General features: G+C 71.1%; 64 protein-coding genes (2 of these 64 only partly in view). 46 read left to right on the top strand and 18 right to left on the bottom strand.

What is annotated here, in order from left to right; translation table 11 throughout:
* The 3 genes in view from ACLJPY_RS10645 to ACLJPY_RS10655 are tightly spaced (each overlapping or abutting the next) and all read right to left on the bottom strand, a layout consistent with a single transcriptional unit that may run on beyond the window.
* Positions 1 to 477 carry the 5' end (the start) of a mannosyltransferase family protein gene (locus ACLJPY_RS10645; RefSeq protein WP_410587857.1) on the bottom strand. 789 nt of this gene lie to the left of the window's left edge, so the window shows 477 of its 1266 coding nt (coding positions 1–477); the start codon lies at positions 475 to 477; the stop codon falls past the left edge of the window.
* A complete protein-coding gene (locus ACLJPY_RS10650; RefSeq protein WP_410587858.1) occupies positions 470 to 901 on the bottom strand; it encodes a GtrA family protein in 432 nt (143 codons plus the stop codon). The genes ACLJPY_RS10645 and ACLJPY_RS10650 overlap by 8 nt, the downstream gene beginning before the upstream one ends.
* Positions 898 to 1896 (bottom strand): glycosyltransferase family 2 protein, encoded by a 999-nt coding sequence (locus ACLJPY_RS10655; protein ID WP_410587859.1) that lies wholly within the window; start codon positions 1894 to 1896, stop codon positions 898 to 900. Before ACLJPY_RS10655 ends, ACLJPY_RS10650 begins: the two co-directional genes overlap by 4 nt.
* Positions 1897 to 2141: 245 nt before the next feature.
* Between ACLJPY_RS10655 and prmC the strand changes: the two genes are divergently transcribed.
* A complete protein-coding gene (gene prmC, locus ACLJPY_RS10660) occupies positions 2142 to 3008 on the top strand; it encodes a peptide chain release factor N(5)-glutamine methyltransferase (RefSeq protein ID WP_091317424.1) in 867 nt (288 codons plus the stop codon).
* A gap of 198 nt (positions 3009 to 3206) precedes the next feature.
* A complete protein-coding gene (locus tag ACLJPY_RS10665) occupies positions 3207 to 3458 on the top strand; it encodes a hypothetical protein (protein WP_410587860.1) in 252 nt (83 codons plus the stop codon).
* 188 nt (positions 3459 to 3646) lie between these two features.
* On the opposite strand, the gene ACLJPY_RS10670 is transcribed toward ACLJPY_RS10665, so the two are convergent.
* Positions 3647 to 5620, bottom strand: coding sequence for a M6 family metalloprotease domain-containing protein (locus ACLJPY_RS10670; protein ID WP_410587861.1), 1974 nt, complete (start codon positions 5618 to 5620; stop codon positions 3647 to 3649).
* Between the two features lie 752 nt (positions 5621 to 6372).
* On the opposite strand from ACLJPY_RS10670, the gene ACLJPY_RS10675 reads away from it, so the two are divergent.
* The 14 genes from ACLJPY_RS10675 (at position 6373) to aroA (ending at position 18440) form a co-directional block, all read left to right on the top strand.
* The gene (locus tag ACLJPY_RS10675; RefSeq protein WP_410587862.1) at positions 6373 to 7023 is read left to right on the top strand and encodes an L-threonylcarbamoyladenylate synthase; all 651 of its coding nucleotides are present in this window, start codon (positions 6373 to 6375) and stop codon (positions 7021 to 7023) included.
* 74 nt (positions 7024 to 7097) lie between these two features.
* Complete coding sequence (locus ACLJPY_RS10680) at positions 7098 to 8255, top strand: glycosyltransferase family 4 protein (protein ID WP_410587863.1); 1158 nt, start codon at positions 7098 to 7100, stop codon at positions 8253 to 8255.
* 48 nt (positions 8256 to 8303) lie between these two features.
* Positions 8304 to 8747, top strand: a complete 444-nt coding sequence (locus ACLJPY_RS10685; protein WP_410587864.1) for a hypothetical protein — start codon at positions 8304 to 8306, stop codon at positions 8745 to 8747.
* A 520-nt stretch (positions 8748 to 9267) separates the two neighbouring features.
* Positions 9268 to 10053: a F0F1 ATP synthase subunit A gene (gene atpB / locus ACLJPY_RS10690; RefSeq protein WP_310967037.1), complete on the top strand. Its 786-nt coding sequence runs from the start codon at positions 9268 to 9270 to the stop codon at positions 10051 to 10053.
* Positions 10054 to 10108: 55 nt separating this feature from the next.
* Positions 10109 to 10369: an ATP F0F1 synthase subunit C gene (locus ACLJPY_RS10695; protein WP_410587865.1), complete on the top strand. Its 261-nt coding sequence runs from the start codon at positions 10109 to 10111 to the stop codon at positions 10367 to 10369.
* A 29-nt stretch (positions 10370 to 10398) separates the two neighbouring features.
* A complete protein-coding gene (locus ACLJPY_RS10700; protein WP_410587866.1) occupies positions 10399 to 10959 on the top strand; it encodes a F0F1 ATP synthase subunit B in 561 nt (186 codons plus the stop codon).
* Between the two features lie 6 nt (positions 10960 to 10965).
* Positions 10966 to 11790 (top strand): F0F1 ATP synthase subunit delta, encoded by an 825-nt coding sequence (locus ACLJPY_RS10705; protein WP_410587867.1) that lies wholly within the window; start codon positions 10966 to 10968, stop codon positions 11788 to 11790.
* 57 nt (positions 11791 to 11847) lie between these two features.
* Positions 11848 to 13485 carry a F0F1 ATP synthase subunit alpha gene (gene atpA, locus ACLJPY_RS10710; protein WP_410587868.1) on the top strand — a complete coding sequence of 546 codons (1638 nt, stop codon included), beginning with the start codon at positions 11848 to 11850 and terminating at the stop codon, positions 13483 to 13485.
* Between the two features lie 11 nt (positions 13486 to 13496).
* Positions 13497 to 14435, top strand: coding sequence for a F0F1 ATP synthase subunit gamma (locus ACLJPY_RS10715; protein WP_410587869.1), 939 nt, complete (start codon positions 13497 to 13499; stop codon positions 14433 to 14435).
* On the top strand, positions 14435 to 15862 hold the full coding sequence (atpD, locus tag ACLJPY_RS10720) for a F0F1 ATP synthase subunit beta (protein WP_103344263.1): 1428 nt from the start codon (positions 14435 to 14437) through the stop codon (positions 15860 to 15862). The genes ACLJPY_RS10715 and atpD overlap by 1 nt, the downstream gene beginning before the upstream one ends.
* A gap of 114 nt (positions 15863 to 15976) precedes the next feature.
* The gene (locus ACLJPY_RS10725; RefSeq protein ID WP_003102658.1) at positions 15977 to 16342 is read left to right on the top strand and encodes a F0F1 ATP synthase subunit epsilon; all 366 of its coding nucleotides are present in this window, start codon (positions 15977 to 15979) and stop codon (positions 16340 to 16342) included.
* 25 nt (positions 16343 to 16367) lie between these two features.
* Entirely contained in the window at positions 16368 to 16802 is a 435-nt protein-coding gene (locus ACLJPY_RS10730) for a DUF2550 domain-containing protein (RefSeq protein ID WP_410567853.1), read from the top strand.
* Positions 16803 to 16871: 69 nt separating this feature from the next.
* On the top strand, positions 16872 to 17192 hold the full coding sequence (locus ACLJPY_RS10735) for a putative quinol monooxygenase (protein WP_410587870.1): 321 nt from the start codon (positions 16872 to 16874) through the stop codon (positions 17190 to 17192).
* A 9-nt stretch (positions 17193 to 17201) separates the two neighbouring features.
* The gene (gene aroA, locus ACLJPY_RS10740; RefSeq protein WP_410587871.1) at positions 17202 to 18440 is read left to right on the top strand and encodes a 3-phosphoshikimate 1-carboxyvinyltransferase; all 1239 of its coding nucleotides are present in this window, start codon (positions 17202 to 17204) and stop codon (positions 18438 to 18440) included.
* Here aroA and ACLJPY_RS10745 read toward each other — a convergent pair.
* On the bottom strand, positions 18437 to 19012 hold the full coding sequence (locus ACLJPY_RS10745; RefSeq protein ID WP_410587872.1) for a cob(I)yrinic acid a,c-diamide adenosyltransferase: 576 nt from the start codon (positions 19010 to 19012) through the stop codon (positions 18437 to 18439). The genes aroA and ACLJPY_RS10745 overlap by 4 nt on opposite strands.
* Positions 19013 to 19073: 61 nt before the next feature.
* Between ACLJPY_RS10745 and murA the strand changes: the two genes are divergently transcribed.
* Entirely contained in the window at positions 19074 to 20348 is a 1275-nt protein-coding gene (gene murA, locus ACLJPY_RS10750; protein ID WP_410587873.1) for a UDP-N-acetylglucosamine 1-carboxyvinyltransferase, read from the top strand.
* Position 20349: 1 nt separating this feature from the next.
* Here the strand turns inward: murA and ACLJPY_RS10755 are convergent, their stop codons facing one another.
* Positions 20350 to 20943: a TetR/AcrR family transcriptional regulator gene (locus ACLJPY_RS10755; RefSeq protein WP_410587874.1), complete on the bottom strand. Its 594-nt coding sequence runs from the start codon at positions 20941 to 20943 to the stop codon at positions 20350 to 20352.
* A gap of 83 nt (positions 20944 to 21026) precedes the next feature.
* Here ACLJPY_RS10755 and ACLJPY_RS10760 point away from each other — a divergent pair, with 83 nt between their 5' ends.
* From ACLJPY_RS10760 to ACLJPY_RS10770, 3 genes are all read left to right on the top strand, one after another.
* Complete coding sequence (locus ACLJPY_RS10760) at positions 21027 to 21461, top strand: nuclear transport factor 2 family protein (RefSeq protein ID WP_410587875.1); 435 nt, start codon at positions 21027 to 21029, stop codon at positions 21459 to 21461.
* Complete coding sequence (locus ACLJPY_RS10765; protein ID WP_410587876.1) at positions 21454 to 22272, top strand: NAD(P)H-binding protein; 819 nt, start codon at positions 21454 to 21456, stop codon at positions 22270 to 22272. The genes ACLJPY_RS10760 and ACLJPY_RS10765 overlap by 8 nt, the downstream gene beginning before the upstream one ends.
* 112 nt (positions 22273 to 22384) lie before the next feature.
* Positions 22385 to 23458: an alpha/beta hydrolase family protein gene (locus tag ACLJPY_RS10770; protein WP_410588281.1), complete on the top strand. Its 1074-nt coding sequence runs from the start codon at positions 22385 to 22387 to the stop codon at positions 23456 to 23458.
* On the opposite strand, the gene ACLJPY_RS10775 is transcribed toward ACLJPY_RS10770, so the two are convergent.
* From ACLJPY_RS10775 to ACLJPY_RS10785, 3 genes are read right to left on the bottom strand one after another with little or no spacing between them, the layout of a single operon-like run.
* Positions 23455 to 24069 carry a LysE family translocator gene (locus ACLJPY_RS10775; protein ID WP_410587877.1) on the bottom strand — a complete coding sequence of 205 codons (615 nt, stop codon included), beginning with the start codon at positions 24067 to 24069 and terminating at the stop codon, positions 23455 to 23457. The two genes, ACLJPY_RS10770 and ACLJPY_RS10775, sit on opposite strands and share 4 nt — an antisense overlap.
* Positions 24070 to 24078: 9 nt before the next feature.
* On the bottom strand, positions 24079 to 24705 hold the full coding sequence (locus tag ACLJPY_RS10780; protein WP_410587878.1) for a LysE family translocator: 627 nt from the start codon (positions 24703 to 24705) through the stop codon (positions 24079 to 24081).
* Positions 24705 to 25331, bottom strand: a complete 627-nt coding sequence (locus tag ACLJPY_RS10785; RefSeq protein WP_410587879.1) for a LysE family translocator — start codon at positions 25329 to 25331, stop codon at positions 24705 to 24707. Before ACLJPY_RS10785 ends, ACLJPY_RS10780 begins: the two co-directional genes overlap by 1 nt.
* Before the next feature lie 100 nt (positions 25332 to 25431).
* On the opposite strand from ACLJPY_RS10785, the gene ACLJPY_RS10790 reads away from it, so the two are divergent.
* The 3 genes from ACLJPY_RS10790 (at position 25432) to ACLJPY_RS10800 (ending at position 28618) form a co-directional block, all read left to right on the top strand.
* Entirely contained in the window at positions 25432 to 25938 is a 507-nt protein-coding gene (locus ACLJPY_RS10790; RefSeq protein WP_410587880.1) for a PH domain-containing protein, read from the top strand.
* Positions 25939 to 26001: 63 nt separating this feature from the next.
* The gene (locus ACLJPY_RS10795; protein WP_410587881.1) at positions 26002 to 26517 is read left to right on the top strand and encodes a hypothetical protein; all 516 of its coding nucleotides are present in this window, start codon (positions 26002 to 26004) and stop codon (positions 26515 to 26517) included.
* A gap of 85 nt (positions 26518 to 26602) precedes the next feature.
* The gene (locus ACLJPY_RS10800; protein WP_410587882.1) at positions 26603 to 28618 is read left to right on the top strand and encodes a protein meaA; all 2016 of its coding nucleotides are present in this window, start codon (positions 26603 to 26605) and stop codon (positions 28616 to 28618) included.
* Here the strand turns inward: ACLJPY_RS10800 and ACLJPY_RS10805 are convergent.
* The gene (locus ACLJPY_RS10805; protein ID WP_410587883.1) at positions 28611 to 29153 is read right to left on the bottom strand and encodes a cysteine hydrolase family protein; all 543 of its coding nucleotides are present in this window, start codon (positions 29151 to 29153) and stop codon (positions 28611 to 28613) included. The two genes, ACLJPY_RS10800 and ACLJPY_RS10805, sit on opposite strands and share 8 nt — an antisense overlap.
* 71 nt (positions 29154 to 29224) lie before the next feature.
* On the opposite strand from ACLJPY_RS10805, the gene ACLJPY_RS10810 reads away from it, so the two are divergent.
* The 4 genes from ACLJPY_RS10810 to ACLJPY_RS10825 all read left to right on the top strand — a co-directional run bounded on the left by ACLJPY_RS10810 (position 29225) and on the right by ACLJPY_RS10825 (position 31980).
* On the top strand, positions 29225 to 30205 hold the full coding sequence (locus ACLJPY_RS10810) for a GlxA family transcriptional regulator (RefSeq protein ID WP_410587884.1): 981 nt from the start codon (positions 29225 to 29227) through the stop codon (positions 30203 to 30205).
* A complete protein-coding gene (locus ACLJPY_RS10815) occupies positions 30184 to 30951 on the top strand; it encodes an enoyl-CoA hydratase-related protein (protein WP_410587885.1) in 768 nt (255 codons plus the stop codon). The genes ACLJPY_RS10810 and ACLJPY_RS10815 overlap by 22 nt, the downstream gene beginning before the upstream one ends.
* A gap of 70 nt (positions 30952 to 31021) precedes the next feature.
* Positions 31022 to 31522, top strand: a complete 501-nt coding sequence (locus tag ACLJPY_RS10820) for a TetR/AcrR family transcriptional regulator (protein ID WP_410587886.1) — start codon at positions 31022 to 31024, stop codon at positions 31520 to 31522.
* Complete coding sequence (locus ACLJPY_RS10825; protein WP_410587887.1) at positions 31519 to 31980, top strand: DUF2867 domain-containing protein; 462 nt, start codon at positions 31519 to 31521, stop codon at positions 31978 to 31980. The genes ACLJPY_RS10820 and ACLJPY_RS10825 overlap by 4 nt, the downstream gene beginning before the upstream one ends.
* On the opposite strand, the gene ACLJPY_RS10830 is transcribed toward ACLJPY_RS10825, so the two are convergent.
* The gene (locus ACLJPY_RS10830; RefSeq protein ID WP_410587888.1) at positions 31955 to 32497 is read right to left on the bottom strand and encodes an NUDIX domain-containing protein; all 543 of its coding nucleotides are present in this window, start codon (positions 32495 to 32497) and stop codon (positions 31955 to 31957) included. The genes ACLJPY_RS10825 and ACLJPY_RS10830 overlap by 26 nt on opposite strands.
* A 37-nt stretch (positions 32498 to 32534) precedes the next feature.
* Here ACLJPY_RS10830 and nucS point away from each other — a divergent pair, with 37 nt between their 5' ends.
* The 11 genes from nucS to ACLJPY_RS10885 all read left to right on the top strand — a co-directional run bounded on the left by nucS (position 32535) and on the right by ACLJPY_RS10885 (position 42279).
* The gene (gene nucS, locus ACLJPY_RS10835; RefSeq protein WP_378188718.1) at positions 32535 to 33194 is read left to right on the top strand and encodes an endonuclease NucS; all 660 of its coding nucleotides are present in this window, start codon (positions 32535 to 32537) and stop codon (positions 33192 to 33194) included.
* A gap of 1 nt (position 33195) precedes the next feature.
* The gene (locus ACLJPY_RS10840) at positions 33196 to 33411 is read left to right on the top strand and encodes a DUF1653 domain-containing protein (protein WP_410587889.1); all 216 of its coding nucleotides are present in this window, start codon (positions 33196 to 33198) and stop codon (positions 33409 to 33411) included.
* A 381-nt stretch (positions 33412 to 33792) separates the two neighbouring features.
* Entirely contained in the window at positions 33793 to 34569 is a 777-nt protein-coding gene (locus ACLJPY_RS10845; protein ID WP_410587890.1) for a hypothetical protein, read from the top strand.
* Positions 34570 to 34764: 195 nt separating this feature from the next.
* Entirely contained in the window at positions 34765 to 36462 is a 1698-nt protein-coding gene (locus ACLJPY_RS10850) for a sodium:solute symporter family protein (protein ID WP_410587891.1), read from the top strand.
* 9 nt (positions 36463 to 36471) lie between these two features.
* The gene (locus ACLJPY_RS10855) at positions 36472 to 36762 is read left to right on the top strand and encodes a hypothetical protein (RefSeq protein WP_410587892.1); all 291 of its coding nucleotides are present in this window, start codon (positions 36472 to 36474) and stop codon (positions 36760 to 36762) included.
* A 47-nt stretch (positions 36763 to 36809) separates the two neighbouring features.
* Positions 36810 to 37802: a DUF3558 domain-containing protein gene (locus ACLJPY_RS10860; RefSeq protein WP_410587893.1), complete on the top strand. Its 993-nt coding sequence runs from the start codon at positions 36810 to 36812 to the stop codon at positions 37800 to 37802.
* Between the two features lie 66 nt (positions 37803 to 37868).
* On the top strand, positions 37869 to 38870 hold the full coding sequence (dhaK, locus tag ACLJPY_RS10865; protein ID WP_410587894.1) for a dihydroxyacetone kinase subunit DhaK: 1002 nt from the start codon (positions 37869 to 37871) through the stop codon (positions 38868 to 38870).
* Entirely contained in the window at positions 38870 to 39499 is a 630-nt protein-coding gene (gene dhaL, locus ACLJPY_RS10870) for a dihydroxyacetone kinase subunit DhaL (protein WP_410587895.1), read from the top strand. The genes dhaK and dhaL overlap by 1 nt, the downstream gene beginning before the upstream one ends.
* Positions 39496 to 40167, top strand: a complete 672-nt coding sequence (gene dhaM / locus ACLJPY_RS10875; RefSeq protein WP_410587896.1) for a dihydroxyacetone kinase phosphoryl donor subunit DhaM — start codon at positions 39496 to 39498, stop codon at positions 40165 to 40167. The genes dhaL and dhaM overlap by 4 nt, the downstream gene beginning before the upstream one ends.
* A 120-nt stretch (positions 40168 to 40287) precedes the next feature.
* Positions 40288 to 42057: a 3-hydroxyacyl-CoA dehydrogenase family protein gene (locus tag ACLJPY_RS10880; RefSeq protein ID WP_410587897.1), complete on the top strand. Its 1770-nt coding sequence runs from the start codon at positions 40288 to 40290 to the stop codon at positions 42055 to 42057.
* Positions 42058 to 42129: 72 nt separating this feature from the next.
* Positions 42130 to 42279, top strand: coding sequence for a hypothetical protein (locus ACLJPY_RS10885; RefSeq protein ID WP_410587898.1), 150 nt, complete (start codon positions 42130 to 42132; stop codon positions 42277 to 42279).
* A gap of 43 nt (positions 42280 to 42322) precedes the next feature.
* Here the strand turns inward: ACLJPY_RS10885 and tsaA are convergent, their stop codons facing one another.
* From tsaA to ACLJPY_RS10900, 3 genes are read right to left on the bottom strand one after another with little or no spacing between them, the layout of a single operon-like run.
* Positions 42323 to 42718 carry a tRNA (N6-threonylcarbamoyladenosine(37)-N6)-methyltransferase TrmO gene (gene tsaA, locus ACLJPY_RS10890; protein ID WP_410588283.1) on the bottom strand — a complete coding sequence of 132 codons (396 nt, stop codon included), beginning with the start codon at positions 42716 to 42718 and terminating at the stop codon, positions 42323 to 42325.
* Positions 42719 to 42729: 11 nt separating this feature from the next.
* Positions 42730 to 43158 carry a nucleoside deaminase gene (locus tag ACLJPY_RS10895; protein WP_410587899.1) on the bottom strand — a complete coding sequence of 143 codons (429 nt, stop codon included), beginning with the start codon at positions 43156 to 43158 and terminating at the stop codon, positions 42730 to 42732.
* Positions 43155 to 43994, bottom strand: a complete 840-nt coding sequence (locus tag ACLJPY_RS10900) for an LLM class flavin-dependent oxidoreductase (RefSeq protein WP_410587900.1) — start codon at positions 43992 to 43994, stop codon at positions 43155 to 43157. The genes ACLJPY_RS10895 and ACLJPY_RS10900 overlap by 4 nt, the downstream gene beginning before the upstream one ends.
* 93 nt (positions 43995 to 44087) lie before the next feature.
* On the opposite strand from ACLJPY_RS10900, the gene ACLJPY_RS10905 reads away from it, so the two are divergent.
* Both ACLJPY_RS10905 and ACLJPY_RS10910 read left to right on the top strand, forming a co-directional pair.
* Positions 44088 to 44552, top strand: coding sequence for an Lrp/AsnC family transcriptional regulator (locus tag ACLJPY_RS10905; RefSeq protein WP_410587901.1), 465 nt, complete (start codon positions 44088 to 44090; stop codon positions 44550 to 44552).
* The gene (locus ACLJPY_RS10910) at positions 44536 to 45060 is read left to right on the top strand and encodes an adenylate kinase (protein ID WP_410587902.1); all 525 of its coding nucleotides are present in this window, start codon (positions 44536 to 44538) and stop codon (positions 45058 to 45060) included. The genes ACLJPY_RS10905 and ACLJPY_RS10910 overlap by 17 nt, the downstream gene beginning before the upstream one ends.
* A 2-nt stretch (positions 45061 to 45062) precedes the next feature.
* Here the strand turns inward: ACLJPY_RS10910 and ACLJPY_RS10915 are convergent, their stop codons facing one another.
* Positions 45063 to 45539, bottom strand: coding sequence for an Lrp/AsnC family transcriptional regulator (locus ACLJPY_RS10915; protein ID WP_086840754.1), 477 nt, complete (start codon positions 45537 to 45539; stop codon positions 45063 to 45065).
* Positions 45540 to 45597: 58 nt separating this feature from the next.
* Between ACLJPY_RS10915 and ACLJPY_RS10920 the strand changes: the two genes are divergently transcribed.
* On the top strand, positions 45598 to 46716 hold the full coding sequence (locus ACLJPY_RS10920) for a trans-sulfuration enzyme family protein (RefSeq protein ID WP_410587903.1): 1119 nt from the start codon (positions 45598 to 45600) through the stop codon (positions 46714 to 46716).
* Here ACLJPY_RS10920 and ACLJPY_RS10925 read toward each other — a convergent pair.
* A complete protein-coding gene (locus tag ACLJPY_RS10925) occupies positions 46713 to 46925 on the bottom strand; it encodes an FmdB family zinc ribbon protein (RefSeq protein WP_020640946.1) in 213 nt (70 codons plus the stop codon). The two genes, ACLJPY_RS10920 and ACLJPY_RS10925, sit on opposite strands and share 4 nt — an antisense overlap.
* A 45-nt stretch (positions 46926 to 46970) precedes the next feature.
* Between ACLJPY_RS10925 and ACLJPY_RS10930 the strand changes: the two genes are divergently transcribed.
* The 3 genes from ACLJPY_RS10930 to ACLJPY_RS10940 all read left to right on the top strand — a co-directional run bounded on the left by ACLJPY_RS10930 (position 46971) and on the right by ACLJPY_RS10940 (position 49892).
* Entirely contained in the window at positions 46971 to 48095 is a 1125-nt protein-coding gene (locus ACLJPY_RS10930) for an alkaline phosphatase family protein (protein WP_410587904.1), read from the top strand.
* Positions 48096 to 48215: 120 nt separating this feature from the next.
* Positions 48216 to 49316, top strand: a complete 1101-nt coding sequence (locus ACLJPY_RS10935) for an NAD/NADP octopine/nopaline dehydrogenase family protein (RefSeq protein ID WP_410587905.1) — start codon at positions 48216 to 48218, stop codon at positions 49314 to 49316.
* A 270-nt stretch (positions 49317 to 49586) separates the two neighbouring features.
* Positions 49587 to 49892 (top strand): hypothetical protein, encoded by a 306-nt coding sequence (locus ACLJPY_RS10940; RefSeq protein WP_410567924.1) that lies wholly within the window; start codon positions 49587 to 49589, stop codon positions 49890 to 49892.
* A gap of 67 nt (positions 49893 to 49959) precedes the next feature.
* Here the strand turns inward: ACLJPY_RS10940 and ACLJPY_RS10945 are convergent, their stop codons facing one another.
* A complete protein-coding gene (locus ACLJPY_RS10945; protein WP_410587906.1) occupies positions 49960 to 50499 on the bottom strand; it encodes a GNAT family N-acetyltransferase in 540 nt (179 codons plus the stop codon).
* On the opposite strand from ACLJPY_RS10945, the gene ACLJPY_RS10950 reads away from it, so the two are divergent.
* Positions 50498 to 51259 (top strand): alpha/beta fold hydrolase, encoded by a 762-nt coding sequence (locus ACLJPY_RS10950; protein ID WP_410587907.1) that lies wholly within the window; start codon positions 50498 to 50500, stop codon positions 51257 to 51259. The genes ACLJPY_RS10945 and ACLJPY_RS10950 overlap by 2 nt on opposite strands.
* Here the strand turns inward: ACLJPY_RS10950 and ACLJPY_RS10955 are convergent.
* Complete coding sequence (locus tag ACLJPY_RS10955) at positions 51247 to 52059, bottom strand: phosphotransferase (RefSeq protein ID WP_410587908.1); 813 nt, start codon at positions 52057 to 52059, stop codon at positions 51247 to 51249. The two genes, ACLJPY_RS10950 and ACLJPY_RS10955, sit on opposite strands and share 13 nt — an antisense overlap.
* A 134-nt stretch (positions 52060 to 52193) precedes the next feature.
* Between ACLJPY_RS10955 and ctaD the strand changes: the two genes are divergently transcribed.
* Positions 52194 to 53625, top strand: the 5' portion of a protein-coding gene (gene ctaD / locus ACLJPY_RS10960; RefSeq protein ID WP_410587909.1) for a cytochrome c oxidase subunit I. It continues 356 nt past the right edge of the window; the window shows 1432 of its 1788 coding nt (coding positions 1–1432); it begins with the start codon at positions 52194 to 52196; its stop codon lies off the right edge, out of view.

A 53625-nucleotide genomic window follows, 5' to 3' on the forward strand; every position in this document is an offset into this window, starting at 1 on the left:
GGCGCGCTCGCCGTCGAAGAAGTGCCGGGCGATCTTCAGCAGCGCGACCGCGGCCAGCCAGGTGGCCACCAGGTTGACCAGGAAACCGGCGACGAGCAGGCCGAGCGTGCCGAAGCTGATCGTCTGCACCAGCCAGACCAGGATCGGGAACACCGGGTAGAACGCCCGCGTCGGCGCGTAGTCGCCCACGTAGGCGTGCACGGCGATCTGGCCGTAGTTGCCGGCGTCCCAGCGGTAGGTGTGCGCCAGGAGGCTCATCGTCGAGCCGATGCCGGTCTTCGGGATGCCCTCGTCGACCGGGCTGGACGGCGCGAACAGGTACGCCACCGCGATCAGCACCACGTTCCAGGCCACCACGACCGCGAAGACGCGGGCGTAGTCGCCGTTCAGCCAGGCCCAGCGGCTCGCGCGGGCCGCCTCCGGGCGCTCCGGCTCGACCTGGTCGGCGGCCCGGGACGGGACGGCCGTGCTAGTCATGCGTGACCTCCGCGACCGGCGCCGGCACCTTCGGGGGCCGCGGCCGGAAGACGACCTTGTTGTAGAGCACGTAGTTCCAGACCAGGCCGACGGCGATCCCGGCGAACTTCGGGATCAGCACGTGCACCCCGGGGAACGCGCTGGTGACCGCGAAGATGATCGCCGCCTGCACGACCCACAGCCCGAACGCGGTGACGGCGAAGAACAGCAGCGCCTGGCGGCGGACGTCGCCGTCCTTGGCGCGGAAGGTGAAGTTCCGGTTCAGCGTGAAGCTGAGCAGCATGCCCGTGGACGTCGAGATGAAGTTCGCCACGAACAGCGGGACGCCCAGCGTCACCAGCAGCGCGTAACCGAGGGCGTCGACCAGCGTGTTCGCCACGCCGACCAGCCCGAAGCGCAGCTGGGTCGCCGAGATCAGCTTCACCGGGTGCCTCGTCCCGCTTCGGCGCCTTCGCGGGCCTCGGTGGGCACCCCGGTGCGCACCGAGGCGACGCCGTAGAGCGGCCGGTTCTGCACCTGGGAGTACGTGCGGCCGATGTAGCTGCCGAGCACGCCGAGCATGATGATCTGGATCCCGCCGAGGAAGAACATCGCGATCCCGAGGAACGCCCAGCCGGGCACCGCGGTCTCGGGGGCGAACAGCTTGACGCCGCCGACGTACAGGATCCCGACGAAGCTGAGGAACGAGATCAGGTACCCCATGCGCGTGATCATCCGCAGCGGCGTCACCGAGAAGCCGAGGATGCCGTCGGCGGCGAAGCGCAGCATCTTGCGCAGCGGGTAGCCCGTGACGCCGGCGTGCCGCTTGTCGCGGTCGAACAGCACGGCCGTCTGCTTGAAGCCGATGTAGCTGACCAGCCCGCGCAGGAAGCGGTCGCGCTCGCGGTACTTGCGCAGCTCGTCGACCACCTTGCGGTCGATCAGCCGGAAGTCGCCGGTGTTCTTCGGGATGTCGACCGCGGCCATCTTCCGCAGGAACCAGTAGAACCCGCCGGCGGTCAGCTTCTTGAACGCCGAGTCCTGCCGCGAGCGCCGCTGCGCGTAGACGACGTCGAAGCCTTCTTCCCACTTGTCGATCAGCTCGAGCGCGACCCGCGGCGGGTCCTGCATGTCGCTGTCCATGATGACGACCGCGTCCGCGTCGACCAGGTCGAGCCCGGCGGTGACCGCCATCTGGTGGCCGAAGTTGCGGGAGAGCTCGACCACCGTGACCCGCTCGTCGCGGGCGCTGAGCTCGGTGAGCTTGGCCAGCGAGCCGTCCCGGCTGCCGTCGTCGACGTAGAGGAAGCTGAAGTCGTACTTCCCGGCCAGGGGAGCCGTCACCTCGTCCACGGTCCGGTGCAGCAGGTCGATGTTCTCTTCCTCGTTGTAGATCGGGAAGATGAACGCCACCCGGCGGGTGATCGGCTCTGTGGGCACTGCGGGGCTCCCCGGAGTTTCGGTGCGGATCGGTTCGGGCGGCGCCGTCGAGCAGGCGAATCCCCGACCCGGTGACCTGCATCCTAGAAGATCGGGCCGATCGCGGTCCCGGCACCCGGCCGGGCGGGTAGTTGTCGCCCGCGGGCCGGGGGCGCCTCGATACGCTGGACGGCGTGGGACCGGCGCGTGTCCTCACGGGGCAGTTCCGCCTGGTGTGCCAGGCTTGACGAGGTGAAGGACGACGAGTGAACCGGCAGCCGCTGCGCCTGGCCATCATCGAGGCCACCCGCATCCTCGAGCGCGCGGGCGTCGCCTCGCCGCGGTTCGACGCCGAGGTGATCGCCGCGCACGTGCTCGGGGTCGAACGCGGCAGGCTGCCGATGGTGCCGCTGGTCGACCCGCCGGTCATCGAGGCCATCGGCCAGCTCGTCCAGCAGCGCGCCAAGCGCATCCCGCTGCAGTACCTGACCGGCTGGGCCGCGCTCGGTGACATCACGGTCGCGGTCGGTGCCGGCGTGTTCGTCCCGCGCCCGGAGACCGAGCTGCTGCTCGAATGGGGCGTCAAGTTCCTGCAGGGCCGCGAGTTTCCGGTGGTGGTGGACCTGTGCACGGGCTCCGGCGCGCTGGCGCTGGCGGTGGCCAACGCCCGCCCGGACGCGGTCGTCTACGCGGTGGACATCGACCCGCAGGCGCTGGCCTGGGCCCGCCACAACGCCGACGTGCACGCCGACGCGGGCAACACCCCGATCCGGCTGTATTCGGGCGACATCGGCGACCCGACGATGTTCGCCGAGCTCGACGGCCTGGTCGACCTGGTCCTGTGCAACCCGCCGTACGTCCCGGAGGGCACCCCGGTGCCCCCGGAGGTGGCCGAGCACGACCCGCCGCGCGCGGTGTTCGCCGAGGAGAGCGGCCTGGCGGTGATCCGCCACGCGATCGCGGCGGGGGCGCGGTTGCTGCGTCCGGGCGGCGGCCTGGCGATCGAGCACGACGACACGCACGGTTCGGCGGTCCCGGCCCTGGTCAGGGCCCGCCGGGTGCTGACGGGTGTCGAGGACCACGCGGACCTGACCGGCAGGGCCCGGTTCGTCACCGCCCGCCGGCTCGGCTGAGCGTCTCTGCTGCTCTTTCGTCGAGTCCGGTGCGTTCCGGGGTGCGGCGACTTCACCATCGACCCGCTGCCGGCCGAGGCGAAAATGATTTCCGGACAGCGAGGGGCGCGGTGGATCATCGCGGCGCTGAGGGAGACGGTCGAGCAGGCCGAAGCCGCGCCCGACGCGGACTGAGCGGCCACGGGGATGAGGGGAAACGTGTCGGGAGACTTCATCGTCGATCCGCCGGGGAAGGCCGGTCTGGACTTCCTCGACTGGATGCCGAGCCGCGGATTGCTGCGCCGGGTCCTCGAGTTCGTCGCCGACGAGGTCGAGGACCCCGCGCTGGCCGCCGACCTGCGGGAGTTCGTCGCCGGGGGCTACGCGTTCTTCTCGCTGGCCAGCTACTCGAAGGCGCAGGCGGCCGAGACCATGAGGGTGATCCGGGAGTCGCTGCCGGGCGCGGCCTAGGAGTGGTTCCCGGACAGTGAGAGCGCGCGGGAGGTCGTCGCGGAGCTGGTGGAGATGGTCGAGGAGGCCGAAGCCGCGCCCGACGCGGACTGAACAGCCCCCGTTTCCACGCTACCGGGGGGCACCGACAGTTCGCGGTGCTCCGGTGGGGCTGTGGACGAGTTGTCCACAGCCCCACCGGGCGGCCGTCAGAAGCCGAACGCCGTGCAGCTCGCGGTCGCCGTCTTCGACGGGTCGCTCACCGATGTCGCCGTCAGCTTCACCCTTGCCGCCAGGTCGCCGCCCTGGCCGCGCTTCGCGTACGCCGGGACCTTCGCGTACCCGCCGAACTTCGCCGTCGCCAGCTCGTTCGGGAGGCGGACCTCCCAGCCGCGGGCGTCCGTCGACACGCTCAGCCGGTACGTGTCCGTGTCGTACGGGGCCTTCGCGCCGCGGGCCGCGCCCGTGTTCAGCAGGCCGAATTCGCAGGTCGCGAGGCCGCCGCGGGCGAACGCGGGGAGAGCAGGCGTCAGCGCCGCCCCGCGGGCTTGGCCGCCCGAGCCGTCCAGCGAGGCCACCGTCACCGTGTACGACAGGATCCCGCGGCGGTCGCGGGCCACGTCGGTGATCAGGAACCGCAGGCGGTTGGCCGCGTCGGTGTACTCGTACGGGCTCGCCGCTTGGGTGCCCGCCTTGAACAGGGCGTCGTTGAGCTGGCGGTAGTCACCGACGGTGATCTTCACCGGCGTCCCGTCCGGCTTCGTGTAGTCGGTGATGCCGATGTCGGCCGGGTTGGCGTCGATCACCCAGTCGAACGGGGCGTCGTCCTTGTTCTTCGTCTTCGTGATCAGCACGCCCGAGTCCGGCGCGAACGAGTCCGAGCCCATCCGGTCGACGACCTCGACGGTGTAGTTGTCGTAGCCGCCGCCGTCGCAGAACGGGTCCTTCGACCGGTCGCACTTCGGCGCCTTGTCCCCGCCGGTGAGCTTGATGTTCAGGCCGGTGAACGCGCCGGGCTGGGCCTCGGTCTCGCGCGCGGTCAGCCGCGCCGATACCGGACCCGTCGAAGCGAGCTGGTCGCGGTCGAGCTGCAGGACGGCGGCGGGGTCGACGATGCCGAGCTTCAGCTTGTTGCGGAGCTGGTGCTGGGCGCCCATCGAGCTGCCCTGCGTCGCCGGGATCTGCCACCGGGTGTGCGGGCCGCCGGGCCCGTTGAACGTCCCGCGCGACAGCATGTCCCACGGCCCGCTGTAGGAGCGCGACGGCGGGGTCCCGAACGGGTTGTTGTAGTTGTCGCCGATGCCCAGGATGTGGCTGAACTCGTGGGCGTAGGTGGACTGGCCGGAGCTCTCGGCCTGCACCGAGCTGCCGTCCTGGGCGTTGGGCCAGATGCTGGCGGCCGACGCCCACGACGTCCACGGCACGTACCGCGTCGCCGCGTAGTTGGGCAGGTCGTGGTTCGGCGGGCCGAAACTGTCGGGCACGTTCTCCTTCGTCCCGAACTTCATCTCGCCGAACTCCTGCCAGGTCGAGCTCTCGTCCTGGCCGGCGGAGAGGTAGAAGACGAAGTCGAACTGCTTCGCGGCGTCGCCGACGTCGGCGCGCCAGGCGTCACCGGCGTCCTTGCGCAGGTCGCGGCTGCAGTCCGCGCCGGGCGGGCAGGCGCTCGGCTGGAACTCCATGCCGTACTCGTAGGACTTCCCGGGCATCCGGTAGGGCCCGAAGGCGGTCAGCTGCACGCCGAACCGGCCGCCGGAGTCCTCCATCCAGTACTCGTTGATCGTGTGGCCGTTGTTGAGGGCCTCGGGTTTGTTGAGGAAGTCCTGGTAGTACCGCGCGACGTTCGCCCGCGGGATGTCCGCGGCGGTGGGCGCGGGGTTGCCGAACACGGTCGAGCGCGCCGGTTTGGTGACGACGAAGTCCTCGTCGGGGTAGTCGGCGAGGACGACGGCGCCCTTGAAGGTGCGCTGGGTCGGCTTGAGGGCCGGATCGGCCCAGTTCGTGCCGGGGACCTTGCGGTAGTCGGACCAGGTCATGTGGTCCTGGTTCTCCCAGTGCGCGGCGTCGATCGGGCCGGGCCAGCCACGGGTGAGCGGCTCGGCGTCGGCGGCACCGGCACCGACCCCGGAGAGAACGGCAACGGCGGCGAGCAGGGCGAGCGCTTTCGGGGTTCTGCGGCGCATCTGCGGCTCCTTCACTGGGAACCCACGGGGGTGGTGGTTCCCGAAGATCGACCGTATTGAGCCGCGGTGTCGCGGTTCGTCCTCGCGGCGAGGTTTACCCGCTTGCCCCACGACGAAAGTCGGGCGGCTTGCGGCGCCTCGGACGGCGGGCGGGACGGGGTGTGAACAACTCCGGCCGGGAGCGCCGGTGCCGCCCGGAACTGTCGGTGGTCGCCGGTAACGTGGAAGACGGGGGGCGCCCCCGCGGCGGCCGGATTGGGGAGCCGCCGCCCGCGCTGGATCGCGGCCGTTCTGCGGGTGAGGCCCGAGCGGGCGCCCGCGCCGGACCGCGACGCGGGCGGGCCCGCCGCCGGGGCTCTGCTGCGGTACCCGGCCCGGTTGCTCGCTGCCAGGAGCGGTGTGGACAACTCCAGCCGTACGCGCCCGCGGCGCCGGGAATTGTCGGTGGTGGCCGGTAGCGTAGAAGACGGGGGGCGCCCCCGCGGCGGCCGGACCGGCAAGCCGCCCACCGCACCAACGCGGCCCCACCGGCAAGCTCCACACCCGCCCGCCACCCACACACTGCTCCCCACCACCCGCACGGTGTGACGCGGCAAGCTCCACACCCGCCGCCACCCACACACTGCTCCCCACCACCCGCGCGGTGTGACGCGGCGGGCCGCCCCGGCCGCCACCCACACGCTGCTCCCCACCACCCGCGCGGTGTGACGCGGCGAACCTCCCCCGCCGCCCCCGGACTACCCTTGGCCCCCATGAGCGTGGTCTACGACTGCAGCAAGCGGGAGACCCGGGCCGACGGGCTCGCCGCCGCGGCCGGGGCGGTCCGGTCCAGCCGGCTGGTCGTCCTGCCGACCGACACCGTCTACGGGATCGGTGCCGACGCCTTCGACGCCGGTGCCGTGCAGGCGCTGCTGCGGGCCAAGAACCGCGGCCCGGACATGCCCGTCGGCGTGCTCGTCGGCTCGTGGTCCACTGTGGACGGCCTCGTGCTCGGCGTGCCGCCGCAGGCCCGTGCGCTCATCGAAGCCTTCTGGCCGGGGGACCTCTCCATCGTGCTGCCGCACGCGCCGAGCCTGCAGTGGAACCTCGGCGCCGCCCGGGGGACCGTCATGCTCCGGATGCCGCTGCACCCCGTCGCCCTCGAACTGCTGCGGGACGTCGGGCCGATGGCCGTCTCCAGTGCGAACGTCTCCGGGCGGCCGCCGGCCAGCACCGCGCAGGAGGCGCAGGAACAGCTCGGCGACTCGGTCGCGGTCTACCTCGACGGCGGCTCGAGCGGCGCGCCCGTCGCGTCGAGCATCGTGGACCTCACCGGCTCCGAACCGGTCGTGCTGCGCGAGGGCGCCGTGGGCAAGGAGGCCATCGCGGAGGTGCTCGGTGTGCCCGCGGAATCCTTGGCCTGAAGCCGGATCACCGCGAAAACCGCGACACGATAGCGTGTCGCGGGTGACCCCGACCCCGCGAGCGTGACGTCCCCGTGCCGCCCACATCCGGTCTGCTCCCCATCCGGGAATACATCCTCGTCGCGCTGACCGCGACGGCCGTGACCTACCTGCTCACCGGCGTGGTGCGGCGGGTTGCGATCCGCGTCGGCGCGATCGCCAACCCGCGCGCCCGTGACGTGCACGTCGCCCCGATCCCGCGGATGGGCGGGATCGGCATCTACCTCGGCGTCGCCGCTGCGATGGGCCTGGCCCACCAGCTGCCCGCGCTGTCGCACGGCTTCGACGCCTCCTTCGACTCGGTCGGCGTGCTGCTCGCCGCCGGTGTCATCTCGCTCATCGGCGCGCTCGACGACCGGTTCGAGCTGGACGCCTGGACGAAACTGGCCGGCCAGGTCATGTGCGCCGGGATCCTCGTCATCTTCGGCGTGCAGTGGGTGTCGTTCTGGGTGCCGTGGGGCGGCACCGGCGGCTCGTTCGGCTCGGTGCTGGTGCTCGACAAGAACCAGGGCGCGCTGCTCACCGTCGTGATGGTCGTGGTGATGGTCAACGCGATGAACTTCGTCGACGGCCTCGACGGGCTCGCCGGCGGCCTCGGCTTCATCGCGGCCGCCGCCACCTGCGCGTTCTCGCTCGGCCTGCTCGACAGCTCCGGCGGTGACGTCGGCACGTACCCGCCCGCGCTGATCGCGGCCACCCTGGCCGGCGCCTGTCTGGGTTTCCTGCCGTACAACTTCCAGCCCGCGAAGATCTTCATGGGCGACTCCGGCTCGATGATGATCGGCCTGATGCTCGCGGGCGCGACGACGTCGGCCTCCGGGCGCGTGCCGTACACGCAGTTCAGCGCCAAGGACGCGATCGCGCTGCTCTCGCCGCTGGTGGTCGTGGCGGCCGTGCTGTTCGTGCCGATGCTGGACCTGATCATGGCGGTGATCCGCCGCACCCGCCGCGGGGAAAGCCCGTTCGCCGCCGACAAGATGCACCTGCACCACCGGCTGCTGGAGATCGGCCACTCGCAGCGCCGCGCGGTCATGCTGATCTACCTGTGGGCCGGCATCCTCGCCTTCGGCGCGGTGTCGGTGACGCTGTTCGACGACGCCGCGGCGCTGTGGATCATCGGGATCGGCCTGGTCGTCGCGGCGGTGGTTTCGATCGTCCCGCGGCTGCGCTCGCGCAACCAGCCGGGCACCTGACCCGCGGGGGTCTCTACACTCGGGTGTCAACCGAGCAGGGAGCCAGGTGTGAGCGAAGCCGAAACGCACGAGCAGGAGAACCCGCACGCCGAGGTGGTGCTGCGGGCGGCCCGCGCGATGACGAAGGCCTCGCTGCTGGTGACCCCACCCGCGGTGGTCGTCTGCATCGCCTTGTTCAGCATCCTCAACGGCCTGCCCGGCTTCCTGGGCTCGCTCGTCGGCGGGGTGCTCGCGATGCTGGCTTCGCTGTCCACTTTGGGCATGATGAAGTTCAGCGCGGGCCAGGACCCGATGTTCGTCATGGTCATCGCCCTCGGCGGGTACGTCGTGAAGGTCGTGCTGCTCTTCGGCGCGCTGACGCTGCTGAAGGGCGTCACCGCGCTGCACCCGATGTCGCTCGGCATCACGATGATCGTGGCCATCCTGCTCGCCGCCGCGGCCGAGTTCGCCGCCTTCCGCAAGACCAAGATCCCGACGATCATCCCGTCCTGACGCGGTCGGTTCCACTACTCTTCGTGCACCCACCTGCGGCCGCTTGAGTGTGACCGGGACCACAAAAGTGCGCTTCCGTGCGCCGCTGCGCACAGTGACCGGGACCCGCCGCCTGCGGTGATCCGGAGCCGGTCCCGGCCCGCACCGGACCTGGGTCCCGGGACCACCCGGGACCTAAGTCCTGGGCTGATCGGTTGGTTAGGAGTACGCCTGTCCGGCAGTGATTGACCTGCTGGTATGGTCCGCGTCAAGGGTGGCGGCCTCGGCCGCGCGCTTCCCGAGACGAACCGCGATCAGCAGTGTGGCGACCGTGTAGTTCCGCCGTCCGGCCGCTGGTCCGAAGTAGACCGCAGGGCAGTGTTCACGCGAGACAACCCCGTGTGCAGAACGTGAAGGCGTGTTCTGTGAACTGTGGGGTAGCCGCCTCCGACGTCCCGATACGTATCGGGTACGTTAAGTCCAGATCGTGACGATTCCCCCGGCGGAGTGAACGCCGGCCGGGAGAACCGGAAGGAGCCCAGTGGGCGCGCTGGTATTGGCCGAGGGTGCGACGTTCGCGCCGCCCGGCGCCGAAAGCTTCGAGTTGCCGGCGTTGTTCGGCGGAGTCACCAAGCCGATGCTGCTCGTCGTGCTTTCGGTCGTCATCATCGCGACGTACTTCCTGCTGGCGACCCGCAAGCTGCAGGTCGTGCCGGGCAAGGGGCAGTTCGTCGCGGAGTCGATCTACGACTTCAGCCGCAACAACATCGCGCGTGAACAGATCGGTTCGAAGGACTTTAAGCCGTTCGTGCCGCTCGTTTTCGCGCTGTTCACCTTCGTGCTGGTGAACAACCTCTACGGGATCATCCCGCTCCTGCAGTTCCCGACCATGGCGCGGTTCGGCTTCCCGGTCGCCCTGTCGGTCCTCGTCGTCTACCCCGTGTACCACTTCGTCGGGTTCAAGCGGCACGGTTTCAAGGGGTACTTCAAGAAGGAACTCGCGCCGCCGGGCGTGCCGGGCCCGGTGCTGCCGCTCTTCGCGCTGATCGAGTTCGCGGAGAAGTTCTTCCTCAACCCGCTCACGCTCGCCATCCGTGTTTTCGCCGCCATGTTCGCGGGTCACCTGATCCTGGCGGTGTTCACCCTCGGCGGCACCTTCCTGCTGACCGAGACCTCGGGCTGGGCGCTGAAGCCGGTTTCCCTGGTGGCGTGGATCTTCGCCATCGGGATGACGTTCCTCGAGGCCTTCATCCAGGTGCTGCAGGCCTACATCTTCGCCCTGCTGTCGGCCGGGTACATCGGCGCCGCGCTGGCGTCGGAGCACTGAGAACACAAGCCCCCGATCCACGCGAGCGCGTGGACCGAAGTGAAGGGAAATGCACGTGAGCAACATCGTTCTGGCCCAGGCCGCCGCGGAGCAGGCTGTCAACCTCAACCCCGGCCTCGCCGCCATCGGTTACGGCCTGGGCGCGATCGGCCCGGGCATCGGTGTGGGTCTGATCTTCGCCGCCGTCATCAACGGCACCGCCCGTCAGCCGGAGGCGCAGGGCAAGCTGCAGGGCATCGGCTTCTCGACCTTCGTGCTGACCGAGGTGCTCGCCCTGATCGGCATCGTCATCTACTTCATCGCCTCCGCAGGCTGAGTTCCGCTCATCTCGCTTAAGGAGACGCCGTGCTGAACAGTGCTTTGGTCCTCGCCGCAGAGGGTAAGGCGCACAACCCGATCATTCCGGACATCTCGGAACTGATCCTCGGCATCGTCGCCTTCTTGATCCTGCTGTTCATCCTCAAGAAGTACGTCGTCCCTCGCTTCGAGGCCGCGTACGAAGAGCGTGCGCAGAAGATCGAGGGAGGCATCGAGAAGGCCGAGCGGGCCCAGGCCGAGGCCGAAGAGGCGCTGGCCAAGTACAAGGCCCAGCTGGCCGAGGCCCGGACCGAAGCCGCGAAGATCCGCGACGACGCCCGGCTCGAAGCCGAGCAGATCAAGGCGGAGCTGCGGGCGGAGGCGGAAGCCGAGTCCCAGCGCATCGTCGCCCAGGGCCAGGCCCAGCTGCAGGCCCAGAAGGCGCAGATCATCGCGGAGCTGCGGGCCGACATGGGCCGCAACGCCGTCGAGCTGGCCAGCCGCATCGTCGGCGAGTCGCTCGAAGACGAGGCGCGCCGCCGCGGCACCGTCGACCGGTTCCTGGCGGAGCTGGAGACCGCCGGTGCCTCCAACGGAGCGGGGAAGTAGCCAGAGATGACGCTGCATGCTGCGAGCCGTGAAGCGCTCGGCCTCGCCGAGGAACGCCTCGGCGAGGTTCTGGCCGACGCGGGAGCCGATGCCGCCACGGTCGGCGACGAGCTGCTCTCGGTCGTCGACCTGCTGGACCGGGAGATCGGCCTGCGCCGGGCGGTGAGCGACGCCTCGGCGACGCCGGAGGCGCGCACCTCGCTGGTGCGCCGGCTGTTCGACGGCAAGCTCTCCGAACCGGCCTTGAAGGTGCTCGACACCGTGGCGGGCAGCCGCTGGTCCAGCCCCCGTGAGCTGACCGACGGGCTCGAGTCGCTCGGGCGCTCGGCCCTGCTCACCTCGGCGGAGAAGACCGGGAACGTCGACACCGTCGAATCCCAGCTCTTCCAGGTCGCGCGGGTGGTGGCCAACCACCCCGAGCTCGAGGCCGCGCTGTCGGACCTGACCGGTCCCGCCGACGCCAAGCGCACGCTCGTGCGCGGGCTGTTCGCCGACAAGGTGGACGTGGTCACCGAGACCCTCGTCGAGCAGGTTGTGCGCCGGGCCAAGGGCCGCGGCGTCGGCGTCGGGCTCGACAAGCTGGTCAAGCTGGCCGCGGAGCGGCGTGAGCGTTCGGTCGCCTACGTGACCAGCGCGAGCGCCCTGTCCGACGAGCAGATCGCTCAGCTGAGCGCGAAGCTCGACGCCGTCTACGGGCGGCCGATCGCGCTGCACGTCGAGGTCGACCCCCGGCTCGGCGGCGGGCTCGTCGTCCGCGTCGGCGACGAGGTCATCGACGGGAGCGCGGCGGGCCAGCTCGCGGCGTTGCGCAGGCGGCTGGCCCGGGCCTAGCGCCGGGTCACACAAGACTTTGCATACTGGCAAGAACGAAGCGAGAGCGGGAAAGACATGGCCGAGCTGACGATCTCCTCGGATGAGATCCGTAGCGCGATCGAGAACTACGTCTCGAGTTACGCCCCGGACGTGAGCCGGGAAGAAGTTGGCACCGTGGTGGACGCCGGCGACGGCATCGCCCACGTCGAGGGCCTGCCCTCGGCCATGGCCAACGAGCTGCTCGAGTTCCCCGGCGGCGTCCTGGGCGTCGCACTGAACCTGGACGCGCGCTCCATCGGTGCCGCGATCCTCGGTGACTTCGAAAGCATCGAAGAGGGCCAGCAGGTCAAGCGCACCGGCCAGGTCCTGTCGGTGCCGGTCGGCGACGGCTACCTCGGCCGCGTCGTCAACCCGCTGGGCCAGGCGATCGACGGCCTCGGCGACATCGAGACCACCACCCGCCGCGCCCTGGAGCTGAAGGCCGCCTCGGTGGTCGAGCGCCAGCCGGTGTCGGAGCCGCTGCAGACCGGCATCACCGCCATCGACGCGATGACCCCGATCGGCCGCGGCCAGCGCCAGCTGATCATCGGTGACCGCAAGACGGGCAAGACCGCCGTCGCCGTGGACACGATCATCAACCAGAAGGCCAACTGGGAGACCGGCGACCCGAAGAAGCAGGTCCGCTGCATCTACGTCGCGGTCGGCCAGAAGGGCTCCACGATCGCCGCCGTGAAGAAGTCCCTCGAGGACGCCGGCGCGCTGGAGTACACCACCATCGTCGCGGCCCCCGCGTCGGACTCCGCCGGCTTCAAGTGGATCGCGCCGTACACCGGCTCGGCCATCGGCCAGCACTGGATGTACGAGGGCAAGCACGTCCTCATCGTGTTCGACGACCTGACCAAGCAGGCCGACGCCTACCGCGCGATCTCGCTGCTGCTGCGCCGCCCGCCGGGCCGCGAGGCGTTCCCCGGCGACGTCTTCTACTTGCACTCCCGCCTGCTGGAGCGCTGCGCGAAGCTGTCGGACGAGCTGGGTGCCGGCTCGCTGACCGGGCTGCCGATCATCGAGACGAAGGCCAACGACGTGTCGGCCTACATCCCGACGAACGTCATCTCGATCACCGACGGCCAGTGCTTCTTCCAGTCCGACCTGTTCAACGCCGGCCAGCGCCCGGCCATCGACGTGGGCATCTCGGTGTCCCGCGTGGGTGGTGCCGCGCAGGTCAAGGCGATGAAGTCGGTCTCCGGCTCGCTCCGGATCGACCTGTCGCAGTACCGCGAGCTGGAGGCCTTCGCGGCCTTCGCCTCGGACCTCGACGACGCGTCGAAGGCGCAGCTCGAGCGCGGTGCCCGGCTGTACGAGGTGCTCAAGCAGCCGCAGTACTCGCCGATCCCGGTCGAGGAGCAGGTCTGCACGGTGTGGCTGGGCACGAACGGCCACTACGACTCGGTCCCGACCGAGGACGTCCGCCGCTTCAACCAGGAGTTCCTCGACTCGACGCGCCGCAAGCACGACGAGATCCTGAGCGCGATCCGCGACTCCGGGAAGTTCGAGGACGAGACGGCCGACAAGCTGGTCGCCGCGGTGAACGAGTTCAAGAAGGAGTTCACCACCTCCGAGGGCAAGCCGCTCCAGGACAACGCGGACGCCATGGAATCCGACAAGGTCGGGCAGGAGACCGTCAAGGTCAACAAGCCCGCGCCGAAGAAGTGAGCTGGTAGCTCATGGCCGCACAACTCCGGGAACTCCGGTCGCGCATCAAGGCGACCAAGTCGATCGGCAAGATCACCAAGGCGATGGAGCTCATCGCCACCGCGCGCATCACCAAGGCGCGGGCACGGGTCGCCGCTTCCCGGCCGTACGCGGACGAGATCACCAAGGTGCTCTCGGCGCTGGCCGGCGCGGCCACCACGCTCGACCACCCCATGCTGGTCGAGCGCCCGAACCCGAAGCGGGCCGCCGTCCTGGTCGTGACCAGCGACAAGGGCCAGTGCGGTGGGTACAACTCCAACGTGCTGCGCGCGACCGAAGAGCTGCTCGCCCTCCTGCGTTCGGAGGGCAAGGAGCCCGAGGTCTACGTCACCGGCAACAAGGGGCTGAACTACTACCGGTTCCGGGGCCGCGAGGTCGTGGACGGCTGGACGGGCTTCTCCGACCAGCCGGGCTACGCCAACGCGGTCGCGGCCGGCGACGCCCTGGTCGAGTCGTTCATGCGGGGCGTCGACGACGACCACGGCAACGCCGACGGCGTCGCGGGTGTCGACGAGATCCACATCGTCTACACCGAGTTCGTGTCGATGCTGACCCAGCGGCCGACCGCCAAGCGCGTCGCGCCGCTCGAGGTCGAGTACTCGGAAGGCGAAGAGGAGAAGCCCGCCGGGCTGCTCCCCAGCTACGAGTTCGAGCCCAGTGCCGACAAGCTGCTGGACGCGCTCCTGCCGAAGTACATCAACACGCGGCTCTACGCGGCGCTGCTCGAGTCGGCGGCGTCCGAACTGGCCGCCCGCCGGACGGCGATGAAGGCCGCGTCGGACAACGCGAACGAGCTGGTGGGCAACCTGACGCGGGAGATGAACCAGGCCCGCCAGGCGCAGATCACCCAGGAGATCTCCGAAATCGTCGGTGGCGCGAACGCGCTCACCGCAGCAGGAAGTGATGATTGATGACCAGTACTGAAGCCCCGCGCGCCAAGGGGCGCATCGTCTCGGTGACCGGGCCGGTCGTCGACGTCGAGTTCCCGCGCGGTTCCGTGCCCGAGCAGTTCAACGCCCTCAAGGTCGAGATCGAGTTCGAACAGCTGCGCAAGACGGTGACCCTCGAGGTCGCCAGCCACCTGGGCGACAACCTCGTCCGCACCATCTCGCTCCAGCCGCAGGACGGCCTGGTCCGGGGCGCCGAGGTCACCGACACCGGCGGCCCGATCACGGTCCCGGTCGGCGACAAGGTCAAGGGCCACGTCTACAACGCCCTCGGCGAGTGCCTCGACGAGCCCGGCTACGGCGACGACCTCGAGCGCTGGGGCATCCACCGCAACGCGCCGTCCTTCGACCAGCTCGAGGGCAAGACCGAGATGCTGGAGACCGGCCTCAAGGTCGTCGACCTGCTCACCCCGTACGTCCAGGGTGGCAAGATCGGCCTGTTCGGCGGCGCCGGCGTCGGCAAGACGGTGCTCATCAAGGAGATGATCACCCGCGTCGCCCGGAACTTCGGTGGTACCTCGGTGTTCGCCGGCGTCGGCGAGCGCACCCGTGAGGGCAACGACCTCTTCCTGGAGATGTCCGAGGACGGCGTCATCAACGACACCGCCCTCATCTTCGGCCAGATGGACGAGCCGCCGGGCACCCGCATGCGCGTCGCGCTGTCCGCGCTGACCATGGCGGAGTACTTCCGCGACGTCCAGAACCAGGACGTGCTGCTGTTCATCGACAACATCTTCCGGTTCACCCAGGCCGGCTCGGAGGTGTCGACCCTGCTGGGCCGCATGCCGTCCGCCGTGGGTTACCAGCCGACGCTGGCCGACGAGATGGGGCAGCTGCAGGAGCGGATCACCTCGACCCGGGGTCGCTCGATCACCTCGATGCAGGCGATCTACGTCCCCGCGGACGACTACACCGACCCGGCCCCGGCCGCGACGTTCGCCCACCTGGACGCCACCACCGAGCTCTCCCGGTCGGTGTTCCAGAAGGGCATCTTCCCGGCGGTGGACCCGCTGGCGTCGACGTCGACGATCCTCGACCCGGCCATCGTCGGTGAGGACCACTACCGCGTGGCTTCCGAGGTCATCCGGATCCTGCAGAAGTACAAGGAGCTGCAGGACATCATCGCGATCCTCGGGATGGACGAGCTCTCGGAAGAGGACAAGCTGACCGTTCAGCGCGCGCGCCGCATCGAGCGGTTCCTGTCGCAGAACATGCTGGTCGCCGAGGCGTTCACGCAGATCCCGGGCTCGACGGTGCCGCTGTCGGAGACCATCGAGTCGTTCGACCGCATCACCAAGGGTGACTTCGACCACTACCCGGAGCAGGCGTTCCTGGGCATCGGTGGCCTCGAGGACCTCGAGAAGAAGTACAAGGAAATCACCAAGAAGTGATCTCCCGGGTGCGGCGGGGGCAGTGTCCTATGTGGACTCAGGCCCCCGCCGTTCTCGTAGTCTGAGTCAGACCTATTACACTCGGTGGCAACACCCCGAGTTAAGGAGTGCTACGTGGCTGAGATGTCCGTGGAGCTGGTGGCCGTCGAGCGCCGTCTCTGGTCGGGTACTGCCACTTTCGTGGTGGCCCAGACGACCGAGGGTGAGATCGGCATCATGGCCGGTCACGAACCCGTGCTCGGGCAGCTCGTCGAGGGCGGCGTGGTCAAGGTGACGACCACCGACGGTGAGACCGTCTGCGCGGCCGTGCACGGCGGGTTCCTCTCCGTGACCGGCACCGGGGTGAGCATCCTCGCCGAGAGCGCCGAGCTCTCCGACGAGATCGACGTCGAGGCGGCCAAGGCGGCCTTGACCGGGGACGACGAGACCGAGCGGGCGAGGGCTTCGGCCCAGCTCCGCGCTGCGGGTCAGTCGGCCTGAGCGCGAGACGGGCAGGAGCCGGGCCGTGAAGATCACCGTGGTCGTAGCAGGGCTCCTGATCGTGCTCGCGGTGCTGGCCGCCTGGTACGGCCAGCGGTGGATCCGGATGCGCCGCGGCGGCGGCGTGAGCGTCGCGCTGCGGTGGCGTCCGGACAACCCGCGGTCCAGCTGGCACCTGGGGCTGGGCCGCTACGAGGGCGACGAGTTCGTCTGGTACCGCGTGTGGAGCCTGCGGACCGGCGCCGACCGCGTCTTCCAGCGCGAAAGCATGCAGATCGCCGACCGCCGGGACCCCTCCGGCACCGAGGCCTACGCCGTTCCCGAGGGCTCGACCGTGCTGCGCTGCGAGTCGGAGACCCAGGAGGCGATCGAGATCGCCATGGGCCCGGGCGCGCTGACGGGGTTCCTCTCGTGGCTCGAGTCCGCCCCGCCCGGACACCGCCTCCCGCGCGCGTCCTGAACCGCGCCTCTTGACCGCTGTCTCATTCCGAGACGGTCGTCCGCGCCTCGCGGGCTTACCGTGGAGGCCATGATTCTCATCGTGGTCAAGTGGCCGGTGAAGCCCGAATACGCGGACTCCTGGCTGGACATCGTCGGGGACTTCACGCGCAGCACCCGGGCCGAGGCGGGCAACAAGTTCTTCGAGTGGTCACGCAGCGTCGACGACAAGAACACGTATGTGCTGGTCGAGGGCTTCGAAGGCCAGGACGCGGCCGTCGCGCACGTCGGCTCCGAGCACTTCAAGACGGCGGTCGCGACGCTGGGTGCGTACATCTCGGACAACCCGCGGATCATCAACGTCCAGGACGCCTCGGACTGGGGCCCGATGGCCGAGATCGCCCCGCACTAAACTCGCCGTGTGACCCTCGTCGAGATCCCCGGCTCCAAGTCCGTCACCGCCCGTGGCCTGTTCCTGGCCGCCGCCGCGCACGGCACCACGACCCTCGGCCGTCCGCTGCACTCGGACGACACCGAGGGCTTCGCCGAGGGCCTGGCCGAGCTCGGTTACCGGGTCGACCGGCAGGCGGACGCCTGGACCATCGAGGGTCGCCCGGCGGGTCCGGGCGTCGCCGAAGCCGACGTCTTCTGCCGCGACGGCGCCACCACGGCCCGGTTCCTGCCCGCGCTGGCCGCGGCCGGCACCGGGACGTTCCGCTTCGACGCGTCCGGCCAGATGCGCCGCCGCCCGCTCGGGCCGCTGACCGACGCCCTGCAGGAGCTGGGGGTCGACCTCGAGTTCCGCGGCGAGCCGGGTCACCACCCGCTGACGGTCCGCGCGAACGGCATCAAGGGCGGCGACCTGACCCTCGACGCCGGGTTGTCGTCGCAGTTCCTGACGGCGTTGCTGCTGGTCGGCCCGCTGACCGCGGAAGGCCTGCGGATCACGGTGACCGACCTCGTCTCGGTGCCGTACGTCGAGATCACGCTGGAGATGATGCGCCGCTTCGGTGTCGACGTCCGCCGCGAAGGACAGACCTTCGTGGTCCCGGCCCAGCCGTACCGCGCGTGCGAGTACCCGGTGGAGCCGGACGCGTCGACGGCGAGCTACTTCCTGGCCGCGGCGGCGGTCACCGGCCGCACGGTGACCATCCCGGGCCTCGGTTCGGACGCGCTGCAGGGTGACGTGAAGTTCGCCGACGTGCTGCGGGAGATGGGCACGCACGTGGAGCTGACGCCGGACTCGGTGACGGTCGCGGGGCCGTCGGACGGCCTGCGCGGCATCACGGTGAACATGCGCGACATCTCGGACACGGTCCCGACCCTGGCGGCGATCGCGCCCTTCGCTTCGGGCCCGGTCCGCATCGAGGACGTCTACAACACGCGCATCAAGGAGTGCGACCGGCTCGAGGCGTGCGAGGAGAACCTGCGCGCGATGGGCATCGAGGTCGAGACGGGCCGGGACTGGATCGAAATCCAGCCGGGACAGCCGACGGGCACCCTGGTGGCCTGCCGCCGCGACCACCGGATCGCGATGGCGTTCAGCATCACCGGCCTGCTGGTCGACGGCGTGACGCTGGACGACCCGGACTGCGTGAAGAAGACGTTCCCCGGCTTCCACCGGGCGCTGGGCGCCCTGCGGGAGAGCTGGGGGATCTAGGCGGGCTGCCCGCCCGGCTGCCAGAGCACGTCACCCTCGGGGTTCGCCAGCCGGGCGAGGATGAACAGCAGGTCCGAGAGCCGGTTCAGGTACTTGATCGCCACCGGGTTCGTCGTCTCCGGCTCGGCCTCGTGCAGCGCCCACGCGCTCCGCTCGGCCCGGCGGGACACCGTGCGGGCCTGGTGCAGGAACGCCGCCCCCGGCGTGCCGCCCGGCAGGATGAACGACGTCAGCTTCGGCAGGCGCTCGTTGAACTCGTCGCACCAGCCTTCGAGCCGTTCGACGTACTTCTCCGTGATCCGCAGCGGCGGGTACGGCGGGTCGTCGGAGATCGGCAGGCAGAGGTCCGCGCCGACGTCGAAGAGATCGTTCTGCACCGTGCGCAGCACGTCCGTCACCTCGGCCGGCAGCCCGCCGACCGCGATCGCCAGGCCGAGCACGGAGTTCGTCTCGTCGGTGTCCGCGTACGCGCCCAGCCGCGGGGACGTCTTGGGCACGCGGGACCCGTCGCCGAGCGCGGTCGTGCCGTTGTCGCCGACCTTCGTGTAGACGCGGTTGATGCGAACGACCATGGACCCACCATAGCGGCCCCCGCCCGGGCCGAATCCGGGCGAGCGGGCATGATTGGCGGCCATGAGCGAGCACTTCGACGTGCATGGCGGAGCCCGGCTGGTCGGCGAGGTCGACGTGGTCGGCGCCAAGAACAGCGTGCTGAAGCTGATGGCCGCCGCCCTCCTCGCGGAGGGCACCACGACCATCACGAACTGCCCGCAGATCCTCGACGTCCCGCTGATGGGCGACGTGCTGCGGAGCGTCGGCTGCGAGGTCGCCATTGTGGGCGACACGGCCACCATCACGACGCCGGCCGAGCTGTCGCACCGCGCGGACTCGGCGGCGATGGGCAAGCTGCGTGCGTCCGTCTGCGTGCTGGGCCCGCTGGTCGGCCGGCTGAAGCAGGCCGTCGTGGCCTTGCCGGGCGGCGACGCGATCGGCTCGCGCCCGCTGGACATGCACCAGAACGGCCTGCGCAAGCTGGGTGCGACGAGCACGATCGAGCACGGCTGCGTCGTCGCGAAGGCCGAGACGCTGGTCGGCGCGCAGATCTGGCTGGACTTCCCGAGCGTCGGCGCGACCGAGAACATCCTGATGGCGGCCGTGCTGGCCGAGGGCACCACGGTCATCGACAACTGCGCGCGCGAGCCGGAGATCGTCGACATCTGCACGATGCTCACCGAGATGGGCGCGAAGATCGAAGGCGCCGGGACCTCGACGCTGACCGTGCACGGCGTGGAGCAGCTGCACCCGACCACCCACAGCGTGATCGGCGACCGGATCGTCGGCGCCACCTGGGCGTTCGCCGCCTCGATGACCCGCGGCGACATCACCGTGCGCGGGGTCAACCCGCACCACCTCGACCTGGTGCTGAACAAGCTGCAGCTGGCCGGCGCGGACGTCGAAACGTTCGGGGACAAGGGTTTCCGCGTGGTCCAGCCGGAGCGCCCGAAGGCGGTCGACTGGGTCACGCTGCCGTACCCCGGCTTCGCGACCGACCTGCAGCCGTTCGCGGTGGCGCTCTCGGCGGTGTCGGAAGGCACGTCGATGATCACGGAGAACGTCTACGAGGCGCGCTTCCGGTTCATCGAGGAGATGGTCCGGTTGTCGGGCGACGCCCGCACGGACGGCCACCACGCGGTGGTCCGCGGGGTCGAGAAGCTCTCGAGCGCGCCGGTCTGGGCGTCGGACATCCGCGCGGGCGCGGGGCTGGTGCTCGCGGGTCTGTGCGCGGACGGCGTCACCGAGGTCTGGGACGTCTTCCACATCGACCGCGGCTACCCGCACTTCGTCGAGAACCTGAACCGCCTGGGCGCGAACATCGAGCGCGTCACGGGGAACCCGGACCGGGCTTGAGTCACGCGCCCTGCGCGCCCAGTGCGCGCAGGGCGTACTCGACCAGCCGGTCGACGTAGTCCGGCTCGGCGGGGGCCTGCCGGACGACCAGGCGCCAGTAGATCGGTGCGGCCAGCACGTCCAGCGCCATCTCCAGGTCGAGGTCCCCGGGCAGCTCGCCGCGCGCGACGGCCCGGCGCAGCATCGCTTCGCCGACCTCGCGCCGCGATCTGCCGATCTGCTCGCGCACGGTGCGGTTGCGCTCCGGGTTCCGCACGTCCTCCGCGACGAGGTCCGGCAGGATCCGCGAGAACAGCGGGTGCGTCAGCCAGTCGATCAGGGCCTGCATGGTTTCGCGGAGGTCGCCGCGCAGTGATCCGGTGTCGACCACGGCCGCGCGGGTGACGCTGAACTCCGTGATGACCGCGGCGATCATTTCGTCCTTCGACCGCCAGCGCCGGTACAGCGCGCTCTTGCCGACGCCGGCGCGTTTCGCCACGGCTTCCATCGACAGCCGGCCGTAACCCTGTCCGGCCAGTTCCTGCAGGACGGCGTCGGTGATCGCCTGCGTGACCTCGGGCTGGAGGACCGCGGCGCCGGTCGGGGTGCGTGCCATGGACGGCAGTCTAGCGGGTGGACGGGACGGTCCCGTCCCGTCTATGGTGGCTTACGTCGGGACGGTACCGTCTCGTCCGAACGTTGAAGGAGGCTGCGATGCACGACTTCGTCGAGCACGCGCTCGAGCTGCTGCTGAAGCACGACATGGCCGGGTTCGCCGGGCTCTGGGCCGAGGACGGCGTCCTCGAGTTCCCGTTCGCCGGCCCCGGTTACCCGAAGCGCGTCGACGGGCGCGAGGCGATCCGCGAATACCTGCGCGACTACCCGAACGTGCTGGACATCCGCGAAGTCACGGCGAAGACCGTGCACGAGACCACTGACCCGGCCGTGGTCGTCGTCGAGCTCACCGTCGCCGGCGTGGTGGTGGCGACGCAGAAGCCGTACGAGCTGTCCTACATCGCCGTGATCACCGTCGAGAACGGGCAGATCCGCCACTACCGCGACTACTGGAGCCCGCTCGCCGCGGCGGAGGTCCTCGGCGGTGGCGAAGCGCTGACGGCGGCGTTCGGTGGCTGACGTCCTCGTGCTCGGCGGCACCGGCACGACCGGGCGCCGGGTCGTCACCGGCCTGCGCGACGCGGGGTTCACCGCCCGGGCGGCCACGCGCAAGGCGGCCGAAGCCGGCGAGGTCCGGTTCGACTGGACCGATCGCGCGACGCACGCCGAAGCCGTTCGCGGTGTTTCGGCGGTGTACCTGCTGGCCCCGATCGGCGAGGCCGAGCCCGCGCCCTTGGTCGAGCCGTTCCTGGCCGACGCGCTGACCGCGGGCGTCCGGCGGGTCGTCCTGCTCAGCTCGTCGGCCGTCACGCCGGACACGCCCGGCCTGGGCGACCTGCAGCGGCTGGTGCGCGCGGCACCGGAGTGGGCCGTGCTGAAGCCGTCCTGGTTCATGCAGAACTTCACCGGCGAGCACCTGGTCGCCCAGGGTGTGCGGGACGGCGAGATCGTCACGGCCACCGGAGACGGCCGCGTCGCGTTCGTCGACGCCGGCGACATCGCCGCGGTCGCCGTCCGCGCGCTGACCGACTCGGTGCCGCACAACACCGAGCACGTCCTGACTGGACCGGCCGCCTTGAGCTACGCCGAAGCGGCCGCGATCGTGGCCGCGCACCTCGGCCGTCCGGTGCGGCACCGCACGGTCGGCACCGCCGAGTTCGCCGCCCGGCTGGCGGCCTCGGGCCTGCCCGCCGGGTTCGCCGGGGTGCTCGCCGCCCTCGACGAGGACATCCGGCGGGGCACCGAAGACCGCGTCACCCCGGCCGTCGAGCAGGTCACCGGGCGGCCGGCCCGGTCGTTCGAAACCTTCGTCCGAGAGGAAATCCGGTGAAGCAGCTGCTGTTCGGCGAAGACCCGCAGTTCTGGTTCGAGACGCTGCGCCTGTTCGGCCACACGGCCTACGGCGGCGCGGAGTTCGGCGAGGTCCTCGCGGCGCCTTGACCGTGACGCCCGGGGACTACGACAGCTGGCACGACGCCTACCGCGCACTGGCCGACCGGCTGTACGCCGAAGCGGCCGACGCCGGCCCGGTCACCGCACGCGACCTGCTGCTGCGGGCGTCGACGTACTACTTCTCGGCGGAGTTCTTCCTGCACGGCGACCCGGCGGACCCGCGCATCGCGGCGGCGTACGACCGCAGCGTCGAGTGCTTCCGGCGCGCGGAGGTGGCCGAACCGGTCGAAATCCCTTACGAGGGAACGGTTCTGCACGGCTACTTCTACCGCGCACCGGGCGAAGGCCCGAAGCCGCTGCTCGTCATGCACAACGGTTTCGACGGCAGCGCCGAGGAACTGCACCACCTGGGCGCGGCCGCCGGCGCGGCCCACGGCTACCACGTGCTGACGTTCGACGGCCCCGGCCAGCCGAGCGCGATCCGGCGGGACGGGCTCGTCTTCCGCCCGGACTGGGAGCACGTCGTCACGCCGGTGGTGGACTTCGCGCTGGGGATCCCCGGGGTCGATCCGGCCCGCATCGCGCTGCTCGGCGTGAGCCTCGGCGGCGTGCTGGCCCCGCGCGCGGCGGCGTTCGAGCCCCGCTTGGCGGCGGTGGTCGCGGTGGACGGCGTGTACGACGCCGGAGCCGCGGTGACGTCGATGCTGCCGTGGCCGCGCGAAGAGATCGTGCGCCGGGCCCGGGCGGAGCACGACGAGGAGTTCGACGCGCTCCTCGCGGAAGGCCGCGAGAAGAGCCCGACGCTGCGGTGGGCGTGCGACCACGGCCGGTACGTCCTGGGCGCGGCGAGCGACCGCGAGTTCATCGCGAAGTACCTCGAGTACACGCTCGAAGGCGGTGTGGCGGAGAAGATCACGTGCCCGGTGCTGGTCTGTGAAGCGGCGGACGACCTGTTCTTCGGCGGTACGCAGGAGACCGAACCGCGGCGGCTGTACGCGCACTTGACCGCGCCGAAGACGCTGCTGACGTTCACGGCGGAGGAGGGCGCCGACGCGCACTGCCACGTCGGCGCCCAGCGGCTCACGGCGGGCCGGATCTACGACTGGCTGGACCGGACGCTTTAGCTTTCGAGGGCCAGCGCCGCCCCGAAGCCGACGAGGGCGGTGCCGGTGACGCCGTCGAGGGTGCGGCGGACCCGGCGCCGTTCCAGCCAGCCCCGGATCCGGTGCACCCCGGCGACGATGACGAGCTGCCAGAGCGTCGCCAGCACCCCGACGGTCACGGCGAGCAGCAACGACTCGGCGATCGTGGAGTCCGGGGTCAGGAACTGCGGCAGCATCGAGAGGTAGAAGACGAGGACCTTCGGGTTGGTGAGGTTGCCGAGGAACCCTTCCCGCCAGCGCCGTCCGCTGTGGGGCCGGGTGTCGGCGAGGGCGGGGTAATCCCCGCGCCAGGCGGCGACCAGCGCCTTGACGCCGAGGTAGGCGAGGTAAGCCGCCCCGGCCCACTTGAGGGTGACGAAGACGGGCTCGGCGCGCACGATCACGGCGCCGAGCCCGAGCGCGGCGGCGAGGCCTTGGACGAGGTTGCCGGACCCGATGCCCAGCGCGGTGAGGACACCGCCCCGCCGGCCACCGGCGAGGGAGTTCTTGAGCACGAGGGCGGTGTCCGGCCCCGGCACGATCAGCACGAGCACGACGAAAAGCACGTACGCGCCATAAGTTCCCCAGGTCATGGCTCCAGGCTAGGCCTCCAGCGCGAGCGCTGCGCCGAATCCCACCAACGCGGTGCCCGCGACGCCGTCCATCGCCCGCCGGACCTTCCGCCGCTGCAGCCAGCCCCGGACCCGGTGCACGAACAACAGGAGCAGCACCTGCCACACCACGCCCAGCGCCGCCACCGTGTACGCCAGCAGCAGCGCGTCGGCCTGGTCCGTCACGCCCGGGGTCAGGAACTGCGGCAGCACCGACAGGTACAGCACGATCACCTTGGGGTTGGTGATGTTGGAAAGGAACCCTTCGCGGAACCGTCGTCCACGGGAAGCGCGGGCCTTCCGGACGTCGTCGAGGGCCTCGTAGTCGCCGCGCCAGGCACCGCGGAGGGCCTGGACGCCGAGGAACACCAGGTAGGCCGCGCCGAGCCACTTCACCGTCTCGAAGAGCGGGCGGTAGCGGGTGATCACCGCGCCCAGCCCGAGCGCCGCCGCCGTGCCCTGCAGGAAGTTCGCCACGGTGATCCCGGCGCACGCCCAGCCGCTGCCGCGCGCGCCGCCGGTCAGGGCGTTCTTCAGCACGACCATCGTGTCCGGGCCCGGCATCACCGCCAGGAAGGCCATCATCCCGGCGAACCCGGCGTAGGTGCTCCAGGTCATCAGGACTCCAGCGCCAGCGCGGCGCCGAAGCCGAGCAGCGCGGTCCCGGTGACGCCGTCGAGGGCCCGGCGCACCCGGCGGCGCTCCAGCCACACCCGCACGCGGTGCACGAACGCCAGCAGCACCAGCAGCCACACCACGCCGAGCACGGCGACGGTGTAGGCCAGCGCCAGCGCGTCGGCCGTCGTCGTGCGCACCGGGTCGAGGAACTGCGGCAGCACGGACAGGTACAGCACGAGCACCTTCGGGTTGGTGATGTTGGAGAGGAACCCTTCGCGGAACCGCCGGAAGCCGCCGCCCCGGCGCCGCTGGACCGCTTCGACGACGTGGTAGTTGCCGCGGAACGCGCCGCGCAGCGCCTGCACGCCGAGGAAGACGAGGTAGGCCGCGCCGGCCCACTTGAGCGCGAGGAACACCGGTTGCGACCGGGCGACGAGGACGCCGAGCCCGAGCGCCGCGGCGCTGCCCTGCACGGCGTTGCCGGCGAAGATGCCGAGCGACGCGAGCAGCCCGCCCCGGAACCCGCCGGACAGCGCGTTCTTGAGCATGACCATCGTGTCGGGCCCCGGCGCGAGGACGATCAAGACCACGATGACCAGGTAACTCCCGTACGAACTCCACGTCACGGCTGCACGCTAACCGACGGGCCCGCGCCCGGTCTCGCGGATTTCGGTCACGTCGTCGCGGGGCTCGGCGGGAGGGAGTCCGGCGGAGTAGTGTTCGGCCATGTCAGCAGGGGAAATCGAGCTTTCGCCCGGTGAGCGCGTGCTCTGGGCGGGGGAACCGGTCCAGCGCCCGCTCTACGTCGCCGCGGACGGGGTGATCGCCCCGGCCGGGTTCGTGCTCGCCGCGGCCGCGCTCTGGTTCCTGCTCGCGAAGCAGCCGAGCGGCGCCACGATGGCCGTGGCGGTGGTCGCGCTGGTGCTCGGCCTCTACGGCGCGATCGGCCGCTCGGTGGTCCGGTACCTCGCCTTCGGCCGCACGACCTACGCCGTGACGGACAGCCGGGTGATCGCGCGGTCGGGCCTGTTCCGGCAGAAGGAACGCGCTAGCGAGCTGGCCGGGTTGCCGTCGCCGTCGCTCAAGCCGGGTCCGTCCCGCACCGGGACCATCGCCTTCGGGCCGGGCACCGTGACGCTGGTGGGCATCGGCGAACCCAAGCGCGTCCGCGACCTGCTGACCAAGGCCATCGACGAGGCGACGGCCCGCCAGGTGCCGCCGCCTGCCGCCTGAACGGAGGCAACCCGCACGGCCGGCGGAGCGTCAGCCCGGTGAACGACACCGGGGGAGGCCGCCGTGGGTGAACCGAGCATCGTCCTGGAGCCGGGTGAGCGGCTGCTGTGGTCGGGACGGCCGCTGCGGATCGCCCTGACGGGCCTCGAGTGGTACCGCGTCGCCTTCGGCGCGGTGCTGGTGGTGGTCGTGTTCGCCGCGCACGGGATGCCGTTCGCCAACGGCCCGGTGCCGCTCTTCGACGTGGCTTTCGTCCTGTGCGGGCTCGCGGTCACCTGGGTGCCGGTGGGCAGGCGGGTGTGGGTGACGCGCCGTGCGGTGTACGCGGTGACCGACGAGCGGATCGTCGTGGCCGACCGCGGCACCGGCCGCACTCGCGCGTCGGAGTACCGGAGCGCGTTGGCGCCGCCGGTCGTCCGGATCGGCCGGGACGGCACCGCCACGCTCAGCTTCACGCGTCGGGACGCCCCCGGCGCCGCGCTCGGTGTTCCCATGCGGAGACGGCGCCCCGCGATCCGGCTGTTCGCCGTCCCGGCGGTCGAGGAGCTCCGCGAGCTGACCGAGCCGGGCCCGCGCTGACGTCACCCGGACGTGGCGGATTCCACTGCCACCGTAAGTTACCGGCCGGTACACTCGACGAAACGTCCACCGCCGGAGGTGCCCAGTGCCGTACCCAACGGACCGCGAGCGAGACCGACCGTGGGTGATGCGGACCTACGCGGGACATTCCTCCGCGGCCGCGTCGAACGAGCTCTACCGGCGCAACCTCGCGAAGGGGCAGACCGGCCTCTCGGTGGCGTTCGACTTGCCCACCCAGACCGGCTACGACCCCGACCACCAGCTCTCGCGCGGTGAGGTCGGCAAGGTCGGCGTGCCGGTGTCGCACATCGGCGACATGCGGCGGCTCTTCGACGGCATCCCGCTCGCCGAAGCGAACACGTCGATGACCATCAACGCGCCCGCCATGTGGCTGTTGGCGCTGTACGTCTCCGTGGCGCGCGAGCAGGCCGAAGCCGAGGGCCGGGACGTCGACGAAGTCCTCGCGAAGCTCACCGGCACCACGCAGAACGACATCATCAAGGAGTACCTGTCCCGCGGGACCTACATCTTCCCGCCGGGGCCGAGCCTGCGGCTGATCACCGACGTGATCGCGTGGACCGTGCACCACGTGCCGAAGTGGAACCCGATCAACATCTGCAGCTACCACCTGCAGGAAGCCGGGGCGACCCCGACGCAGGAGGTCGCGTACGCGCTGTGCACCGCGATCGCCGTGCTCGACGCCGTCCGCGACTCGGGGCAGGTCGACGCGGCCGACATGGCCAAGGTCGTCGCGCGGATCTCCTTCTTCGTCAACGCCGGCGTCCGGTTCGTCGAGGAGATGGCCAAGATGCGCGCGTTCACCGCGCTCTGGGACGAACTCACGCGGGACCGTTACGGCGTAACGGATCCCAAGGCCCGCCGGCTGCGCTACGGCGTGCAGGTCAACTCGCTCGGGCTCACCGAAGCCCAGCCGGAGAACAACGTCCAGCGGATCGTGCTGGAGATGCTCGCGGTGTCGCTCTCCCGCGGCGCCCGCGCCCGCGCGATCCAGCTGCCCGCGTGGAACGAGGCCCTCGGCCTGCCGCGGCCGTGGGACCAGCAGTGGGCGCTGCGGATGCAGCAGGTGCTCGCGTTCGAGACCGACCTGCTGGAGTACGAGGACATCTTCGACGGCTCGCACGTCATCCAGGCGAAGGTCGACGAGATCATGGCCGGCGCCCGCGAGGAGATCGCCCGGGTGCAGGACCTCGGCGGCGCGGTCGCCGCGGTCGAGAGCGGCTACATGAAGTCGCAGCTGGTCACCTCGCTGGCCGAGTACCGCCGCGAGATGGAGAACGGCGAGCGGATCCTGGTCGGGGTCAACAAGTTCGAGACGACCGAGCCGTCGCCGCTGCAGGCCGAGGGCGCGAAGGCGATCGAGACGATCGACCCCGCCGTCGAGAAGGCCGCCGTCACGGCCGTCGAGGAGTGGCGCACCCAGCGTGACAACGACGCCGTCGAGCGGTCGCTGGCCACGCTGAAGGAACGTGCGCAGACCACGGAGAACCTGTTCGAGGCCACTGTGGACTGCGCGCGGGCCGGCGTCACCACCGGCGAGTGGGCCGGCGCGCTGCGCGAGGTGTTCGGCGAATACCGGGCGCCCACCGGGGTTTCCGCCGCGGCGAGCGGTGGCGGCGACCCGGAGATCGAGCGCGTCCGCGCGCGGGTCCGGGAAACCGAGGCGGAGCTGGGCGAGCGGCTGCGGATCCTGGTCGGCAAGCCCGGCCTCGACGGGCACTCCAACGGCGCCGAGCAGGTCGCCGTCCGGGCGCGCGACGTCGGCTTCGAGGTGGTCTACCAGGGCATCCGGCTGACCCCCGAGCAGATCGTCGCGGCCGCGGTGCAGGAAGGCGTGCACGTCGTGGGGCTCTCCGTGCTCTCCGGCTCGCACCTCGAGGTGGTCCCGCACGTCGTCGACGGCCTGCGGGCCGCGGGGGCGGCCGACGTGCCGGTGATCGTCGGCGGGATCATCCCGCCGGACGACGCCGCGCTGCTGGCCGAACGCGGCATCGCCCGGGTGTTCACGCCCAAGGACTACGAGCTCACCGGGATCATGGACGGCATCGTCGGCCTGATCCGCGAGCGGCACGGCCTCAGCTGAGCCCGCCCAGGATGTCCTTTGTGGACTTCACGGTGGCGAACTGGTTGGCCAGGTTCGCCGCCGTGACGCGGTACAGCTCGTCCGCGGTCACCTCCGGGAGGTCGAACGTGAACGTGGCGTCGAGGGCGAAAGTCACGTCGTAGCCGAGGTTCCCGCCCATCCGGGCGGTGGTTTCGCAGCAGAAGTTCGTCTGGATGCCCGCCACGACGATGCTGCCGATGCCGCGCTTGCGCAGCCACGCGTCGAGATCGACGTCGCCGAGGAACGCCGAGTTGACCTTCTTGCCGAAGACGAGGTCCGGCCGGGCGCCGTCGAGTTCGGGCTTGAAGTCGTTGCCCGGCTGACCCGGCCGCAGCGGCGAGTCCGGCTTGGCCGAGTCGTGGTGCACGAGCACCACCGGGAGCCGCCGCTCCTGCCACGCGTCGAGCAACGCCTTCATGTTCGCTTCGGCGCCGGGGTTGTTGCGCGGGCCCCAGAACTCCGGGTCGTCGAACCCGCGCTGGACGTCGATCAGGATGAGTGCCGTTTCGGTCATGCCGTCGAGTTTCGCGGGCTTCCGACGTCCAGGGGAGTGGCAGAAGACGCGCGATGCGGTACTTTTCTGCCATGCGCACCATCGGCGTCCTCCTGCTGCCGGGCACCCGGGTGTTCGACCTCGCGGTGATCGGCGAGGTCTGGGCCCAGGATCGCTCCGGCAGCGGGATCGGCCCGTTCACCGTGCGGCTGTGCAGCCCCGGCCGCGTCCGCACGGCCGTGTCGCCCTTCGGCGACGTCGCGGCCACGCACGGGCTCGCCGGGCTCGACGGCTGCGACCTCGTGCTGGCGCCGGGCCGCGACGACCCGCTCGCGCCGGTACCCGCGGCGGCGGTCACGGGACTGCGGCGGGCGCACCGGGCCGGGGCGACCGTCGCCGGGCTGTGCTCCGGCGCGTTCACCCTGGCCGCCGCCGGCCTGCTCGACGACCGCCCGGCGACCACGCACTGGCGCGATCTCGACGCCCTCGCCCGCGTCGCGCCGCGGGCGGACCTGCAGCGTGACGTGCTCTACACCGACGACGGCGGCGTCCTGACGTCCGCCGGGGTCGTCGGTGGCCTCGACCTCTGCCTGTACCTGGTCCGGCGCGACCACGGCGCCGACGTCGCCGCCGCGCTCGCCCGCCGGCTGGTGATGCCCCCGGCGCGCGAAGGCGGGCAGCGCCAGTACGTCGACCACCCGCTGCCGCCGTCGGCGGCCCAGCCCGGCATGGCGTCCACAATGGACTGGGCGCTGGCGCGGCTGGCGGACGGCATCGGCGTCGAGGACCTGGTCGGGCACGCCCGGATGAGCGAGCGGACGTTCCACCGCGAGTTCGCCGCGGCCACCGGCGTGACACCGGGACGCTGGCTGCGCGTCCAGCGCGTCCGGTACGCGCAGCGCCTGCTGGAGACGACGTCGCTGCCGGTCGAGCGGGTCGCCGAGCGGTCCGGGCTGGGCACGGCGGCCAACCTGCGACGGCGGATGCGCGCCGAAGTCGGCGTCGGCCCCGACAGCTACCGGCGCACCTTCCGGGCGGCTACCGTCGGGGCATGTACCAGCACCTCCTCGTGAAGCGGGACGGCGACACCGTCACGATCACCATGAACCGCGCGGCGCGGCGCAACTCGCTGTCCGCGGAGCACCTGGCCGAGCTGCTCGCCGCGTTCCGCGAGGCGGGCACGACCGACGCGACCGGCGTCGTGCTGGCCGGCGACGGCCCGGTGTTCTCGGCCGGGCACGACTTCGCCGACGTCGCCGCGCGTGACCTCATGGGCGTGCGCGAGCTGCTGACGCTGTGCACGGCCCTGATGAAGACCATGCAGTCGATCCCGCAGGTGGTCATCGCGCGGGTGCACGGCCTGGCCACCGCGGCGGGCTGCCAGCTGGTGGCCTCGTGCGACCTGGCCGTGGCCGCCGAGTCGGCCGGCTTCGCCCTGCCGGGCGGCAAGGGCGGCTGGTTCTGCCACACGCCGGCGGTCCCGGTGGCGCGTTCCATCGGCCGCAAGCGGCTGATGGAGCTGGCGCTGACCGGCGACGTCATCGACGCGGCGACGGCGCTCGACTGGGGCCTGGTCAACCGGGTCGTCCCCGACGAGCAGCTCGACGACGCCGTCGCGGAGCTGCTGGCCCGGGCGACGCGCGGCAGCCGGGCGAGCAAGGCGATGGGCAAGGCGACGCTCTACGCCCAGCTCGACCGGCCCGAGGCCGACGCGTACGCGATCGCCCTGGAGGTCATGGCGGCGGCGTCCCAGCTGCCCGGCGCCCGCGAAGGCATGGCGGCGTTCCTGGAGAAGCGCAAACCGTCCTGGCCCGACTGACGTCCCCGGCTCCGGCCGGGGGTTTCGTCGTGGCCGCGGACCGTACAATACGGTATGGTATGGTACGGCCATGGTGAGCAGGCGGGATTGGCTGGACGCGGGACTGGTGCTCCTGGCCGAGCAAGGTGCGCCGGCGGTGACGATCGAGCGGCTGACCGAGCGGCTCGGCCTGTCGAAGGGCTCCTTCTACCACCACTTCAAGGGCACGGGCGGGTTCCGCACGGCCCTGCTGGCGCACTTCGAGACCGAGCGCACGACCCGGTTCGTGGAGCAGGCCGAGGCGGTGCCGGACGACAGGCTCGGCGCGCTGCTGAAGCTCGTCCTCGCGCCGGGGCCGGGCCTCGGGCTGGAGATCGCCGTGCGGGCCTGGGCCCTGCAGGACGCCGAGGCGCGGGCGGTCCAGGAGCGCGTCGACCGGACCCGGGTGGCCTACCTGACCGAGATCAGCGGCGACGCCGGCCTGGCGCAGGCGCTGTACCTGATCGTCGTCGGCGCCGGGCAGGTCGTGCCGCCGCTGTCCGGGCGGCAGCTCGAGGACGCGTTGGAACTGGTACTGGGGAGAGCGAAATGACCGAACCGTTCGCCGAGGGCGCGGACTACGTCGAGTTCGAGGAGATCGAGAGCGAGAACAGCCTGCGCGAGTTCGTCGCGGGCGTGTTCGGCTGGTCGCCGGCCTGGGTGAAGGCCCTCTTCGGCGTCCGGTACCTGCTCGCGAAGGCGCTGCGGCTGGAGACCGCGTCCGTGCCGCGATCCGGCCGGCTGCGGCCCGAGGACGTCGGGTTCGCGCCCGGCGACCGGGTCGCGTTCTTCACCGTCCGGGCGGGTGATCCGGAGCGGTACCTGGTGGCGGGCGTGGACGACAGTCACCTGACCGGGTACCTGACGGCCGAGGCGGTACCCGGCGGCTTCCGGCTCGGCACGATCGTGCACTTCCACAACCGCGTCGGTCCGGCCTACTTCGCGCTGATCAAGCCGTTCCACCACCTGGTGATCCGCGGGATGCTCAAGGCCGGCGCTCGAAGAGCATGAGCTGGGCCCACGCGGCGACCGACTGCGCGTCGGTGATCTCACCGGCGAGGATCATCTTCTCGACGTCCGCGCGCGCGAACCACGCGCTGCGCATGTCCTGCTCCTCGTGTTCGCGCTCCGGCTCGCCTTCGGTGATGTCCGTGGCGAGGAACACCCAGCCGCGCTGGCTGCTCATCCCGGCGGCGACGTCGAGCGTGCCGAGCGGGACCATCGAGCCGGCCCGCAACCCGGTCTCCTCGCGCAGCTCCCGCACGGCCAGCTCGGCCGGCGGCACGTCCGCCAGGTCCGGCGCGGTGCCCTGCGGGAACTCCCAGCGCCGCTCGCCCAGCGGGTACCGGAACTGCTCGACCAGCCGGAACCGGTCGCCGTCCTGGGCGATGACCAGTGCGTACGACGGCTTGTCGATCACGCCGTAGATGCCCGCCGAGCCGTCGGGGCGGCGGATTTCGTCCTCCCGCACCGTCATCCAGTTGTTCCGGTACACCTCGCGGGACGCGACACGCTGAATGGGGTCCACGCGCCCAGTATCACCGACCCTGTCCTACCCTCCTCGGGTGCGTCTCGTGATCGCGCGGTGCCAGGTCGACTACGCCGGCCGGCTGACCGCCCACCTGCCGATGGCCACCCGCCTGCTGCTCGTCAAGTCCGACGGCTCGGTGTCGGTGCACTCCGACGACCGTGCGTACAAGCCGCTGAACTGGATGAGCCCGCCGTGCTGGCTGATCGAGGACGGCAAGCTCTGGATCGTCGAGAACAAGCAGGGCGAGAAGCTGGTGATCTCGATCGACGAGGTCTTCCACGACTACTCCCAGGCCCTGGGCGCGGAACCGGGCCTGCAGAAGGACGGCGTCGAGGCGCACCTGCAGGAACTGCTGGCCGAGCACATCAAGACCCTCGGCGACGGCTACACGCTGGTCCGCCGCGAATTCCCGACGGCGATCGGCCCGGTCGACATCATGGCCCGCGACGCCGACGGCCGTTCGGTGGCGGTGGAGATCAAGCGCCGCGGCGAAATCGACGGCGTCGAGCAGCTCACGCGCTACCTGGAGCTGCTCAACCGCGACCCGCTCCTGGCGCCGGTGCAGGGCGTCTTCGCGGCCCAGATCATCAAGCCCCAGGCCCGCACGCTGGCCGAGGACCGCGGCATCCGGTGCCTGACGCTCGACTACGACGAGCTCCGCGGCATCGAGTCCGACGAGTTCCGGCTGTTCTGACGTGTCCGGCGTGGAGCCCGGCCGGTACGTCCACTACAAGGGCGGCGAGTACGAGGTGCTCGGCGTCGCCCGGCACAGCGAGACCGAAGAGGAGCTCGTGGTGTACCGGGCGCTCTACGGCGAGCGCGGGCTGTGGGTGCGCCCGGCGCCGATGTTCGCCGAGCCGGTCGAGACGCCGGCCGGCCGCGTGCCGCGGTTCCGGCGGGTGGCGGACTGAGCCGGGGTCGTTGAAAAATCGATCTCGGCTGCCCGAACGGGCGGATCTCGGGGCCGATACCGAATCGATGCGGAAATCGAAGTATCTGATTCCTTGATTGTGACTCCGCCAGGAAATCGTCAACCCGATAGGCGGGTGCGCGGTGATCGGATACTTTTCCGCGCGATTCCTGCGCTGTTCGGGTGAGTTCGGGATCTCATTCGCGGTCGCCGTGCGACACTCGATTCGAGGGGTTCCGCCGGTGCGTCCGGCGTGGCCGGAGGGTGGTGCGCTCGGCCGTCCCAGTGCGTCGTGCCAACGTTTCAGTCCGCCTTCGAGCTCGTGGTGTGCATGCCATCCGGCCGGCGTGTGCGCATTTTCGCCTGCACGGAGGAGGAAGTCATGCGTTATCGTCCACTCGGTTCCGATCCGGCCGACCCGCGCCTTGGCCGGTTCATTCCGGACGACTGGCGGCACGTGGAAAGGTATCCGCTCGGCGCGCTGGCCGAGGAAGACCGGCCCACCCGCTCGCCGGTCGTGATCGGCGTCAACTGGTACTCGGCGTTCGACACCCCGGAACAGGACGGCACCTCCGGCGAGTTCTTCATCGCGAAGGCCGGGGTCGCGCAGCTCGGCAAGATCCGCGGCGGCCACTGCGTCTGCCTCGAACCGGGCGGCACCCCGGACACCGACGCCTACTACGCGTTCTACGACCAGGGCCACGAAGGCGCCTGCGTCGGCTTCGGCTGGTCGCGGTGCATGTCGCTCTTCAACGGCAGCGAGTACGCGGCCCGCTGGCTCTGGGACGCGGCGAAGCTGCGCGACGAGTGGCCCGAGACCAACCCCGGCGACGAGAACGGCACGTCGGTCCGGGCTGCGGCCGAGGTCCTCAAGGAGAGCGGGCACGTCCTGTGGGAAGACTCGTACGCGAACGACGACTGGCAGGCGCGCGAGAAGTACACCCCCGAGGCCAAGCAGGGCATCAAGGTGTTCCGCTGGGCGAAGTCGGTCGACGACGTCCACGCGGTGCTCGCCAACCCGCGCGCCGACGCGCTCGGCGCCGTGCCGATCCTCAACTCGTGGGGCCCGGCCTTCCCGCACCGGACCTACCTGCCCGACGCGGTGCTCGCCAAGCTGATCGACGAGGAAGGCGAGATCGCGGTACCCACCGACAGGTGACCCCCAGCCGCTCCCGCGGCGCGTGACGAAGGCGCGTTTCCCCTGGTGAAAGCCGGGGAGACGCGCCTTCCGACCATTGTGGACGCGTCAGCGTGCCGACCCTGAATCCATGCAGTACTGTCCCGATCCGACAGGTTGCTGGTGATTCCTGTCGGATCTTGTCCTGCTTGAGAAGAACTGCCGGAGGTGGGTCGGGTGCTCGTCCTAGCCGATGCGAACCTGCGACTCGACGCGAGCGCGATCGACTACATCGAATTGGCGTTCTACTTCGTGCTCGTGCTGGGCATCGGGTACCTGGCGCGGCGGCAGGTGTCGAGCAGCCTCGACTTCTTCCTGTCCGGTCGCTCGCTGCCGGCCTGGGTCACGGGTCTCGCCTTCATCTCCGCGAACCTCGGCGCGGTCGAGGTGATGGGCATGTCGGCCAACGGCGCCCAGTACGGCCTGCCGACCGTGCACTACTTCTGGATCGGCGCCATCCCGGCGATGCTGTTCCTCGGCATCGTGATGATGCCCTTCTACTACGGCTCGAAGGTCCGCAGCGTCCCCGAGTTCATGCGGCGGCGCTTCGGCAAGCCGGCCCACCTGGTCAACGGCATCAGCTTCGCCGCCGCGCAGATCCTGATCGCAGGCGCGAACCTCTTCCTGCTGGCCAGCGTGGTGAACCTGCTGCTGGGCTGGCCGCTGTGGGTGTCGATCATCGTCGCCGCCGCGATCGTGCTCTCCTACACCGCCCTCGGCGGCCTTTCCGCCGCGATCTACAACGAGGTGCTGCAGTTCTTCGTCATCGTCATCGCGCTGGTGCCGCTGACGATCATCGGCCTGGTCAAGGTCGGCGGCTGGCAAGGCCTGGTCGACAAGGTGACCAACAGCCCCGGCGGCACCGCGCAGCTGCACTCGTGGCCCGGTGACAACCTGACCGGCTTCGGCAACAGCCTGCTTTCGGTGCTGGGCATCGTCTTCGGCCTCGGGTTCGTGCTCTCCTTCGGCTACTGGACGACGAACTTCGTCGAGGTCCAGCGGGCGATGGCGTCGAAGAGCATGTCGGCCGCGCGGCGCACGCCGATCATCGGCGCGTTCCCGAAGATGTTCGTCCCGTTCATCGTGATCATCCCCGGCATGATCGCCGCGGTCAGCGTGTCCGAGTACGTCAAGGACAAGCAGGTGCTGCTCGACGGCGGCAAGGCCGCAAGCGGCGTCACGTTCAACAACGCGCTCCTGCTGCTGATGCGCGACCTGCTGCCGAACGGCATGCTCGGCATCGCCATCGCCGGTCTGCTGGCCTCCTTCATGGCCGGCATGGCGGCGAACCTGAGCTCGTTCAACACCGTCTTCACGTACGACATCTGGCAGACGTACGTGAAGAAGGACAAGCCGGACCACTACTACCTGAACCTGGGCCGCGTGGTGACCTCGGCGGGCACGATCCTCGCGATCGGCACCGCGTTCATCGCGTCGAACTCCGGCAACATCCTGAACTACCTGCAGGACCTGTTCTCCTTCTTCAACGCGCCGCTGTTCGCGACGTTCATCCTGGGCATGTTCTGGAAGCGGATGACCCCGCACGCCGGCTGGAGCGGCCTGGTGCTCGGTACCGCCTCGGCGATCACGATCTGGGGCCTGTCGCAGGCCGGGTACATCGGCCTGAAGGGCCAGGGCACCAGCTTCGTCGCTGCCGGTGTCGCCTTCGTGGTCGACATCGTGGTGAGCGTCGTGGTCTCGCTCGTCACCAAGCCGAAGCCGGACGAGGAGCTCGTGGGCCTGGTCTACTCGCTCACGCCCAAGGAGACCCGTCAGCACGACTCGACCGGCGAGAACGCGGGCTGGTACCGCAAGCCGGGCCTGCTCGCCGGCATCGTGCTCATCCTGACCATCGCCCTCAACGCCATCTTCTAGGAGGACGGCATGGCTACCGAGTCGCAGCCGCGCGCACACAAGGCAGGCGCCTTCGACATCCGGCTGATCATCGCCCTGCTGATCGGCGTCTACGGCGTCATCCTCACCGTCATGGGCCTCTGGTTCACCTCGGACGAGGAGCTCAAGAAGGCGGCCGACGTCAACATCAACCTGTGGGCCGGGATCGGCATGCTGGTGGTCGCCGCGCTGTTCGTCACCTGGGCCCTGGTCCGGCCGCTCGTCGTGCCGGCCGAGCCGGAGACCGAGACGGGCGACACACCGGCCGTCGCGGGCGAATAACCGGGTTGTCCGGACAGCGGCGCGAACGTGCCGCTACCGTGCTCCGCGTGTTCCCAGACGTTCGGCACCGCCGGCTTCCGAAGCTGTTCCTGCTGGTCACCGCGCTCGCGCTGCCGCTGACGGCGTGCGGGCCGGACCTCGGCAAGTCCAACTTCGCCCGGACGACGGTGCCCGCGGCGGCCGCCACCGGCCCGGCGGCCGACGGCCCGATCACCGACGCCGCCGTCGCGGCCGGCGTGCTCCGCACGATCCAGCCGTGCCAGTTCCTGACCAAGGACGCCCTCGGCGGCCTGGGCCTGGGCACGGTCGAGAACGACCCGTCGCCGTCGTCGATCGCCTTCGACACCTGCCGCAACAAGGTGAAGGACCCGGGCGGCAAGGAGATCCGGCTCGAACTCGAGGTCGGCAGCACCGTGGTGCCGCGCGCCGACAAGACGGCCGGCGTCGTCGGCGGGCTGCCGCTGCGCGTCAACAAGACCGGCGACACCGACTGCACCGTCGCGGCGATGACGGCGCTGAACCCGGACCTGGCGCTCGCGGTGTCGGCCACCTACGTGAGCGACCCCTGCCGGGCCGGGCAGGCCCTGCTCGAGGCCGTCGTCCAGAAGGTCCACAACTCGCCGGAGAAGTACTCGACGCCGGCCGGGACCGTGCTGACCGCCGACCCGTGCGCGATGGCCGACGCCGCGGTGGTGACCACGGCCGTGCCGGCGGCCAAACCGGCACCCTCGGGCCTGCACTCGTGCGAGTGGCGGGACCGCGGCCCGACGGTGACGGTCGGGTTCCTCCCGGGCCTGCCCCCGCTCGTCGGCGACGGTTACTCCAAGGTGGACCTCGGCACCGGCGTCACCGGCTTCCAGAAGCCGCAGACCGGGAGTTCGGCCCGGTGCAAGGTCCAGTGGCAGCACCGGCCGTGGCAGGGCGACGACGTCGAACTGGCCCAGGTGGACTACCAGGGCTACGACGACAACGACCCCGATCCGTGCGGCAAGGCGGTGACCGTCGCGAAGAACGTGGTCACCAAGCTCCCCAAACCCTGATCTGGCGGCGGGCCGCGCGGAGAGGTAGGAAGGGGACACCCACCCGCCGATGTGCCGGAGGCTGCCGTGAAGAAGATCATCAACGATCCGGCGAACGTGGTCGCCGAGTCGCTGCGGGGCCTCGCCGCCGCGCACGCCGACGTCCTGCGCGTCCGGTACGACCCGGACGTCGTGGTCAGAGCCGACGCACCGGTCGCGGGCAAGGTCGCCGTCATCTCCGGCGGCGGTTCCGGGCACGAGCCGCTGCACGGCGGGTTCGTCGGCCCCGGCATGCTCGCCGCCGCGGTGCCCGGTGCGGTGTTCACCTCGCCGACGCCGGACGCGGTGCAGGCCGCGGTCACCGCCACCACCGGCGACGCGGGTGCGCTGCTGATCGTGAAGAACTACACCGGCGACGTGCTGAACTTCGAGACGGCCGCCGAGCTGGCCGCCGCCGAGGGCCTCGAGGTGCGCAGCGTCGTGATCGACGACGACGTCGCGGTCAAGGACTCGACGTACACCGCGGGCCGCCGCGGGGTCGGCGGCACGGTGCTGCTGGAGAAAATCACCGGCGCCGCCGCCGAGCGCGGCGACTCGCTCGACGCCGTGACCGCGCTGGCGCAGAAGGTGATCGGCCAGGTCCGGTCGATCGGCGTCGCGCTCACCGCGCCGACCGTGCCGCACGCCGGCACCCCGAGCTTCGACCTCGACGAGGACGAGATCGAGTTCGGCATCGGCATCCACGGCGAGCCCGGCCGCGAGCGGATCCCGGCCGAGCCGGCCGACGCGCTGGTGGCGCGGATGGTCGAGGCGGTGGTCTCGGACCTGCCGTTCGCTTCCGGCGACCGCGTGCTGCTGTTCACCAACTCGATGGGCGGCACCCCGCTCGTCGAGCTCTACCTCGCCCACGGCATCGCCGAGCGGCTGCTGGCCGAGCGTGGGATCGTGGTCGAACGCCGGCTGGTCGGCCCGTACATCACCAGCCTCGAGATGCAGGGGATGAGTCTGACGTTGCTCAAACTGGACGACGAGCTGACCGAGCTGTGGGACGCCCCGGTCAACACCGCGGCCCTGCGGTGGGGGCTCTGATGGCCTGCACGGCCGAGGGGGTCGCGGCGGCCGTCCGCGCCGCCGCGGCGGTGGTCGCCGAGCACCGGGCGGAGCTGATCGACCTCGACCGCGCGATCGGCGACGGCGACCACGGCGAGAACCTCAACCGCGGCTTCGCGGCCGTCGTCGCGGCGCTCGATTCCGCGGTGCCGGACACCCCGGGCGGGGTGCTGAAGCTCGTGGCGACGACGTTGATCTCCAAGGTCGGCGGGGCCGCGGGGCCGTTGTACGGCACGGCTTTCCTGCGGGCGTCGGCCAAACTCGGCGCCGTGGAAACCCTAGACGTCCCGGCGTTGCTGGACGCGCTGCGCGCCGGCCTCGAAGGCGTCCAGGCCCGCGGCAAGGCCGTGGGCGGCGACGCGACCATGGTCGACGCCCTGATCCCCGCGGTGGCGGCCGCGGAGAAGGCGGCAGGCGACGGCGGCGACCTCGCCGCGGTGCTCACGGCGGCGGCCGACGCGGCCGACACCGGCGCCGAGTCCACAGTGGACCTCGTGCCGCGCAAGGGCCGGGCGTCCTACCTCGGCGAGCGCGCGGTCGGGCACCTGGATCCCGGCGCCCGGTCGTCGGCGCTGCTGCTGCGGGCGTTCGCGGAGGCGGCCCGGTGAGCGTCGGAATCGTGCTCGTTTCGCACAGCGCCAAGCTCGCCGAAGGCCTGGCCGAGCTGGCCGCCCAGATGGCGCCGGACGTCACCATCGTGCCGGCCGGCGGCCTCTCCGACGGCTCGATCGGCACGGACTACGACGAGGTCGTCGCCGCCACCCAGCGCGCCGACCACGGCGACGGCGTCGTGCTGCTCTACGACCTGGGCAGCGCGCAGATGACGGCCGACCTCGCCGTCGAGTCCCTGGCCGACCCCTCGGCCGCGGTCGTCGTGGACGGCCCGCTGGTCGAGGGCGCGATCGCGGCGGCCGTGGCCGCGCAGGCGGGGCAGGATCGCAAGGCGGTGGCGGAAGCCGCCGCGGCGGCCGGCATGCCCGAGGACCTGGCGCCTACCGAAGCCACTGGCGACGCCACCGAGGTCGAGCTGGAACTGCGCAACGACGTCGGCCTGCACGCACGGCCGGCCGCGGTGCTGGTGCGGGCGCTCAGCGCGTTCGACGCCGAAGTGACCGTGCGGCTCGGCGACCGGGAGGCCGACGCGCACAGCGTGCTGGCCCTCATGTCGCTCGGTGCCCGCCAGGGTGACCGGATCCGCGTGCGGGCGCGCGGGCCGCAGGCGTCCGCCGCGCTGGAGAGCGTGAAAGAGCTGGTGGACGGCAATTTCGGCGAGTGAAGCCGACGTCGCCGACCGAGTGACTTGAGCGGTACTTACTCGATTCCGTCTGGGCTTCGGGCCGTCCCGCGTGGCACTATCGAGGCCAATTACCAGCGAGTAACATCTCTGGAGGCCTCGATGGCGCGGGACATCTCGACGGTCGGAGTGGTCGGCCTGGGCACCATGGGGGCCGGCATCGCCGAAGTGCTCGCGCGCAGCGGGCTCGACGTCGTCACGGTCGAACTCGACGAAGCCGGCGTCGCCCGCGGCCGCGGCCACCTCGAGCACTCCACCGAACGGGCGCTCTCCGGCGGCAAGCTCGACGCGGCCGGCCGGGAGGCGCTGCTCGGCCGGATCAGCTACCGCACGTCGTTGTCGGATCTGTCCGAAGTGGACTTGGTGGTCGAGGCCATCCCGGAGAGCCTGGAGCTGAAGGCGGACGTCTTCGCCGAGCTGGACAAGATCACCCGGCCCGACGTGGTCTTCGCGTCCAACACGTCGTCGCTGTCGATCACCGAGATCGGCGTGCACACCGCGCGTCCCGGCAAGGTCGTCGGCATGCACTTCTTCAACCCGGCGCCGGTGCAGAAGCTCGTCGAGATCGTGAAGACGGTGGTGACCGAGCCGGAGGTGGTCGCCGAAGCCGTCGAGTTCGCCGAGCGCCTGGGCAAGGTCCCGGTGGTGATCGGCGACCGGGCGGGGTTCATCGCCAACGCGCTGCTGTTCGGCTACCTCAACCACGCGGTGCGCATGTACGAGCAGCGGTACGCCACGCGCGAGGACCTCGACGCCGCGATGCGCTTCGGCTGCGGCTACCCGATGGGCCCGCTCGCGCTGCTCGACCTGATCGGGCTGGACACCGCGAACGAAATCCTCGACACGATGTACCACCAGTCCCGCAACCGCCTGCACGCGCCGGCGCCGCTGCTCAAGCAGATGATCACGGCGGGCCTGCTCGGCCGCAAGACCGGCCGCGGCTTCTACACCTACGACGCCCCGGATTCGCCCACCGTGGTCGCAGACGCGACGGCAGTGTCCACTGTGGACCCGGTGGCGCCGCGACCGGTGGCGAAGGTCGGCGTGGTCGGCACGGGGACCATGGCCACCGGCATCGCGGAGGTGTTCGCCAAGCGCGGCCTCGACGTCGTGCTGCGCGCGCGGAGCCTGGAGAAGGCGCAGGCGTCGGTGGCGCGCGTGAAGAAGTCGCTCGACAAGGCGGTGGTCAAGGGCAAACTGTCCGAAGAGGACGCGGCGGCGGCGTTGGCGCGCATCACCCCCGTCACCGACTTCGAGGCACTGGCCGACGTCGACCTGGTCGTCGAGGCGGTGGCCGAGGAACTGCCGGTGAAGCAGGCGGTGTTCGCGGCCCTGGACGAGGTGGTCCGCCCGGGCGCGGTCCTCGCGACGACGACATCCTCGCTGCCGGTGATCGAGTGCGCGGCCTCGACGTCCCGCCCGGCCGACGTGATCGGCCTGCACTTCTTCAACCCGGCCCCGGTGATGAAGCTGGTCGAGGTGGTATCGACGATCGCAACGGCGCCGGACGTGGTGGCCACGGCGAGCGCGGTCTGCGCGGCGGTGGGCAAGCACGCGGTCCACTGCGGCGACCGCGCGGGGTTCATCGTCAACGCGTTGCTGTTCCCGTACCTCAACGACGCGGTGAAGATGCTGGAGGCCCACTACGCGGCCGCGGACGACATCGACACGGCGATGAAGGTGGGCTGCGGCCTGCCGATGGGCCCGTTCGAACTGCTGGACGTGGTGGGCTTGGACGTGTCGTTGGCGATCCAGCGGACGTTGTACAACGAGTTCCGCGAGGAAGGTTTCGCCCCGGCGCCGCTGCTGGAGCACCTCGTGACCGCCGGGCGGCTGGGCCGGAAGACCGGAAAGGGCTTCAAGGACTACTGATCAGTGGCGCCGTCCGGGCGCCCGCTTCCGAGTGCGCCCCGGGAGAGCACGGTTCCCGCCGCGTTGTAGACGGTGACCGCCGTTCCCGTGGTGATGTCGGAGTACCCGCCGGAGCCGCCGCATGAGCTGTCGCCGTACCCGCTGCTGAACAACGTGAACGTGCCGCGGAGGTCGAACGTCTCCCCGGAACTGCCGCCCGGCGCGCTCGGCGAGCCCGAGTGAGCAAGTGCCAGACATTCGTCTTGGGGCGCACCGGGGGCGGGGGTCAGCGGTCGGCCACCTCGCCGAGGACCGGCTTCACGTCCAGGACCGGCGTGCCGTCGATCGCTTCCAGGCCCGTGACGGTGAGCGTGCCGTTCTCGGCCGCCGTCACCGTGACCGTGTGGAGGCCGATCGGGTTCGGGCGGTCCGGTGCGCGCGTCGAGAACACGCCCTGCAGCGGCCGGGCCGGGTCGCTGCGGGGGTGGACCGCCTGGACTTCGCGGTCCGCTTCGTGCAGCCACGTCAGGAGGACCAGGCGGTCGCCCGGGTGGAGGTCCGCCGCCGCGGTGTGGAACTGCGGTTCGAACACCACGCGGGCCGGTGGTGCGCCCTCGTCGCCCTGTTTCGGGGCCGTCGAGCGGTCCGTCAACGGCGACTCGATGCGCGCCACCGGGTGCACCTCGTAACTCGTCACCGGTAATAGCCCTCGACCGGCACGCGGGCCTCGTCGAACAGCGCCGGGCCGTCCAGCTTCGGGCCTTCCCACGTGAGCGGCGGGCGCAGCGTGAGGAACTGTTCCGTCGACAGCGCGTAGACGACGCGCCCGAGCCTCGACCGCTCGATCGCACCGGTGCACATCCCGCACGGCTGCGTGCTGGTGAACATCGTCGTGGCCGCCGCGGTTTCCGGGTCCAGGTGCTGGGCCGCCCAGCGGGCCAGCTTCAGCTCCGGGTGGGCCGTGATGTCGTCGTCGGTCAGCGACGTGTTGCGGTCCTCGGCCAGGATGTTGCCGTCCGCGTCGGCCAGCAGCGAGCCGAACGGCGGGTTGCCGTGTTCCTCGCGCGCTTCGCGGGCGAGCTCGATCGCCCGCCGCAGCAGGGTTTCTTCGGTGTTCTTCACCGGTTCTCCTTCCAGGACGCGGCCACCGCCGCGAGGTCTCGCCACGCCACCTCCGGGCGCAGCGTTTCGGCCGGGTCCGCGTCGAACGGGTCGAGGACGACCGTCTCCGCCCCCAGCGCCCGCAACTGCCCCAGGTCGTCGAGCACCTGCTCGAGCGTCCCTTCGCCGGCCCGCCGGCCGGGCCCGGTGACCGGCGCCGCGGTCACCCGCAACACGATCCGCGGCGCGAAGGCGGGCACCGGCCGGTCGCCCGCCAGTTCTTCCAGCCGCGCCAGCGTTTCCCGGAACCGGGCCATCGTCAGCCGCAGCGGGTGCCACGCGTCGCCGAGCTCCACCGCCCGGCGCAGCCCGGCGTCGCTGTGCCCGCCCAGCCACAGCGGGATCGGGCCCGCGCGGTAGTCGTCCCGCTCGGCCCACGCGGCGCGGATCGCCCGCAGGTGCTCGGTGGTGAGCCGGCCGCGCTGCTCGAACGGCACCCCCAGCGCGTCGAACTCCTGCTTCGCCCAGCCGATCCCGGCGCCGAGCACGAACCGGCCGCCGCTGAGCGCGTCGAGGTTCGCCGCCATCCGCGCCACGAGCAGCGGATGCCGGTACGGCACCACCAGCACCGTGGTGCCCAGCCGCACCCGCTGCGTGATCCCCGCCAGCCACGACAACGTCGTGAACGGCTCGTAGAACGGCGCCGGGTACTGCCCGGCGACGTCCGGCGTGACGGCGACGTGGTCGGACACCATCAGCAGGTCGTAGCCGAGGCCTTCCACGGTCTGCGCCCAGGCGCGCAGGACACCCGGGTCCGTGCCGGGCCCGAAGTTGGGGACGTTCACGCCGATCTCCACGGCAAAAGGCTATCGGCGTCCGGTTCGCGTCCGGAAGGGAACGATCACGGCGTTCGGGCCATCCGGCCGTGGATCCCACGGTATCTTCAGCAGATGACCGAGAGTCTCGATCCGACGGACTGGGCCATCCTGACCGAGTTGCAGCTCGACGCCCGGCTGCCGCTCACCGAGCTCGGCCGCCGCGTGAACCTCAGCGCGTCCGCGGCGACCGAACGCCTGCGGCGGCTCGAGGCCGCCGGCGTGATCACCGGTTACTGCGCGCAGATCGACCTCGGCAAGGTCGGCTACCCGGTGCTCGCCGTGGTCCGGCTCAAGTACCCGGGCAGCAGGCACGAGCCGCTGCACAAGCTGCTCGCCGAACGCGCCGAGATCCTCGAATGCCTGCGCACGACCGGCGACGACTGCTACACCCTGAAGGTCGCCGCGGCCTCCATGGCCCACCTCGAGCGCACGGTGGACGAGCTCTGCCAGTTCGGCAGCACGACCACCAACCTCGTCTACAGCCAGACCCTGCCCTACCGCGGACCGCGGGAGCCCGCCCGTGACCTCGACGCCTGACCGCATCGTCGTCTACGGCGTGACCGGCTCGGGCAAGTCGACGCTCGCCGCGCGGATCGCCGAGCGCACCGGCCTGCCCTACCGCTCCGCGGACGACATCGGCTGGCAGCCGGGCTGGGTCGGCACCCCCGACGAGGAACAGCGCCGCCGGATCGCCGAGGTGTGCGCGCAGGAGCGCTGGGTCCTCGACGCCGTCTACAGCAAGTGGCAGGACATCGTCCTGCCGCGCACCCAGCTGGTGGTGGGCCTCGACTACCCGCGCTGGCTTTCGCTGGGCCGCTTGGTGCGCCGGACGTTCGTGCGGGCGGTGACGCGACGGCGGATCTGCAACGGCAACGTCGAGTCCTTCCGGCAGGTGTTCTCCGCGGACTCGATCATCCGCTGGCACTTCACGTCGTTCGCGAACAAGCGGGCCCGCATCCGGGCGTGGGCGGCCGAGTCGCCCGGCCCGGCCGTCGTCCGGTTGACGTCCCCGCGCGAGACGCGCCGCTGGCTCGAGACGCTCTGAGCTCACGCCCCCGGCGGCAGCAGCGGGCCGCCGCTCCAGTGCTGGAACACCAGGTTCGTGTGGACGCGGGCGACTTCGTCCCGGGCGGTCAGCTCGTCGAGGACCAGCCGCTGCAGTTCGCCGGCCGAGCTGGTCGCGACGTGCGCGAGGAAGTCGTCCGGCCCGGTCAGGTGGTAAACCGCGCGCACCTCCGGCAGGGAGAGCAGGTGCTCGATGAACGGGTCCACCAGCGGCCGCCGGTGCGGGCGGACCTGGACGAACAGGAACGCCTCCAGCGGCCGCCCGAGCTTCGCCGCGTCGACCGACGCGTGCTGGCCGGTGATCACTCCGGTGTCGCGCAGCCGCGCGACGCGGTCCAGGCACGTCGACGGCGCGATGCCCACCGCGGCGGCCAGGTCCTTGTTGGTGATCCGGGCGTCGTTCTGCAACAGGCGCAGGATCTCGAGATCAACCGGACTCAGTTCGACGGAAGCGGACATCACCGAATGATATCCGAGACTGTTGCCCCGAGTCCGGTGAAAGCTCGACCATGCTGGCATGACTTCCTCGCTGCGCACGCGAGCCGTCCACGCCGGCCGTGACGACCTCACGGACCTCGGCGTGCACGCCGCTCCGCTCGACCTGTCCACGACCTACCCGTCCCGCGACAGCGCCGCCGAAGCCGCCCGGATCGACGCCTTCGCCGCCGGCACCGAGCTCGACGGCCCGCCGATCTACGGCCGGGTGGGCAACCCGACCGTCGAGCGGTTCGAGCGGGCGCTCGCCGAGCTCGAAGGCTTCGAGCACGGCGTCGCGTTCGCCAGCGGCATGGCCGCCGTCTCGGCCTGCCTGCTTTCCGCGGTGGCGCAGGGGAAGCGGCACGTCGTCGCCGTGCGGCCGCTGTACGGCTGCAGCGACCACCTGCTCGAGTCCGGGCTGCTCGGCACCGAGGTCACCTGGGCCGCGCCCGAGGCCGTCGCCGCCGCCCTGCGGCCGGACACCGGGCTCGTGTTCGTCGAGACGCCGGCGAACCCGACCTTGGCCGAGGCCGACATCGCCGAGCTGGCCCGCGCCTGCGGAGCGGTGCCTCTCCTGGTGGACAACACGTTCGCGACCCCGGTGCTCCAGCGCCCCGGCCGCCACGGCGCCCGGATGGTGCTGCACAGCGCGACCAAGTTCCTGGGCGGCCACGGCGACGTGATGGGCGGGATCGTCGCGTGCGACACCGAGGAGGCCGCGCGGCTGCGCCAGATCCGCTTCGCCACCGGCGGCGTGCTGCACCCGCTGGCCGGATACCTGTTGCTGCGCGGGCTTTCCACGCTCCCGCTGCGCGTCAACGCGGCCTCCGAAACCGCGGCGACCCTGGCGTCACGGCTCGGCGAGCACCCGGCCGTGACCGCCGTCCACTACCCGCGGATCGGCGGCCCGCTGGTGGCGTTCGAGGTCGGCGGCGACCCGCACGCGCTGATCGGGGCGGTCCGGCTGATCACGCCGGCCGTCAGCTTGGGCAGCGTCGACACGCTGATCCAGCACCCGGGTTCGATCAGCCACCGGATCGTCGACGAGAGCGACCGCCGCGGCGCCGGTGTCTCCGACCAGCTGATCCGGATGTCGGTCGGCCTCGAGGACGTCGAGGACCTGTGGACCGATCTCGAGCAGGCGCTGAAGGCGCTCTAGCCGCAGCAGCCGCCACCACAGCAGCCACCGCCACCACCGGCTGGGGCCGCGGGACCGCTCGCGGCCCCGGTGAGGGCGACGGTGGTGAGCAGCTTGACGGTGTCGGCGTGGCCCTCCGGGCAGGCCGCCGGCGCACCGGATTCGCTCATCGGGCGCAGGAGCTCGAAGGTCTCGGTGCACTCGCGGCAGCGGTAGGCGTAGGTCGGCATGCCGCGATTATCGCCGGAGGCGCCCCGTGATGGGAAGCTGGGCGCGTGCAGCCGCCTTCGCTCGCCGACGTCCCGCACCTCGGCCAGGTCGTCCCGTCCCTGCTCGCCGCGCTCGGGGTGCCCGGCTGCGGGAACGCGCTGACGCTGCCCGAGGTCCGCAGTGCGGGCGTGCTGCTCATCGACGGGCTCGGCTGGGAACTGCTCGCCGAGCACGCCGCGGACGCCCCGGTGCTGACCGAACTCGCCCGCGAGCCGCTGCGCGTGGGCTTCCCGTCGACGACGGCCGCCGGGGTCGCCGCCATCGGCACCGGCCTCGCGTCGGGCGAACACGGGATGGTGGGCTACACCTTCGAAATGGCGGGCACCGGCGTGCTCAACGCGTTGCGGTGGTGCAGCCACGAAGACGGCAGCGATTTGCGGGGCGCCCTCCCGCCCCGCGAGGTGCAGCCGCTGCCGACGACGTTCGAGCGCGCCGCCGCGGCGGGCATCGACGCGGCCGTGGTGTCGTCCGCCAAGTTCCGCGACACGGCCCTGACCCTGGCCACCCAGAGCGGAGCGCAGTACGCCGGGGTGCACGCGCTGGGCGACCTCGCCGCGCGGACGCTGTCGGTACTCGGCGGGCGCGCGTTCTGCTACGCCTACCACAGCGAACTCGACCTGCTCGGGCACATCCACGGCCCCGGCTCGACCGCCTGGCGGATGCAGCTGCGGCAGATCGACCGGCTCGTCGAGTCCCTTGTGGACGGCCTGCCGCCGGGTGCGCTGCTGGCGGTGGTGGCCGACCACGGGATGGTGGCCGTCGACGACCAGCTCGACCTCGAGGACGCCCCGGAGTTGCTGGCCGGCGTCCGGACGTTCGGCGGAGAAGTCCGGGCCCGGCACGTCTACACCGAGCCCGGTGCGGCCGCGGACGTCCTCGCGGCCTGGCGGGAGGTCCTCGGCGAGCGGGTCTGGGTGCGCTCGCGCGAGGAGGCCGTCGCCGAGGGCTGGTTCGGGCACACGGTCAGCGATCGCGTGCTGCCGCGCATCGGCGACGTCGTCGCCGCGGCCCGGGGCCGGTTCGGGATGGTGCGGGGGCTCGCGGAGGCCGTCGAGACGTCGCTGATCGGGCAGCACGGGTCGCTCACCAGCGCCGAGCAGCTCGTGCCGCTGGCGTTGGCGCAGGGGTAGCGGTCCCCGGACGGGCGACACGGACGTGTGCTCGCCTTCCGGGAACGTGCTCCCGCGGGAACTTTCCCCGTAGCGGTGCCGACCTGTCCAACGCGTACCGGACTGACGGGAGTGGGCGGGATGAGCGTGCTGGACGGGATCGGGGTCGTCGGGGCGGGCGGCGAGGGGCGGGCCGTGGCCGCGTACCTGGCCGCTCGGGAGCTGCCCGTGCACCTCCACACGCGGGACCTCCGGGCCGTGGCGGAGATCGCGCGCCGCCGCGAGATCGTCGCGCACGGGGTGCTCGACGGGCGGTTCCCGCTGCGGGAGGTGACCGCGGACCCGGCCGGGCTGGGTGCGCGGGCTGTCGTCCTGATCGCCACCGTGACGACCGCTTATCCGGAGGTCGCCGCCCGGCTGGCGCCGCACCTGCGCCGGGGACAGGTCGTGGTGCTGTTCTCGAGCAAGCTCTGCGGGAGCGTCGAGTTCGCCCACGCGCTCGCCGCCGCCGGGGCGCCCGGCGTCGACGTCGTGGAGACCGATGCCCTGTTCGCCGCGCGGCCGTCCGGGACCGACGGCGTGACCGTGCTCGGCGTCAAGGGCTGGAACCTGATCTCCGGCAGCACTGCGACCGCCGTCGCCCGGCACGCCGGGGTACTGCGGGAGTGGTTCCCGATGCTGGAGCTCGCGCGCAATCCGGTGGAACGCGGCCTGCACGACTTCGGCGCGGTCGCGCACGTGCCGATCGCGCTCGCCAACCTGGGCACCATCGACCGCGCGGAGGAGCTCCTCTTCTACGTCGAAGGCGTTTCGGCGCGCACGATCGCCCTGCTCGAACGCACCGAGGCCGAGTTCGCCGCCGTCGCGCACGCCTACGGCGCCCGGCTGCTGCCCATGACCGAGGTCCTCGACCGCTACTACGGCTGCCCGGCCACGACGCTGCTCGACGCGCTCCGGACGGTGCAGCCGTACCGGACGATCACCGCGCCGACCAGCCTCGACCACCGCTTCCTCACCGAGGACATCCGCTCGACGCTGGTGCCGCTGCAGGCCCTCGCGCGGTGTGCCGGCGTCGCCACGCCGGTGGTCGACGCGGCGATCACGATCATGTCCGTGCTCGGCGGCGAGGACTTCCGCCGGACCGGCCGCACCCTCGACCGCCTCGGCTGGGCCGGCCTCGGCCACGAGGCGATCCTCGACCGGCTGGGCGCCGGCGCCCGCGTGAGGGACCGGGCAGCCTGAGCTCCGCGGGTGTCTCTCGTGATCGGAGAGGCATCACTCGTGATTGGAAGGGCATCACGTGTAACCCGAGGGGCATCACGTGTGATTGGAGGGGCATCACTCGTGATTGGGAAGTCGGCTCGCGTACCTGGACGGTCGGCTCGCGTACCTGGGGGGTCGGGTTGCGTACCTGGAGGGTCGGCTTGCGTGCCTGGGGGGTCGGGTTGCGGGGCTGGAGGGGAGGCGTGCGGGGTTGGCGGGGCGGGCGGGGGTGGCGGTTAACGTTGGGGGGTGCCACGACGCAACCGTCCCGGCCGCCGCTCGGACGGTGGGCCGCCCGAACGTGACCTCGGGGCCGCCACCGGGTGGGCGCGGGCCGAGGCCGGGGCGGACGGGGACTGGCTGGTGCGGACCGTGCCCGGGAGCCAGGCCACCAAGGTCTACCGCTGTCCCGGCTGCGACCACGAGATCCGGCCGGGGACGCCGCACCTGGTCGTCTGGCCCGCCGACGAGACCGGCTCGGTCGCCGACCGGCGGCACTGGCACCGGGCCTGCTGGGAAGCGCGGGCCCGGCGGCGGCCCTCCCGCCGCTGGTGATCTTCCGCTCTGGAGTTGTCAAACACCGCAGTTGCCGAACATCGCAGTTGGCAAAACCGCTCGGCGCTCAGCGCCGGTAGTGCCGCGACATCGCGCCGTCGTACACCTCCTCCGTGTACTCGGTGAAGCCGAGGCGCTCCGCCACCCGCAGCGACGGCTTGTTCGCCAGGCTCACGCTCGCCAGCACCGGCAGGGTCGGCAGCTCGCGGGCGCACCACTCCAGGACCGCCTGCCCCGCCTCCACCGCGTACCCCTTGCCCCACGCCGACGGCCGGAACCGGTAGCCGAGGTTGAGGACCTTCTCGCCGTGGAACTCGCGCAGCCGCACGCCGCACATGCCGAGCACCTCGGTGCCGCCGCGTTCCAGGACCGCCGGGTAGCCGAACCCGTGCTCGGCCCAGTGCGCGAGCCAGTCCGAGAACATCGCCGACGCGTGCGGGACGTCGGGCGGGTCGGGGTGGAAGCGGTTGGTCCGCGGGTCGGTGTGGATGTCGACCATCGCCTGCCGGTCCGCCTCGTGGAGCGGACGCAGCAGCAGCCGGTCGGTTTCGATGTCGGTGAACACATCGGCGAAGCTAGCGAGGGGGTCCGACAAAATGACGCGCATGACCGAACTGCCGCTGGTCCTCCTCCACGCCTTCCCCCTGGATTCCCGCATGTGGAACGCGGTGCGCGAGCCCCTCGCTTCACACCTTCGGGTGATCACCGCGGACCAGCGCGGGCTCGGCCGCTCGCCGCTGCCGGAGTCCCCGCGCGAACCGAGCCTCGAAGACGCCGCGCGGGACGTCGTCGCCCTGCTCGACCGGCTGGACCTCGACCGCGTGGTGCTCGGCGGCTGCTCGATGGGCGGCTACCTGGCGATGGCCGTGCTGAGGCTCGCGCCGGAGCGGGTCGGCGGGCTCGTCCTGATCGACACGAAGGCCACGCCCGACACACCCGAGGCCGCGCGGACCCGGCTCGACGTCGCCGCGCGCGTCGAGGCCGAAGGCATCGAGGGCTGGCTCGCCGAGGGCAACCTGCCCACCCTGCTGAGCGCGTCGACGCGCGAACAGCGTCCCGAGCTGGTCGAGACCGTCCGCGAGATCATCGAGTCCCAGCCACCCGCCGGCGTCGCCTGGACGGCGCTGGCCCTGCGGACCCGGCCCGACTCGCTGGACCTGCTGCGGCACTCGGAAGTCCCGGCGCTGGTCATCGTCGGCGAAGAGGACCCGATCACCCCGGTGGCCGCGGCGAGCGAGATGGCCGAGGCGCTGGCCGACGCGACGCTCGTCGTGCTGCCGGACGCCGGGCACCTGACCCCGCTCGAAGACCCCGCCGGCGTGGTCGAGGCGATCCTCTCCTGGTACCCGGCGACTCACGAGAAGTAGCCGGCGAGCGCCGCGCGGGCGCCCGGCAGCCGGTCCGGGAACCGGATCGCGACGACGTGGTGCCACACGACCGAGTACAGCTCCCGAAGCCGCGTGCACGCGGCAACGGCGGCTTCGTCCACGGAAGCCGGGTACGCGGCGAGGTGCTCGGGGCCGTCCTGGCGGCCGAGGATCGCGAGGTCCCAGGCCAGCGGGCCGCACCAGGTGTCTTCGAAGTCCAGCCAGCACGGACCGGCGGGCGTGGCGATCAGGTTGCCGGGGTGCGCGTCGCCGTGCAGCGGCTGCACGGCGACGTCCGGCAGCGTCGCCGCCAGCCGCGTCGCCTCCGCGCGCAGGCGGGGGTCGAGGTCGTGCCGGTCGAAGATGCGTTCCAGGTCGTCCAGCGGGCCCCGCCGGGGCAGCTCGCCCGGGTAGCCGCGCAGGGCCGCGTGCACCTCGGCGAGCGACCGCGCGACGACGTCCGGTGCGTACCGGTGGCCCGGGTCGTGCGGGGTGTGGTGCCAGAGCGTGACCGGCAGACCCTCGGCGAAATGGGGTCCCGCCGGGGGATCCGTGGTGGGTGAGACGACGCGCACACCACGTTCGGTGAGGAACCGCGACACCGCGACGTCCCGCTCCTGCCACGCCGGGCCGGTGCGCGCGAGGCGGGTGGTGGCCGGCACCCTGGCGACCAGCGGACCCAGTCTCACCAGCACGTTCGACCGTTCGTGCAGCACCTCGGGCTCGTGGCCGGGCAGGCCCAGCCGGGCGGTCACGGCGCAGGCCGCGCGCACCGCCGCGCGGGTGTAGTCGTCGGCCACGGCTCGATCTTGCCAGCCGGTGCGCGCGACTGTCGGTAGCGAGGGCTACGATCCCCCTAAGCCGCCGGATCGGGCTTCCCGAGCTCCGGTGGCGCGACGATGACCACCACAAGGTTTCAGTGTTGGAGGCAGGAGTGACGGCCGTAGCCCCCAAGCCGATCGCGACGCGCCCGTATCCCGCGCGCGAGTCGGTCAAGGGTTCGTACCTGCTGCGGTTGTTCCGCACGACGGACCACAAGCAGATCGGGATCATGTACCTGGTCACGTCGTTCGCCTTCTTCATGGCGGGCGGCGCGATGGCCATGCTCATCCGCACCGAGCTGGCGCGCCCCGGTCAGCAGTTCCTCTCGCAGGAGCAGTACAACCAGCTGTTCACCATGCACGGCACGATCATGCTGCTGCTGTACGCGACCCCGATCCTCTTCGGCTTCGCGAACTTCGTGCTGCCGCTGCAGATCGGCTCGCCGGACGTAGCGTTCCCGCGGCTGAACGCGTTCTCGTACTGGCTGTACCTCTTCGGCGGCCTGATCGTGATCTCGGGCTTCCTGACCCCGGGTGGCGCCGCCGACTTCGGCTGGTTCGCCTACACCCCGCTGTCGGACGCCATCCACTCGCCGGGCGTCGGCGCGGACCTGTGGATCTCCGGCCTGGTGGTGTCCGGTCTCGGCACCATCCTCGGCGCGGTCAACATGATCACCACCGTGGTCTGCCTGCGCGCCCCGGGCATGACGATGTACCGGATGCCGATCTTCACCTGGAACATCCTGGTCACCAGCATCCTGATCCTGCTCGCCTTCCCGATCCTGACCGCGGCCCTGATGGGCCTGCTGGCGGACCGGCACCTCGGGGCGCACGTGTTCGACCCCGAAAACGGCGGCGTCATCCTCTGGCAGCACCTGTTCTGGTTCTTCGGCCATCCCGAGGTGTACATCGTCGCGCTGCCGTTCTTCGGCATCGTGTCGGAGATCTTCCCGGTGTTCAGCCGCAAGCCGCTGTTCGGCTACAAGAGCCTGGTCTGGGCGACGCTGGCCATCGCGGCCCTGTCGGTCGCGGTGTGGGCGCACCACATGTACGCCACCGGTGCCGTGCTGCTGCCGTTCTTCTCCTTCATGACGTTCTTGATCGCCGTCCCGACCGGCATCAAGTTCTTCAACTGGATCGGCACGATGTGGAAGGGCCAGCTGTCCTTCGAGACGCCGATGATCTTCTCGATGGGCTTCATCGTCACGTTCCTCTTCGGCGGTCTGACCGGCATCCTGCTGGCCGCGCCGGCGATCGACTTCCACGTGTCGGACAGCTACTTCGTCGTCGCGCACTTCCACTACGTGCTCTACGGCACGATCGTGTTCGCCACCTTCGCCGGCATCTACTTCTGGTTCCCGAAGATCACCGGCCGGATGATGGACGAGAAGCTCGGCAAGTGGCACTTCTGGACCACGTTCATCGGCTTCCACGGCACGTTCCTCGTCCAGCACTGGCTGGGTGCCGAGGGCATGCCGCGCCGGTACGCGGACTACCTGTCCAGTGACGGCTTCACCACGCTGAACACGATCTCTACGATCGGCG

Origin of the sequence: Amycolatopsis sp. lyj-23 (assembly GCF_046549135.1) — a bacterium.
Classification (GTDB): Bacteria; Actinomycetota; Actinomycetes; order Mycobacteriales; family Pseudonocardiaceae; genus Amycolatopsis.

Excerpts from the sequence above, each read along its gene's own strand:
- ACLJPY_RS10715 (WP_410587869.1), top strand. The coding sequence starts at position 13,497 with ATGGCCGCACAACTCCGGGAACTCCGGTCGCGCATCAAGGCGACCAAG.
- ACLJPY_RS10775 (WP_410587877.1), bottom strand. The coding sequence starts at position 24,069 with ATGACCTGGGGAACTTATGGCGCGTACGTGCTTTTCGTCGTGCTCGTG.
- ACLJPY_RS10880 (WP_410587897.1), top strand. The coding sequence starts at position 40,288 with ATGGCGCGGGACATCTCGACGGTCGGAGTGGTCGGCCTGGGCACCATG.
- ACLJPY_RS10945 (WP_410587906.1), bottom strand. The coding sequence starts at position 50,499 with ATGCGCGTCATTTTGTCGGACCCCCTCGCTAGCTTCGCCGATGTGTTC.
- ACLJPY_RS10780 (WP_410587878.1), bottom strand. The coding sequence starts at position 24,705 with ATGACCTGGAGCACCTACGCCGGGTTCGCCGGGATGATGGCCTTCCTG.
- ACLJPY_RS10735 (WP_410587870.1), top strand. The coding sequence starts at position 16,872 with ATGATTCTCATCGTGGTCAAGTGGCCGGTGAAGCCCGAATACGCGGAC.
- ACLJPY_RS10820 (WP_410587886.1), top strand. The coding sequence starts at position 31,022 with ATGGTGAGCAGGCGGGATTGGCTGGACGCGGGACTGGTGCTCCTGGCC.
- ACLJPY_RS10705 (WP_410587867.1), top strand. The coding sequence starts at position 10,966 with ATGACGCTGCATGCTGCGAGCCGTGAAGCGCTCGGCCTCGCCGAGGAA.
- ACLJPY_RS10755 (WP_410587874.1), bottom strand. The coding sequence starts at position 20,943 with ATGGCACGCACCCCGACCGGCGCCGCGGTCCTCCAGCCCGAGGTCACG.
- ACLJPY_RS10950 (WP_410587907.1), top strand. The coding sequence starts at position 50,498 with ATGACCGAACTGCCGCTGGTCCTCCTCCACGCCTTCCCCCTGGATTCC.
- ACLJPY_RS10925 (WP_020640946.1), bottom strand. The coding sequence starts at position 46,925 with ATGCCGACCTACGCCTACCGCTGCCGCGAGTGCACCGAGACCTTCGAG.
- ACLJPY_RS10825 (WP_410587887.1), top strand. The coding sequence starts at position 31,519 with ATGACCGAACCGTTCGCCGAGGGCGCGGACTACGTCGAGTTCGAGGAG.
- murA (WP_410587873.1), top strand. The coding sequence starts at position 19,074 with ATGAGCGAGCACTTCGACGTGCATGGCGGAGCCCGGCTGGTCGGCGAG.
- ACLJPY_RS10790 (WP_410587880.1), top strand. The coding sequence starts at position 25,432 with ATGTCAGCAGGGGAAATCGAGCTTTCGCCCGGTGAGCGCGTGCTCTGG.
- ACLJPY_RS10905 (WP_410587901.1), top strand. The coding sequence starts at position 44,088 with ATGACCGAGAGTCTCGATCCGACGGACTGGGCCATCCTGACCGAGTTG.
- ACLJPY_RS10915 (WP_086840754.1), bottom strand. The coding sequence starts at position 45,539 with ATGTCCGCTTCCGTCGAACTGAGTCCGGTTGATCTCGAGATCCTGCGC.
- ACLJPY_RS10675 (WP_410587862.1), top strand. The coding sequence starts at position 6,373 with ATGAGCGTGGTCTACGACTGCAGCAAGCGGGAGACCCGGGCCGACGGG.
- ACLJPY_RS10815 (WP_410587885.1), top strand. The coding sequence starts at position 30,184 with ATGTACCAGCACCTCCTCGTGAAGCGGGACGGCGACACCGTCACGATC.
- ACLJPY_RS10935 (WP_410587905.1), top strand. The coding sequence starts at position 48,216 with ATGAGCGTGCTGGACGGGATCGGGGTCGTCGGGGCGGGCGGCGAGGGG.
- ACLJPY_RS10920 (WP_410587903.1), top strand. The coding sequence starts at position 45,598 with ATGACTTCCTCGCTGCGCACGCGAGCCGTCCACGCCGGCCGTGACGAC.
- atpD (WP_103344263.1), top strand. The coding sequence starts at position 14,435 with ATGACCAGTACTGAAGCCCCGCGCGCCAAGGGGCGCATCGTCTCGGTG.
- ACLJPY_RS10745 (WP_410587872.1), bottom strand. The coding sequence starts at position 19,012 with ATGGTCGTTCGCATCAACCGCGTCTACACGAAGGTCGGCGACAACGGC.
- dhaL (WP_410587895.1), top strand. The coding sequence starts at position 38,870 with ATGGCCTGCACGGCCGAGGGGGTCGCGGCGGCCGTCCGCGCCGCCGCG.
- ACLJPY_RS10810 (WP_410587884.1), top strand. The coding sequence starts at position 29,225 with ATGCGCACCATCGGCGTCCTCCTGCTGCCGGGCACCCGGGTGTTCGAC.
- ACLJPY_RS10845 (WP_410587890.1), top strand. The coding sequence starts at position 33,793 with ATGCGTTATCGTCCACTCGGTTCCGATCCGGCCGACCCGCGCCTTGGC.
- ACLJPY_RS10670 (WP_410587861.1), bottom strand. The coding sequence starts at position 5,620 with ATGCGCCGCAGAACCCCGAAAGCGCTCGCCCTGCTCGCCGCCGTTGCC.
- ACLJPY_RS10805 (WP_410587883.1), bottom strand. The coding sequence starts at position 29,153 with ATGACCGAAACGGCACTCATCCTGATCGACGTCCAGCGCGGGTTCGAC.
- atpA (WP_410587868.1), top strand. The coding sequence starts at position 11,848 with ATGGCCGAGCTGACGATCTCCTCGGATGAGATCCGTAGCGCGATCGAG.
- ACLJPY_RS10855 (WP_410587892.1), top strand. The coding sequence starts at position 36,472 with ATGGCTACCGAGTCGCAGCCGCGCGCACACAAGGCAGGCGCCTTCGAC.